This window comes from Nocardia fusca NBRC 14340 (assembly GCF_001618425.1).
Classification (GTDB): Bacteria; Actinomycetota; Actinomycetes; order Mycobacteriales; family Mycobacteriaceae; genus Nocardia; species Nocardia fusca.
In genome coordinates, this window is the sequence record NZ_BDCU01000023.1 from 173,014 (window position 1) to 224,123 (window position 51,110).

General features: G+C 68.2%; 46 protein-coding genes and 1 tRNA gene (1 of these 47 running past the window's edge). 31 read left to right on the forward strand and 16 right to left on the reverse strand.

Annotation, left to right across the window (positions count from 1 at the left end; genetic code table 11):
• The 3 genes from rplQ to NF4_RS14800 form a co-directional block, all read left to right on the forward strand.
• Window positions 1-25 carry the final stretch of a 50S ribosomal protein L17 gene (gene rplQ / locus NF4_RS14790; protein WP_063127909.1) on the forward strand. The gene continues 497 nt to the left of window position 1, outside the view, so 25 of the gene's 522 nt are visible here — the last part of the coding sequence; the start codon falls outside the window, past its left edge; it ends in the stop codon at window positions 23-25.
• A gap of 267 nt (window positions 26-292) precedes the next feature.
• Window positions 293-1,087 (forward strand): tRNA pseudouridine(38-40) synthase TruA, encoded by a 795-nt coding sequence (truA, locus tag NF4_RS14795; RefSeq protein WP_063127962.1) that lies wholly within the window; start codon window positions 293-295, stop codon window positions 1,085-1,087.
• A gap of 212 nt (window positions 1,088-1,299) precedes the next feature.
• Complete coding sequence (locus NF4_RS14800) at window positions 1,300-2,127, forward strand: LLM class F420-dependent oxidoreductase (protein ID WP_063127910.1); 828 nt, start codon at window positions 1,300-1,302, stop codon at window positions 2,125-2,127.
• Window positions 2,128-2,172: 45 nt separating this feature from the next.
• On the opposite strand, the gene NF4_RS14805 is transcribed toward NF4_RS14800, so the two are convergent.
• Window positions 2,173-2,526, reverse strand: a complete 354-nt coding sequence (locus NF4_RS14805; protein ID WP_198165338.1) for a metal-sensitive transcriptional regulator — start codon at window positions 2,524-2,526, stop codon at window positions 2,173-2,175.
• A 127-nt stretch (window positions 2,527-2,653) separates the two neighbouring features.
• On the opposite strand from NF4_RS14805, the gene NF4_RS14810 reads away from it, so the two are divergent.
• Window positions 2,654-3,463, forward strand: a complete 810-nt coding sequence (locus NF4_RS14810) for an S-methyl-5'-thioadenosine phosphorylase (RefSeq protein WP_063127911.1) — start codon at window positions 2,654-2,656, stop codon at window positions 3,461-3,463.
• Between the two features lie 43 nt (window positions 3,464-3,506).
• Window positions 3,507-4,067 (forward strand): NADPH-dependent FMN reductase, encoded by a 561-nt coding sequence (locus NF4_RS14815; RefSeq protein ID WP_063127912.1) that lies wholly within the window; start codon window positions 3,507-3,509, stop codon window positions 4,065-4,067.
• 86 nt (window positions 4,068-4,153) lie between these two features.
• On the opposite strand, the gene eccE is transcribed toward NF4_RS14815, so the two are convergent.
• Complete coding sequence (gene eccE, locus NF4_RS14820; RefSeq protein ID WP_063127913.1) at window positions 4,154-5,839, reverse strand: type VII secretion protein EccE; 1,686 nt, start codon at window positions 5,837-5,839, stop codon at window positions 4,154-4,156.
• A 110-nt stretch (window positions 5,840-5,949) separates the two neighbouring features.
• Between eccE and eccB the strand changes: the two genes are divergently transcribed.
• Entirely contained in the window at window positions 5,950-7,422 is a 1,473-nt protein-coding gene (gene eccB, locus NF4_RS14825; protein WP_063127914.1) for a type VII secretion protein EccB, read from the forward strand.
• Window positions 7,423-7,668: 246 nt separating this feature from the next.
• Here the strand turns inward: eccB and mycP are convergent, their stop codons facing one another.
• Together mycP and eccD are read right to left on the reverse strand one after the other, a co-directional pair.
• The gene (gene mycP / locus NF4_RS14830; RefSeq protein WP_063127915.1) at window positions 7,669-9,078 is read right to left on the reverse strand and encodes a type VII secretion-associated serine protease mycosin; all 1,410 of its coding nucleotides are present in this window, start codon (window positions 9,076-9,078) and stop codon (window positions 7,669-7,671) included.
• Window positions 9,075-10,541 carry a type VII secretion integral membrane protein EccD gene (gene eccD, locus NF4_RS14835; RefSeq protein ID WP_063127916.1) on the reverse strand — a complete coding sequence of 489 codons (1,467 nt, stop codon included), beginning with the start codon at window positions 10,539-10,541 and terminating at the stop codon, window positions 9,075-9,077. The genes mycP and eccD overlap by 4 nt, the downstream gene beginning before the upstream one ends.
• A 171-nt stretch (window positions 10,542-10,712) precedes the next feature.
• Between eccD and eccCa the strand changes: the two genes are divergently transcribed.
• The 4 genes from eccCa (at window position 10,713) to NF4_RS14855 (ending at window position 16,970) form a co-directional block, all read left to right on the forward strand.
• On the forward strand, window positions 10,713-14,744 hold the full coding sequence (gene eccCa / locus NF4_RS14840) for a type VII secretion protein EccCa (RefSeq protein ID WP_063127917.1): 4,032 nt from the start codon (window positions 10,713-10,715) through the stop codon (window positions 14,742-14,744).
• Window positions 14,726-16,177, forward strand: a complete 1,452-nt coding sequence (locus NF4_RS14845; RefSeq protein WP_157120324.1) for a type VII secretion-associated protein — start codon at window positions 14,726-14,728, stop codon at window positions 16,175-16,177. Before eccCa ends, NF4_RS14845 begins: the two co-directional genes overlap by 19 nt.
• A gap of 132 nt (window positions 16,178-16,309) precedes the next feature.
• Window positions 16,310-16,645 carry a WXG100 family type VII secretion target gene (locus tag NF4_RS14850; protein ID WP_157120326.1) on the forward strand — a complete coding sequence of 112 codons (336 nt, stop codon included), beginning with the start codon at window positions 16,310-16,312 and terminating at the stop codon, window positions 16,643-16,645.
• 37 nt (window positions 16,646-16,682) lie between these two features.
• Window positions 16,683-16,970 carry a WXG100 family type VII secretion target gene (locus NF4_RS14855; RefSeq protein ID WP_063127920.1) on the forward strand — a complete coding sequence of 96 codons (288 nt, stop codon included), beginning with the start codon at window positions 16,683-16,685 and terminating at the stop codon, window positions 16,968-16,970.
• An 82-nt stretch (window positions 16,971-17,052) separates the two neighbouring features.
• Here NF4_RS14855 and NF4_RS14860 read toward each other — a convergent pair whose 3' ends face one another.
• From NF4_RS14860 to NF4_RS14875, 4 genes are all read right to left on the reverse strand, one after another.
• The gene (locus NF4_RS14860; RefSeq protein ID WP_063127921.1) at window positions 17,053-18,168 is read right to left on the reverse strand and encodes a DUF7373 family lipoprotein; all 1,116 of its coding nucleotides are present in this window, start codon (window positions 18,166-18,168) and stop codon (window positions 17,053-17,055) included.
• A 58-nt stretch (window positions 18,169-18,226) separates the two neighbouring features.
• A complete protein-coding gene (locus NF4_RS14865) occupies window positions 18,227-19,798 on the reverse strand; it encodes a serine/threonine-protein kinase (protein WP_063127922.1) in 1,572 nt (523 codons plus the stop codon).
• A gap of 123 nt (window positions 19,799-19,921) precedes the next feature.
• Window positions 19,922-21,097: a DUF7373 family lipoprotein gene (locus NF4_RS14870; protein WP_157120328.1), complete on the reverse strand. Its 1,176-nt coding sequence runs from the start codon at window positions 21,095-21,097 to the stop codon at window positions 19,922-19,924.
• 57 nt (window positions 21,098-21,154) lie between these two features.
• Window positions 21,155-22,357, reverse strand: a complete 1,203-nt coding sequence (locus NF4_RS14875) for a DUF7373 family lipoprotein (protein WP_063127924.1) — start codon at window positions 22,355-22,357, stop codon at window positions 21,155-21,157.
• A gap of 216 nt (window positions 22,358-22,573) precedes the next feature.
• On the opposite strand from NF4_RS14875, the gene NF4_RS14880 reads away from it, so the two are divergent.
• The 10 genes from NF4_RS14880 (at window position 22,574) to NF4_RS14925 (ending at window position 31,015) form a co-directional block, all read left to right on the forward strand.
• Complete coding sequence (locus tag NF4_RS14880) at window positions 22,574-23,308, forward strand: lytic transglycosylase domain-containing protein (protein ID WP_232330478.1); 735 nt, start codon at window positions 22,574-22,576, stop codon at window positions 23,306-23,308.
• Between the two features lie 130 nt (window positions 23,309-23,438).
• Window positions 23,439-24,722 (forward strand): phosphopyruvate hydratase, encoded by a 1,284-nt coding sequence (gene eno / locus NF4_RS14885; RefSeq protein ID WP_063127925.1) that lies wholly within the window; start codon window positions 23,439-23,441, stop codon window positions 24,720-24,722.
• Between the two features lie 5 nt (window positions 24,723-24,727).
• Window positions 24,728-25,315, forward strand: coding sequence for an FtsB family cell division protein (locus NF4_RS14890; RefSeq protein ID WP_063127926.1), 588 nt, complete (start codon window positions 24,728-24,730; stop codon window positions 25,313-25,315).
• A complete protein-coding gene (locus tag NF4_RS14895; RefSeq protein WP_063127927.1) occupies window positions 25,312-25,845 on the forward strand; it encodes a DUF501 domain-containing protein in 534 nt (177 codons plus the stop codon). The genes NF4_RS14890 and NF4_RS14895 overlap by 4 nt, the downstream gene beginning before the upstream one ends.
• Window positions 25,838-26,785: a Ppx/GppA phosphatase family protein gene (locus NF4_RS14900; RefSeq protein WP_063127928.1), complete on the forward strand. Its 948-nt coding sequence runs from the start codon at window positions 25,838-25,840 to the stop codon at window positions 26,783-26,785. Before NF4_RS14895 ends, NF4_RS14900 begins: the two co-directional genes overlap by 8 nt.
• A gap of 117 nt (window positions 26,786-26,902) precedes the next feature.
• The gene (locus tag NF4_RS14905) at window positions 26,903-28,357 is read left to right on the forward strand and encodes a peptide MFS transporter (RefSeq protein ID WP_063127929.1); all 1,455 of its coding nucleotides are present in this window, start codon (window positions 26,903-26,905) and stop codon (window positions 28,355-28,357) included.
• Between the two features lie 39 nt (window positions 28,358-28,396).
• Window positions 28,397-29,875, forward strand: coding sequence for an amino acid permease (locus tag NF4_RS14910; RefSeq protein WP_063127930.1), 1,479 nt, complete (start codon window positions 28,397-28,399; stop codon window positions 29,873-29,875).
• Between the two features lie 5 nt (window positions 29,876-29,880).
• Window positions 29,881-30,435, forward strand: a complete 555-nt coding sequence (locus NF4_RS14915) for a hypothetical protein (RefSeq protein ID WP_063127931.1) — start codon at window positions 29,881-29,883, stop codon at window positions 30,433-30,435.
• Between the two features lie 57 nt (window positions 30,436-30,492).
• A tRNA-Leu gene (locus tag NF4_RS14920) sits at window positions 30,493-30,566 on the forward strand.
• A 152-nt stretch (window positions 30,567-30,718) separates the two neighbouring features.
• Entirely contained in the window at window positions 30,719-31,015 is a 297-nt protein-coding gene (locus NF4_RS14925) for a hypothetical protein (protein WP_063127932.1), read from the forward strand.
• 507 nt (window positions 31,016-31,522) lie between these two features.
• Here NF4_RS14925 and NF4_RS14930 read toward each other — a convergent pair.
• Window positions 31,523-31,864, reverse strand: coding sequence for a helix-turn-helix domain-containing protein (locus tag NF4_RS14930; RefSeq protein WP_063127933.1), 342 nt, complete (start codon window positions 31,862-31,864; stop codon window positions 31,523-31,525).
• Complete coding sequence (locus NF4_RS14935; RefSeq protein WP_232330471.1) at window positions 31,861-32,193, reverse strand: type II toxin-antitoxin system RelE/ParE family toxin; 333 nt, start codon at window positions 32,191-32,193, stop codon at window positions 31,861-31,863. Before NF4_RS14935 ends, NF4_RS14930 begins: the two co-directional genes overlap by 4 nt.
• 299 nt (window positions 32,194-32,492) lie before the next feature.
• Here NF4_RS14935 and NF4_RS14940 point away from each other — a divergent pair, with 299 nt between their 5' ends.
• The gene (locus NF4_RS14940; RefSeq protein ID WP_063127934.1) at window positions 32,493-33,107 is read left to right on the forward strand and encodes a DUF6069 family protein; all 615 of its coding nucleotides are present in this window, start codon (window positions 32,493-32,495) and stop codon (window positions 33,105-33,107) included.
• 83 nt (window positions 33,108-33,190) lie between these two features.
• On the opposite strand, the gene NF4_RS14945 is transcribed toward NF4_RS14940, so the two are convergent.
• Window positions 33,191-34,228, reverse strand: a complete 1,038-nt coding sequence (locus tag NF4_RS14945; RefSeq protein ID WP_063127935.1) for an NADP-dependent oxidoreductase — start codon at window positions 34,226-34,228, stop codon at window positions 33,191-33,193.
• Between the two features lie 183 nt (window positions 34,229-34,411).
• Between NF4_RS14945 and NF4_RS14950 the strand changes: the two genes are divergently transcribed.
• From NF4_RS14950 to NF4_RS14960, 3 genes are all read left to right on the forward strand, one after another.
• On the forward strand, window positions 34,412-35,401 hold the full coding sequence (locus tag NF4_RS14950; RefSeq protein WP_084533130.1) for a sulfite exporter TauE/SafE family protein: 990 nt from the start codon (window positions 34,412-34,414) through the stop codon (window positions 35,399-35,401).
• A gap of 431 nt (window positions 35,402-35,832) precedes the next feature.
• The gene (locus tag NF4_RS14955) at window positions 35,833-36,531 is read left to right on the forward strand and encodes a hydrogenase assembly protein HupF (RefSeq protein ID WP_063127964.1); all 699 of its coding nucleotides are present in this window, start codon (window positions 35,833-35,835) and stop codon (window positions 36,529-36,531) included.
• Window positions 36,528-37,139, forward strand: a complete 612-nt coding sequence (locus NF4_RS14960; protein ID WP_063127936.1) for a D-sedoheptulose-7-phosphate isomerase — start codon at window positions 36,528-36,530, stop codon at window positions 37,137-37,139. Before NF4_RS14955 ends, NF4_RS14960 begins: the two co-directional genes overlap by 4 nt.
• Here NF4_RS14960 and NF4_RS14965 read toward each other — a convergent pair.
• Window positions 37,104-38,651 carry an MFS transporter gene (locus NF4_RS14965; protein ID WP_063127937.1) on the reverse strand — a complete coding sequence of 516 codons (1,548 nt, stop codon included), beginning with the start codon at window positions 38,649-38,651 and terminating at the stop codon, window positions 37,104-37,106. The two genes, NF4_RS14960 and NF4_RS14965, sit on opposite strands and share 36 nt — an antisense overlap.
• 228 nt (window positions 38,652-38,879) lie before the next feature.
• On the opposite strand from NF4_RS14965, the gene NF4_RS14970 reads away from it, so the two are divergent.
• Window positions 38,880-40,136, forward strand: a complete 1,257-nt coding sequence (locus NF4_RS14970; protein ID WP_232330472.1) for a serine hydrolase — start codon at window positions 38,880-38,882, stop codon at window positions 40,134-40,136.
• A gap of 21 nt (window positions 40,137-40,157) precedes the next feature.
• On the opposite strand, the gene NF4_RS14975 is transcribed toward NF4_RS14970, so the two are convergent.
• Together NF4_RS14975 and NF4_RS14980 are read right to left on the reverse strand one after the other, a co-directional pair.
• Window positions 40,158-40,724 (reverse strand): TetR family transcriptional regulator C-terminal domain-containing protein, encoded by a 567-nt coding sequence (locus tag NF4_RS14975; RefSeq protein ID WP_063127939.1) that lies wholly within the window; start codon window positions 40,722-40,724, stop codon window positions 40,158-40,160.
• Window positions 40,725-40,763: 39 nt separating this feature from the next.
• A complete protein-coding gene (locus tag NF4_RS14980) occupies window positions 40,764-41,792 on the reverse strand; it encodes an SDR family NAD(P)-dependent oxidoreductase (RefSeq protein WP_063127940.1) in 1,029 nt (342 codons plus the stop codon).
• Window positions 41,793-41,927: 135 nt separating this feature from the next.
• Between NF4_RS14980 and NF4_RS14985 the strand changes: the two genes are divergently transcribed.
• The gene (locus NF4_RS14985; protein ID WP_063127941.1) at window positions 41,928-42,380 is read left to right on the forward strand and encodes a hypothetical protein; all 453 of its coding nucleotides are present in this window, start codon (window positions 41,928-41,930) and stop codon (window positions 42,378-42,380) included.
• Between the two features lie 6 nt (window positions 42,381-42,386).
• Window positions 42,387-45,713: an error-prone DNA polymerase gene (locus tag NF4_RS14990; protein WP_063127942.1), complete on the forward strand. Its 3,327-nt coding sequence runs from the start codon at window positions 42,387-42,389 to the stop codon at window positions 45,711-45,713.
• Window positions 45,714-46,403: 690 nt separating this feature from the next.
• On the opposite strand, the gene NF4_RS15000 is transcribed toward NF4_RS14990, so the two are convergent.
• Entirely contained in the window at window positions 46,404-46,826 is a 423-nt protein-coding gene (locus tag NF4_RS15000) for an Hsp20/alpha crystallin family protein (RefSeq protein WP_063127965.1), read from the reverse strand.
• 144 nt (window positions 46,827-46,970) lie between these two features.
• On the opposite strand from NF4_RS15000, the gene NF4_RS15005 reads away from it, so the two are divergent.
• The 3 genes from NF4_RS15005 to NF4_RS15015 all read left to right on the forward strand — a co-directional run bounded on the left by NF4_RS15005 (window position 46,971) and on the right by NF4_RS15015 (window position 48,853).
• Window positions 46,971-47,312 (forward strand): MerR family transcriptional regulator, encoded by a 342-nt coding sequence (locus NF4_RS15005; protein ID WP_232330473.1) that lies wholly within the window; start codon window positions 46,971-46,973, stop codon window positions 47,310-47,312.
• Window positions 47,313-47,443: 131 nt separating this feature from the next.
• Window positions 47,444-48,619 (forward strand): DUF4349 domain-containing protein, encoded by a 1,176-nt coding sequence (locus NF4_RS15010; protein WP_063814592.1) that lies wholly within the window; start codon window positions 47,444-47,446, stop codon window positions 48,617-48,619.
• 3 nt (window positions 48,620-48,622) lie between these two features.
• On the forward strand, window positions 48,623-48,853 hold the full coding sequence (locus tag NF4_RS15015; RefSeq protein ID WP_063127944.1) for a DUF167 domain-containing protein: 231 nt from the start codon (window positions 48,623-48,625) through the stop codon (window positions 48,851-48,853).
• 16 nt (window positions 48,854-48,869) lie between these two features.
• On the opposite strand, the gene NF4_RS15020 is transcribed toward NF4_RS15015, so the two are convergent.
• Window positions 48,870-49,334: a tRNA (cytidine(34)-2'-O)-methyltransferase gene (locus tag NF4_RS15020; protein WP_063127945.1), complete on the reverse strand. Its 465-nt coding sequence runs from the start codon at window positions 49,332-49,334 to the stop codon at window positions 48,870-48,872.
• 262 nt (window positions 49,335-49,596) lie between these two features.
• Here NF4_RS15020 and cycA point away from each other — a divergent pair, with 262 nt between their 5' ends.
• Window positions 49,597-51,075, forward strand: coding sequence for a D-serine/D-alanine/glycine transporter (cycA, locus tag NF4_RS15025; RefSeq protein WP_063127946.1), 1,479 nt, complete (start codon window positions 49,597-49,599; stop codon window positions 51,073-51,075).
• The last annotated feature ends 35 nt before the right edge of the window (window positions 51,076-51,110 follow it).

Genomic DNA, 51,110 nt, shown 5'->3' on the forward strand with positions numbered 1-51,110 from the left:
GGAGAAGGCCGACGACAAGGCGTAATTCGTCTGCCGGGAACACGTGTGACGCGGGTTCCCGGTTCGTCGACGAGCCCGCCGCCCACTACGGGTGTGCGGGCTCGTCCCGTATCCGGAGGATGGTCTGGTGAGCGAACACGAGGCGGGATACGCGACAACCGGTTCGGCCCCGCGCGGGTCCGCCGACTCGCGGGCAGCCGGCGGGTCCGCCACGGCGGCCGGGTCCGCGAGTGGGCCGCGCGGGGCAACAGCGACCACGCCGGTACCGCCGCCGGAAGGCGGGCGGTTCCGCCTGGACATCTCCTATGACGGCACCGAGTTCGCCGGCTGGGCCCGCCAGCCCGGTCTGCGGACCGTGCAGGGTGTGCTGGAGGAATCGCTGGGGAAGGTGCTGCGCGAACCGGTGCAGTTGACGGTCGCCGGGCGCACCGACGCCGGGGTGCACGCCGAGGGCCAGGTCGCACATTTCGATACCGCGGCGGAGGTGGACGTGGACAAACTCGTGCACCGGATGGCCAAATTCCTGCCCAAGGATGTCCGGATCACCGGTGTTCGGTCCGTGCCCGCCGAATTCGACGCCCGCTTCTCGGCGGTTCGCCGTCACTATGTCTACCGTCTCACCACGGCGCCCTACGGTGCCGACCCGCTGGTCGCGCGCAGCGTGGTGGGTTGCCGCCCGGTCGATGTATCGGCCATGCGCGCGGCTTCCCGCACGCTGCTGGGTCTACACGATTTCGCGGCCTTCTGCCGCCGCCGGGAGGGCGCGACCACCGTTCGCGAACTCCAGCGTTACGACTGGGTCCGCGACGGGGACCGGCTGGAGGCCTATGTCAGCGCCGACGCCTTCTGCTGGTCGATGGTGCGCAGCCTGGTCGGCGCGGTGCTCGCGGTGGGGGAGGGCCGCCGGACACCGGAGTGGGTCGCGGGGCTGTTGGCCGAGCGGAGCCGGTCGAGTTCGGTGACCGTGGCGCCGGCGCACGGGCTGAGCCTCGTCGCGGTGGACTATCCGGCGGAATCGGATCTGGCCGCCCGTAACGCACAGACCCGGGAGATGCGGTCGGTCCCCGCGGGAGGCTGCTGTATCTGATCGGGCTCGATGAACGGTTCGCTGTAGGTGCCGGCCCGCTGGAACCGGCGGGCGGGAAGCCGCTCCCCGCCAAAGGTTTTCGATTTGCCGCCGCGGGACGATGCGCACAAGTGCGCCCGTTCACGTCATCGGCCGGTCGGCCGGGCGGCGGCGGACCACGGAGATAGGGTCGAGCTGGAATAGGTCCCCTCGACGACAAGGTTGCGGTAGTTATGACGATCGATCTCGGACGATACGGCGTATGGCGCTACTACAAGCTGTTCACCCCGGAAGCGGCGGCGGAACTCGAGCGGCTCGGCTACGGGGCCCTGTGGCTCGGCGGCTCGCCGACTGCCGACCTCCCGGTGGTGGAGGACCTGCTGGCGGCCACCGAGACCCTCAAGGTCGGCACCAGCATCGTCAATATCTGGACCGCGCCGGCCGCCGAAACCGCCGAATCCTTCCATCGGATCGAGCAGCGGTTCCCGGGACGGTTCGTGCTCGGCATCGGCTGCGGTCACCCGGAGGCGAACAAGCCCTACCGTTCCCCCTACGAGGCGCTGGTCGAATACCTCGACGAGCTGGACGCGGCCCGGGTCCCGGTCTCCGGCCGGATGCTCGCCGCGCTCGGTCCGAAGGTGCTGAAGCTGGCGGCGGACCGTACCGCGGGCGCGCTGCCCTATCTCACGACTCCGGAGCACACCGCGCAGGCCCGCGAGATCGTCGGTGACGCGCTGCTGGTGCCCGAACAGAAACTCGTCGTGGACACCGATCCCGACAGCGCCCGCGCCACCGGCCGCACCGTGGTCGAGATGTACCTCGGCCTGCGCAACTACACCACCAACCTGCGGCGTCTCGGCTACACCGACGAGGACATCGCCAAACCGGGCAGCGACCGCCTGCTCGACGCGCTCGCCGTGCACGGGTCGGCCGAGCAGGTCGCGGCGCAGGTCCGCCGTCATATCGAGGCGGGCGCCGATCACCTCGCCCTGCAGGTCCTCGACGAGGACTACCTGGCCACGCTGCGCACCCTGGTGCCACTGCTCACCCAGCAGTCCTGAGCCGGCGGGTGGGCCGCCCGAGTGGGGGCCCACCCGGCGTAGCGCTCAGGAACGAACCAGCCGGGCGATCGCGTCGGTGGCTTCCTTGATCTTTGCCTCGGCATCCGGGCCACCGGCGACCGCCGCGTCCACCACGCAGTGGCTGATATGGTCCTCCAGCAGCCCCATCGCGACCGCCTGCAAGGCCTTGGTCATCGCGGAGACCTGGGTGAGGATATCGATGCAGTACTTCTCCTCCTCCACCATCCGCTGCAGGCCGCGCGCCTGCCCTTCGATCCGGCGCAGCCGCTTGAGGTAATCGTCCTTGGCGGTGATGTAGCCGTGGTTCGCGTGGTCGTGGGACGCGTGGCCGGTCCCCGTCTCGTCGGCGGATCCCGCCGTGGTGGATGTGGAAGTCACCGATTGTCTCCTCTGCGCCGGTCGAGAGGACCGTTCATACCCCCCTAGGGTACATCTCCGGTCCGGGCTTGTCAGGTACGGGCCCTCGCCTGTGCGCCCATGCCGCCGACGCGGAACAATCGAGACCATGACTTCCCAGGATCGGCCCGCGCTGGCCGTCATCGGCGGTAGTGGATTCTACGATTTCTTCGACGGCGCCACGGACGCGGTCACGGTGAGAACCCCCTACGGCGATCCGAGCGCGCCGATCGCGGTGGGGGAGGTCGAGGGCCGCCCGGTGGCCTTTCTCCCACGGCACGGAGCACGACACGAGTACTCGCCGCACACCGTGCCCTACCAGGCCAATATGTGGGCACTGCGCTCGATCGGCGTGCGCCGGATCTACGCCCCCTGCGCGGTCGGCAGTCTGCGGCCCGACTGGGGGCCGGGCGCCGTGGTCATCCCCGATCAGCTCGTCGACCGAACCTCCGGCCGCCCGCAGACCTACTTCGACGGTAACGGGATCCACGTCTCCTTCGCCGATCCCTACTGCGCCGACCTGCGCGCCACCGCGCTGAAATCCGCCGACAGCGCGGTGCACGTCCACCCACACGGCACCATGGCCGTCATCCAGGGACCGCGTTTCTCCACCCGCGCCGAGAGCCGCTGGTTCGCCGCCCAGGGCTGGGAGCTGGTCAATATGACCGGTTACCCGGAGGCGGTACTCGCCCGCGAACTGGAGATGTGTTACGCGGCGATCGCACTGGTCACCGACCTGGACGCGGGTGTCACCGAGGGCGACGGCGTCCGCGCCGCCGATGTGTTCGCCGAATTCGAACGCAATATCGGGCCCTTCAAGGAACTCGTCCGCAGCGCGGTCGCCGCGGTCGCCGATACCGAGACCTGCGAGCACTGCCGGGTCCACGCCGGGGTCGCACTGCCCTTCGAACTGCCCTGAAACCATCCCGCGGCTCCGGGCGGCCGCGGGATAGTCTCGTCCGGTGGATACGCCCCTGCGACTAGAGGTGATCGTCGCCAGTGTCCGGCCCGAACGCTTCGCGCCCGTGGTCGCCGACTGGTTCCTGCGCACGGCCCGGGCCCGGCCCGAATTCGATATCGGCGTGCTCGACCTGCTGGACGTCCCGCTGCCGCTGGATCTCACCGAAACCCCGGAGACCGCACGCTTCCGCGAAAGACTCGCGGCCGCGGACGCTTTCGCCGTGGTGACCTCGGAGTACAACCACGGCTATCCCGCCTCGGTGAAAACCGCCCTCGACAGCGCGAAACACGAATGGCGGGCCAAGCCGGTGGGTTTCGTGTCCTACGGTGGGCTCTCGGGTGGATTACGCGCGGTGGAACAACTCCGGCAGGTGGTGGCCGAGATCCATATGGTCTCGGTACGTGAATCGGTGAGCTTCCACCGGGCGCGCAAACAGTTCGACGCCGCAGGAGACACGGGCGACGGCGCCGCGATCGACGCGGCGGACCGGATGCTCACCCAACTCGCCTGGTGGGGGCGATCGTTGCGGAACGCGAGGACGGCCGAGCCCTATCCGGGATGAGGTCCTGACGTTCCGCGGCGCCGGCGGTGCGAGGGCGGAACGAGCGGGCAGTGCCACCGTGGTCCCGGTGCTGCGCCGGGCGGTGATCAGCTGTGCTGGGGCTGATGGGCCGCCGGCGCCGGACGGCCCTGGGGCGCGGGCTGCCGGGTCCGGGGTTCGCCGATATAGGTGTGCTCCCGGGGGATGGAGACCAGGTTCAGCGGGATCTGGGTGGTCGCGGTACGGACGACGACCCGGTTGCCGATCGCCCCGGGTTGCTGGATCGACAGATCGGGTTTGGTCGCCGGCCAGCCCATCGGGTCGCCGGTGACATAGATCGTGGTGATACCGGCGTGCGGCGCGGGAGCCAGGACACCGTCGACGACGGTCGCGGTGAACATGGCGTCGGACTGGTGCATTTCGACGGCCGGCATCAACCGCTCCGGATTGCCGATCGTCTCGATCAGCTGATACCAGGCCTGGGGGCGGTCGGTGCGCACCAGGATCCGTTCACCGACGGCCAGCGCGCGGAACACCAGCTGCTGCGCCAGATACAGTTCGCCCGCAACGTACACCGACGAGATACCGGCGCCGACGAGCCGCAGTGCCACACCGTTGCCCTCGTCATCGGACCCGATCAGCTGGCCACAGCCCGACGACGGCAGCGCCAGCGCGTCCAGCACATCGATGGGGTACTCGGCGGTGGGGACGACGTCCTCGACATCGGGGATACCGATCGGCAGATGCGCGAGCAACCCGTCGCGGTGCCGGCCGTTCATCGAAACCATGCCCTTGGACGCGGTCTTCTCGGGGAGTTCCCGCAGGGTGGACCGCCAGGCCGCGCCGACGTGCACGGTATCGGCCGTACTGCCGGGCCGCAGCCGGACCGCGACCGTGGTGCCCCGGGATTCGGCCACCCACAGCTGCGAAAGGATCTCCGAGCCCAGCTGTTTGGGATCGATCGCGGCCCCGATGTTGATGCTGTTGCCGAGTTCGGCGTATCGCCAACGGTGGGTCAGCTCGCGCGCGTCGGCTTCGTGCAGCACCTGCCGGACGGCCGCCCGGATCTCCGAGGCGGTCAGCACCCGCGAGCCGCACCCGGCGTCCTCCAGCGTCCGTACGATGCGCTGGGTCGCGATGGTAACCGCGCGCGCCGCGCCCTCGTCGCCGCCGCCGCGCCGGTTCGCCGCCCCCGGGCAATCGACCATATCGAACCCGATCGCGAGCCAGACCGTGCGATACGCGGTGGCGGGCAGTGGCCCCAGCAGGGATTCGTAGATGGCGCCGGCCGGTGTACCGGAGCGGCTGCGGTGGCCGTGGCTGATGATGTCGATACCGCTGAGCAGGATGTCGTGCTGGGCGAGGCAGGTCGCCAGCTCCGCCATCGGCAGCAGATGGGAGGCGTGCACCGCGGTGCGGTCGATACGGGTGAGTCCGCCGCGCGGCGGCAGCACCTCGACGACCGCGACCACCCGGCTCTCGTCCCAGTACAGGCCCAGCGAGCGGTCGTCGGGTCCGCGGAAATCGCTGCTGTCCCCGATCCGGTATTCGCGGTGGGCCCGGTAGTTCCACCAGGTACCCACCCAATCCAGCAGCACCCGGCGCCCCAGCGGGACGAGCGGAACGCATCCGACGACGACCGCGACCCCCAGCGCGATCCAGGGGTTCACTCCCGTGACCAAGGTGACCGTGCCCGCGACGAGCGCGAATACCTGTGCGACGAGCAGATTGCGCATGGAGATACGCCCGAAAAGCAGGCTGCGCCTGCGCCCCACTGCGGCTGCAACGGCCATCAGAGTCCCCCAGGTACCCGGTGTCGGCCGATTATCGGCGGCCGAGCTGAACTACGTCCTCGCGAACTGTACTGTGTTCGGCGAGCACCAGCACAGTTCGGGGGAAGACGATGCCTTCAAAGCCCACAACCAGGTGGCAGATCAGCGGTTACAACTTCCTGGTCCGTCGGATGGAACATGCGCTGGTGCGGCGGGACGTGCGGATGCTCCACGACCCCATGCGTTCTCAGGTGCGCGCCTATGTCGTGGGTCTGGTCCTGGCGGTGGTGGTCCTCGCCGGTTGCGGTGTGCTGGCTCTGCTCCGGCCGCAGGACAAGATCGACCAGAACAAGATCCTGATCGGCAAGGAATCCGGCGCCGTCTACGTGGTGATCAACGATGTGGTGCACCCCGCGTTGAACCTGGCCTCGGCCCGGCTGGCCGCGGGCGAGGCGCCGGACGCGTCGATCGTGAAGGAAGCCGAGATCGGTAAGAAGGCCCGGGGTCCGCTGATCGGTATCCCCGGGGCGCCCGGCTCGATCCACTTCGACTCCGCCGGTACCGGACGGCAGTGGACGATCTGCGACGAGATGAGGATCGACGGCAGCCAGGACCGGACGACCTCGGTACTGGCCGGTGATCTCGAACTCGGCGCGAAAGCCGAAACGATGGGTGCGGACAAGGCGCTGCTCGTGCAGGGGGAGAACCACACCTATCTGGTCTACGACAGGAAACGCGCGCGCATCGATATGACCGACCGCGCGGTCACCGACGCACTGAAGATCACCGGCGCCACCCCGCGACCGGTGAGCGAGGGCCTGATCAACGCGATACCGGAAGTGCAGGCCATCGTCCGGCCCGAGATCGCCGATGTCGGCACGGCCCCCATCGGTTTCGAGGTCAGCGGTCACCGTATCGGTGACGTCGTGCAGGTCGGCACCTCCGGAACCGAGTATCACGTGGTGCTCGCCGACGGGCTGCAGCCCATCTCGGCCCTGACCGGGGAGATCATTCGTAACTCCAACCCGCAGACTCCGGGTGACGACACCATCGACCAGCGCGAACGCACCGATGCCCCGGTTTCGGCGGCCCTGCGGGTGGGCGACTACCCGCAGACGGCCCCGGCCGTGCTCGAGCCCAAGGACCATCCGGTGAGCTGCCTGTCGTGGAAACCGATCCCGGAGGCCGGTGAGAACACCGGCACCCGGGCCGAATTGCAGGTCATCACCGGGGTCGGCCTGCCGATGTCGGACAGCGCGAAACTGGTGCCGCTCGCCCAGGCCGACGGGTCGGGCCAGAACGTCGACTCCGCCTACCTCGCGCCGGGCACCGGCGCCTATGTACAGACCACCGGGATCGAACCGGACAGCCGCCGCAAGGACAGCATCTTCTATATCGCCGACACCGGTGTGCGATACGGCATCAAGAACGCCGACGCCGCGAAGGCGCTGGGTATGCCGGAGAAGGCCGAACCCGCACCCTGGCCCATCGTCGGACTGCTGGCCTCCGGGCCGAGCCTGGGCCGGGACGAGGCGCTGGTCGCGCACGACGGAGTGGCCCCGGATCCGTCACCAGCCGCACAGCCGGTCGCCACGGGAAAGTGAGCACCCGGCGGTGATACCGCGGTCCGAGTGATTCGGGCAGCGGTATCACCGGAGGGCCGGGCGCAGATCCGGCCACGCGGCCGTCGAATCGGCCGCCCACGCAGATCGCCCAAGCATGCTGTTCCACATGTCCGCCGCCCTGTTCGCAAGGCGTCACCGGAACATCGAACAGATCCTCCGGATGAGCATGAGCCGGGGCGATCACCGCGCCGGCGATACCGGTCGCGTCGGCCGGCGTGAAGAGATTCAAGCGTCGTCTTCGCCGACGCCGAAGCGGCGGCGGGCCGGGAACGAGGCGAGATAGCCGAGAATCAGGCCACCGCCGATGATCCCGCTGCCGATGAGCGCCACATTGCGGGCGGTGTGGTCCGGTGGAGTGGGTGGCGCGGGAATCGCGAGCTGCTTGCTCACCGCCGGATTCGGCTGCTTGGGCCGCAATTCGTCGGGCACCTCGTTGGTCAACGCGGCGATCGGGTCGATCGCGCCGTAGCCCACATACGGGTTCCAGCCCTCGGCCGGCGCGTGCGCGGTCGCCTGGATCCGTTTCATCACCTCGACGGCCGACAATTCGGGAAAGCGGGAGCGCACCAGCGCGACCACGCCGGAGACATACGGGGCCGCGAAACTGGTGCCGTTGATGGCCTGCTGTGCGCCCTGGGCATTGACCGTCCCGTTGATGACCCCGCCGCTGTGCACGTCGAGGGAGACGATGTTCTCACCCGGCGCGGCGACACTGAGCCAGGGGCCTGGGACGGTGAACTCCGAGGGGGCGCCGTTCGCGTCGATCGAGCCGACCGAGAGCACCAGATCGTCGTAGCGCGCGGGCGTCACGTTGACGGTCGCGTTGCTCCACGGGTCGGCCGCGGGATCCAGCGGGTCCTGGATGCCGGTGTTGCCCTTGCAACTGTCGTTGTCGGTGTTACCGGCCGAGGCCACCACGACCACGTTCTTCTGGTGGACGGCATAGTCGAGCGCGGCACCGAGCGAGGCATCGGAGATCGGGCCGGCACTGCACGCGACCTCGGAGATATTGATGACGGTGGCGCCCATATCGGCGGCCCGGCGGACGGCCTGCGCCATGGTGGCGACATTGCCGTAGCCCTCTTTGGAGAGATCTTCCGGCGTTTTGGTGGCATTGCTGCCCGCTTTGACGTACTTGTCGCTCGTCTGGCGGATCGTGAGAATCGTCGCCGCCGGCGCCACTCCGGAGAAGCCCTCGCCGGGAGCCCGGCTCGCTCCGATGATGCCGGCCACGATGGTCCCGTGCGCGTCGCAATCCTCGGTGCCGTCACCGCTGTTGGCCACGAAGTCGCCGCCGGCGCGGAGCCCGGGCAGCCGGGGATGCCGGGCGACGCCAGTATCGATCACCGCGACGACCTGACCGGCTCCTTCGGAGAATTGCCACGCCCGCGGCAGGTCGAGGGCGGCCTGCGCGGGCGGCACGGTCGAGCCGCCGCCGCCGGAAACGGTGCTGTTGCAGGCGGTATTCGCCTTGCGCTCGGTGGCCTGCGTGGGTTTCGCCGGATCACCGGCCGGTAGTTGACCGGGATCGACGGGTGCGGGCCGGTCGGCATACGCCACCGGAGATGCGAGTCCGAGCGTCGCGCTCACTCCGAGCACCGCGGCCACCGCCGCGGTGCGGACTCTCCGGTTCACAGCCCGCGGACGAGGGAGTAGAGGTCGGTCACCCAGAACACGAGCGGCAGCACAGCGGCCACGAAACCGTATTCGATCAGTTCCGCGGCCCGCCGCATCGGCGGAGTGGCCGTCTGGTTGGGGACGATGATGCCGAGGACGAGCGCGGCGATCAGCATGACCAGGGCGGCTCCGAATGCGGCCAGCGGCAGATCGGTCACGAACGCCATTCCCACCAGCATGGCCAGCAGGATGGCGGCGCCGCCCGCGATCAGGATCACGGCTTGTTCGGCGCCGGCGTAGGTGCGGCTGCGGAACATCAGGACCGCCGCGCACACCAGCGCGAGCGCGATGCCCTGCCAGAAGAACCCGCCACCGGCAGGATCGGTCGCCACCAGTGCGCCGACCACCGTGACCAGCGTGGTCGCCGAAACCAGGCCGCTCAGATAGGTCCGTGCCCGAGCCGATTTCGCGTGCAGGGCATCGAGAGTGGGCAGCGCCCGGTGATCGTCGGGATCGTCTTCGGTCGGATCGATCGGGGTGCCGGGGGAGGGCACCGGCGGCAGCGGCAGTTTCGCCAGCATCATGGAGATCCGCGGGGCCAGCGACAGAGCGGCGAGGCCCAGGGCCGCGACCACCGCGCCGACGGCTTTCATCGGCTGCTCGGTGAGCAGGCCGACCAGCGCGGAGGGCACCGCGAACAGCGCCACCGTCCCCGCTCCGATGAACAACCCCAGTCCCACACCGGTGACCCGCCAGGCCAGAATCGCCGTGGCACCGAGCAGCGTGGAACCGAGCAGCATATGGGACCAGTCGTAGTGATCCGGCACGATCAGCATGCCACCGGTGAACGCCAACGGCAGTGCGCAGCCGCCGAGTACCAGAGAGGTCTGCGGATCGCCGTACACCCGGCTGAGGATCATCGCCGCGACCACCAGCAGCACCGCCACACCCAGCGCGATCGTTCCGGTGATCCAGCCGGGCACCGCGTTCGGCGACGCCAGCAGCGCGGTGCAACCCGCCAGCATGGTGAGCACCGCCAGCACCGATCCGGTGATCCGCGCGGTATTCGGATTCCATCCGCGGAAATGCTCGGAGTCGGCGACGGCGACGTTGTACATGATGTCGTCGAAGAGCGGGGTCGGCGCGGTGTGGGCCGAATTCTCCAGCATCAGCAGTTCGCCGTCACGCACACCCTGCTCACCGAGGCTGAGCGAATTCGACAGGGGTGGCTGGCCGATCCGGGCCAATACCCAGTCCGCAGGTTCGTAGCGCTCGCCCTGGTTGTCGAAGTCGTTGGTTCTGCTGTGCGCGGCGATCATATCGACCACACTCGGGATCACCAGGGCAACGGGAACATCGACCGGAATGGCCATATCGACCTGAGTGTGTTTGGCCAGAATGGTGACCCTGGTGAGATCCGGTGCGCGGACTATCCCCCGCGAGGAATCTTCCTCCATATGGTCCAGTCGCGCATGCGTCACGCTTCCCCCAAGTTGGTTCGCTACCCTGCTCGTTTCCGCATTCTCCCAGGAGATCGCGGGTTGCGTGCCCTCGCGCCGGCCAGCAGAATGCAGGTCGAACTGTACGACATGTTCGTGCTTGCCTCTACACTGAGCCCGAACATCGCATGGCCACAAGGGGGATCTCGTTCGATGACCACTGTCCGTTTTCAGCGGCGTGCGCGCCGGGAGGTTCCACGGACACCGGGCGGCGAGGTCACCCTGCAACCGCCCCCTGAGATCCCCCGGGTGACACCGGGAAATCTGCTGGGCAAGCTCATGCCGGTCGTGATGATCATCGGCATGGTCGGGATGATGGCGCTGATGTTCACCCAGGGTGGTGGTATCGCGTCGAATCCGATGTCGTTGATGTTCCCGATGATGATGATGGTCTCGATGGTCGGGATGTTCGCCGGCCAGGGCAACGGTAAGGGTGCCAAGGCGGCCGAGGCCAACGAGGACCGCAAGGACTACCTGCGCTACCTCGACCAGGTTCGTAAGGATGTCGGTGTCACCGCGGCCGAGCAGCGGGCCGCGGTGGAGTGGAGTCATCCGGAGCCGGGACTGGTCTGGATGCTCGCGGGCACCTCCCGGATGTGGGAGCGCCGGCCCAGCGACAAGGACTTCTGCCATGTCCGCATCGGCATCGGCGGGCAGCGTCTGGCCACCCGTCTGGTCGCCCCGGAAACCGGGCCGGTGGAGGAGCTCGAACCGATCGCCGCGGTCTCGCTGCGCCGCTTCGTCCGCGCGCATTCCACGGTGCCCGATCTGCCCACCGCCATCGCGGTGAAGGGTTTCGCCACCATCGCCCTCGACGGCGACCGGGCCCAGGCCCGGGACATGGTGCGCGCGATGCTGGTCCAGCTGGCCATGTTCCACGGCCCGGACCAGGTACTCACCGCGATCGTCTGCGGTCCCGACACCAGTGCGGAATGGGAATGGACCAAATGGCTGCCGCACACCCAGCATCCGGACGCCCAGGACGGCGTCGGCACCCAGCGCATGTTCTTCGGTTCGATCCGCGAGATGATGACCGGCCTCGCCCCGATCCTCGGCAACCGGGTCCGCTACTCCCGTAACCAGCCCACCAATTCCGCCATGGTGCATGTGGTGATCGTGGTGGACGGCGGTCTGCTCGAAGCCGAAGAGGACCAGCTGCGCGAATCCGGTTACGAGGGCGTCACCGTCATCGACCTGTGCGGATACGCACCGCGCCTGGCGGTATCGCGCGGAATCGGCCTGACCATCCGCAACGGTGAATGCCTGGGCCGCGGCGCCACCGGTAACCAGGAGCGTTTCGCAGTCATCGACCGGATCAGCCGGGAACAGGCCCAGCAGGTGGCCCGCCGCCTCGCCCCGTACCGCGCGGCCACCCAGCGCAGCAGTGATGTCGAGGTCACCGAAGGGGAGACCATCAACACCTGGGCGCAACTGATGGGTCTGGGCGATATCGGTTCCTTCAATCCCGAGAGCGCGTGGCGGCCCCGCTACGGCCGGGAGCGGTTGCGGGTGCCGTTCGGTGTCGGCGCCGACGGGCTGCCCGTCGTCCTGGATATCAAGGAAGCCGCCGAATCCGGGATGGGTCCGCACGGTCTGTGCATCGGCGCCACCGGTTCCGGTAAATCCGAATTCCTGCGCACCCTGGTGCTCAGTCTGCTCGCCACCCATTCGCCGGACCAGCTGAACCTGGTCCTTGTCGACTTCAAGGGTGGCGCGACCTTCCTCGGCCTCGACGGTGTTCCGCACGTTGCGGCCGTCATCACCAACCTGGAAGAGGAAGCCGACCTCGTCGACCGTATGCGCGATGCCCTGGCCGGCGAGATGAACCGCCGCCAGGAAGTGCTGCGCCAGGCCGGTAACTTCGCGAACGTCTCCGAATACGAGAAGGCCCGGGCCGCCGGTGCCGATCTCGATCCGCTGCCCGCGCTGTTCGTGGTGCTCGACGAGTTCTCCGAACTGCTCACCCAGCACCCCGATTTCGCGGAGCTGTTCGTGATGATCGGCCGCCTGGGCCGCTCGCTGCACGTCCATCTGCTGCTCGCCTCGCAGCGGTTGGAGGAGGGCAAGCTCAAGGGCCTGGAATCGCATCTGTCCTACCGCATCGGCCTGAAGACCTTCTCCGCCAACGAATCACGCCAGGTACTCGGCGTTCCGGACGCCTACAACCTCCCGAACAATCCCGGCGGTGGCTACCTGAAATCGGATTCGGGCGAGATCCAGCGATTCCAGGCTTCCTACGTCTCCGGCCCGTATGTGGGTGGCGGGCCGCAGCGCGATATCGCGGTGGCGACGCGGGCCGGCGAAATCGATATCACCGCCCGGCCGTTCCTGGCCAAACATGTCGAATTCCGCGCGGTGGACAGGGTACCGCTGGCCCCCGAACCGCTCGACGATCCGGAGCCGCTGGTCGAGGACGGCGAACAGATCTCCAATATCGGCATGCTGGTGGCCCGGATCCGCGGCCACGGCCGTCCCGCCCACGAGATCTGGTTGCCGCCGCTGGACGCCGCCCCGTCGCTGGACGAGCTCGTTCCGCGCTCGATTCTCACCGGCGAGTACAGCGCGCAGGCCGGTCTGCGCGCACCGATCGGTATCGTCGACCGCCCCTACGACCAGCGGCGCGATCCCCTGGTGGTGGATCTGTCCGGCGCTCGCGGCAATGTGGCCGTGGTCGGTGGCCCGCAGTCGGGTAAATCGACCATGCTGCGCACACTGATCATGGCGATGTCGCTGACCCATACCGCCGAACAGGTGCAGTTCTACTGCCTGGACTTCGGCGGTGGCACCCTCGCCAGTCTCGAGGGCCTGCCGCATGTCGGTTCGGTGGCCGGCCGGTTGGACCACGACAAGGTCCGCCGCACCGTCGCCGAGATGACCACCATCGTGCGCACCCGTGAACTGCGCTTCCGCCAGCTCGGCATCGAGTCGATGTCGGAGTTCCGCCGCCTGCGCGCCGGCGACCCGGCGAGCAGCCAGGCCGCTACCGGCGCGCACGAGGATCCCTTCGGCGACGTCTTCCTGGTGATCGATGGTTTCGGCTCGATCCGCCAGGATTTCGAGCCGCTGGAACAGGCGATCATGAACCTCGCGGTCCAGGGCCTGTCCTACGGTGTGCACGTCGTGATCGCGCTCTCGCGCTGGATGGAGGCCCGGCCGCAGCTCAAGGACCAGATCGGTACCCGGCTGGAACTGCGCCTCGGCGATCCGGCAGATTCCGAGTTCGGCCGCAAGGTCGCGGCGCTGGTTCCGCAGGGTCGGCCGGGTCGCGGTATGACCCCCGAAAGCCTGCACATGCTCACCGCGCTGCCCCGGGTGGACGGATCCTCCGAGGCCGAGGATCTCGGTCGCGGCGTCGCCGATGCGGTCGCGCGACTCCAGCAGGCGACTCCCGGACGCCCCGCACCGCAGGTCCGGATGCTGCCCGAACAACTCGACCGGGAACAGTTCGTCCGGGCGATCGGACCCTGGCAGGGCCCGGCGGACCGGCGCAATGTCGCGATTCCCATCGGTATCAACGAATCCGAACTCGCGCCCGTTTTCCTCAATTTCGACGACAACCCGCACTTCCTGATCTTCGGCGATACCGAATGCGGGAAGTCGACGCTGCTGCGCAATATCGTCAGCGGCATCGTCGAATCCAATGCGCGCGACAAGGCGGCGCTCATCCTGGTCGATTTCCGGCGCACCATGCTCGGCTACTTCGACCAGGAACGCCTGGCGGCCTACGCGACCGGCGCCGAGGGCCTGACCACGAATATGCGTGACCTCGCCGCCCTGTTGCGGACCCGGATGCCCGGCCCGAACGTCACCCCGCAGGAGCTGCGCGACCGCTCCTGGTGGACCGGACCGGATCTGTTCGTGATCGTCGACGACTACGACCTGGTCTCCAGCGGATCCAGTGGCAACCCGCTCGCGCAGATCGTCGATTACCTCGCGCACGCCAAGGACATCGGCCTGCATCTGATCATCGCGCGTCGCTCCGGCGGCGCGGGCCGGGCGCTGTACGAGCCGGTGATCTCCCGGATGCGCGATTTGGCCACGCCGGGTCTGATCATGAGCGGCAGCCGGGAAGAGGGCGGCCTGCTCGGGAACGTGCGGCCCAGTGCCATGCCGCCGGGCCGTGGCACCCTGGTCGGGCGTTCGGGTAACGACCTCATCCAGACATCGTGGATGCCGACGCAGTAATGCCGGTGGCCGAGATCGCGCTGACCGAGACACGGCTGTGGGCGTGGAGCGCGAACACCCATACCGATCTGACCCCTTCGGTCGTGCCCACCGGTGACGGCCGCAGTCTGGTGGTGGGCGAACCGCTGGCCCCGCCCTCCATCGCGGTGTCGCCGGTGCAGTTGGTCACCGCCGACCGCATCGCCTACGACCCGGGTATGCCGACGCCCGAGGAAGCATTGAGCGCGGTGTTCGGTCATACGCTCGCCCAGCTGCGTATACCGACACCGTGTGAGCGGCTCATCGTCGTGCACCCGACCGAATGGGACCCGCATCGGCTGACCGTTCTGGAATCCGCGGCCCGCCGCCACAGCGGTCACGTGACGCTGGAGACGATCGCTGTCCGGGCGGTCGCCGCCGGGCGGCGGCTACGCGATGTGCGCACCGTGGTCCTCGAATTCGGACCGCTGTCGACCACCGCGTCCACGGTGGTTCCGGCGGAGGGCGGTCCGCGGCTCGAATACTGCGAACACGAGCCGGTACTGGCCGCTGCCGAGATCGCGGCGGGCGACGACGGCCGCGCCGGTTTCGACGCGTTGCTCGAACGGCTGCTGCACGGCGGCCAGGTGAGTTCGGTGCTCGTGGTGGGCCGCACCGATGCCGGCTTCCTGGAGCGGATCGGTTCGGTGGTCGCCGACCGCTGCGGGAACGCCGAATTGGTGGTGGTGGCGGGTACGGACCTGGTGCGGGTGCCGCGGACCGATCCCGGCGGCCACCGCCCCGCCCTGCCCCCGGCCGCCGCCGAGACCGAATGGCTACAGCCCCTGCGGGAACGGGCCGCCGCGACCCGGCCACCGCGCTCCCGGACCCCGCTCTATCTCGCGGCCGCGGCCGTACTCGTCGTTGCCGTCCTGGTAGCGGCCGGTATCGGAATCGCCCGGATTTCCGGCGGCGGCTCCGATGCCGTGGCCGCCGCGCCGTCCACCACCCCGGGCCCCGACGGCGGGGACACCGACACCGCACCCGCTCCGGGCCCGGTGACCTTCGGTGCTCTCCGGCTCACGATCCCGGACGGCTGGCGGATCAAGGACTCGCCCGCTGGTTCCGAGCGTCTGGAACTGGTGCCCGAGACCGGCTTGCGGGCACGCATCATCGTGACCCAGCAGCCCGTGACATCCGATGTCGGCTATGAACGGATCGCCGCCGACCTGGAGGCGCAGATCGCCCGCCGCCCAGCGGGTTCGGTGTCCGCGATCCGCCGCGACGTGGTCTTCGCGGGCCGCCCCGGCCTGGCCTATTCCGAGCATCCAGAGGACGGATCGACCGTTGACTGGCATGTTATCGTCGAGCACAGCATCCAGATCAGTATCGGGTGCCAGTATCGGACAGGGGGGCAGGACTCGATCACACCTATCTGTGAAGACCTCGCGAACTCGCTGGATGTCAGCCGATGACCTCCGGCCGCGATATTTTCCGGAATCCTACGGAACCGATTGGGCGGGGATCGCGTCCAATCATCATGAAGGCAAGTTCGGACCGTTTGCGGACGCAGGGGGTCCGGATCCGAACTCGAGTAAGGAGATACCGTGGCGAACCCCAACGTCACTACCGACGTAGCGGCAATGGAGACAGCTGCCAAGCACGTCGAGAACGTGAATTCGCAGCTGCAGACCGAACTCGGTAACGTCCGTAACATTGTTGCCGGTTCGGCGGGGAACTGGGAAGGTTCTGCTGCCGCCACCTTCCGCAAGGTCATGGACGATTACGATTCGCAGTCCCGCAAGCTGCACGACGTCCTCGCGGAGATCGGGACCCTGATCCGTGAAAACGGCAAGGGGTACACGGCCACCGAACAGGCGAACCAGGATCGCTTGAATTCGCTCGGTGCCTCGGCCGAACTCGGCTCCAGCCTGAAGATCTGAACGCCGCCGGTTCACGAGAGTCTTAGGAGTTATTGCTATGTCGCAGATGAAGTATTCGGAAGCCCAGTTGATGGCGATGACCGGCGACCTTCGTACATCGAAGGGCCGGTTGACCGAAACCCACGACGAGCTTCAGGGCTACGTCAACGCGCTGGCCGCCGAATGGGAATCCGGTGCGCAGGAGGCCTACCGCCTCAAGCAGGCCCGGTGGGACGAGGCGCACAACGGCCTGCTCGACATCATGGAGCGTCTTGCCAAGATCGTCGAAGACGGTGCCATCGATATGACGACCACCGATAAACTGAATGCGTCGCGCTGGGCCTGATTCGATAGGCCGACCGGATGCAGCTCGAAACAACGATTGTGCCCCGAGAGCGATTCTCGAGGCACAATCGTTTTCTTTTGTCTCAGGTCAGATCATCCAGCAGTAGGTACTGCGCCGCGGTCTTCTGATGTAACTCTTGGATCTGATCGGCTCCGTCGACGAGAACGGTGTATCGGCCGTTCGTGAAAACACATCGGAATGAGCCCGTTTCTTCCGGATTCTCGGTGCAGTGGGCGCCGGGCATGCCCGGCGGCGTGTCGATTATTTCGTACGCCGGGTCGAGCCGGGAGTCCAGGTAGGCCGCGAATCGCTCGGCTGCCGCCGCATCGCTGGCGCGATAGATCTCGGTTTCTCCCCGCATCACCAGGTCGACCTGTGCGTCTTCGATCGCCCGTTTCGTCAGGTCGGGGCGTTCCGAGAAATGCAAGGCGACCGCCGGGCTCATCACCGCCTCGCTTTCCCCTTCTTCGGCGGGCAATGCGTGACGAAGGATTTCGTCGGTATCCACGGGCAGCTCCGGCAGTTTTTCGGGAGAGGTCGGACGGTATTCCCGTAGCCGCTCGAATTGCCTGTCCAGCACCGCCCGGGTCAGCTCGGCGAGTACGGTGTGATCGGGCGGTATATCCACGCCGGGCCCGATAAAAGTCTTCACGAGGTATTCGCCGTGTGCGGCCCAGGTCGATACCGAGTCGTGCTGGCCCACCTGGCCGAATGCTTCGGCATAGCCGGGTATCGCGATCGTGGCCACCGGTGGATAGCGGCCGGTCAACGCCCGGTCGGACAGATACTTCGCGGCGTGGGCCGCCTGTGCGGGCTCGGCGAACCGGAGCACCGTGAGTTCGACGGCCCGGCCCAGTGTCTGCTCCGCGCGCCGCTGCCCGGAGGTTTCCCATCCGACCCGGAAACCGGGTACCTCCACGGAGAAATTGTCGGTCAGCTCAGGGGGGTCGAGCTGGGTGTACATCTTGCGCTGGTATCGGACCCGGCCGAAGACCAGCCGGGGGTCGGTGTCCATGATCAAGGGAACGAACTCCGCGAGGCGCAATGCCTCTTGGATATCGACGTTTTCGGGTGTCCGCACCTCCGCTGCCGTGCGCGGTAACGTCCGGTAGTTGCCGGGCTGTAGTGCGGAAGTGTCCACGGCGGCGCGGTTTCCCGTGTCGTGTCCGCAGCCGGCGGCGACAATGATCGCCGCCATTGTGCACACCGCATTCGAGAGGCGCTTCGAAGTCGGCACCGCAGGATCCCCCTTTTCGTCAGTCCACCACGGCCGCAATGGATGGAACCAATTCGTCGACCAGCGTGGCCGCGGACTGGCCGGTCCACACCTGGAATGCCTGCACCGTGTTTATATCGTCGACTACAACGATTTTCGCCGAAGAGTTCAGGAACTGATTCGGTAAGCCCCCGAGGCCGCCGTTTCCGGCGACACTGTCGGACCGGGTCACGACGATGACATCCAGGGTCTTCGGCAGGGAGAAGCTCGTCGGCGCCAGGTCCCGGGGCGAGGTCTCGTTGCGGAGCGGTATGTACTCGTCGCTGTACCGGAAGCCGATATCGCGGAGGAAGTCGGCCTGCGGCGAGCCGTCCAATACCGCGGAGAACATCGAATTCCCGTAGTTGAACGCAGCAACCGTCTTGCCGGCGAATTCCGGATGGTCCGATCGGACCGCGGCCAGGTCGGGACCCGCCGAAGATCCCGATCCACCGCTGGAGACGGCATAGACGCCGGCGACGATCGCGAGTATCGCGACGACGGCTACCGCGGCGGAAAGGATGACCCGGCGTCGTCCCCGCTTACCAGGATCCGGCCGGGCGCCGGTGGCGGCATAACCGGTGCGCGGCTGCGTGGTTATCTCCTCCTGCCCGGGCCGGGGTGGTGTATTCGTGACAGAGACATATCCGCCGGTGTACAACGGTCCCGAACCCGGCCCGCCCGGTGAAGCGAACTCATGGCCCGGGCCGGGGGCGCGGTACGAGTCCGGCCCGCGCATGGCGGCTTCCGCGTCGGCGACGAACTCGCGGCAGGTCGGGTAGCGGTACTGCGGATTCTTCGCCAGTACCCGGGCGAATACCTGATCGAGTGCGGGCGGGAGGTCGCCACGCACGGCGGAAATTCTCGGCGGTGGTTCGTTGACGTGTCCCATCATCACAACGGCCGGCACGGTGGACGGGTACGGGTTCTGCCCGGTCAGGAGCCGGAAGAACGAGCATCCCAGGCTGTAGATATCGGAGCGGTGGTCGAGCTGCCGGCCGAGCAACTGTTCCGGTGAGGCGTATGCCACGGTGGCCATGAACTTTCCGGTCGCCGTCAGGTCCTGGCCGTCCTCGGCGGATTTCGCGACACCGAAATCGGTGAGCAGCACCCGCTCGTGGTCGTCGTCCGGGGAGTCGGACAGCAGGAAGTTGGCCGGTTTGATGTCCCGGTGCAGCAGCCGGCGCCGGTGGGCGTAGTCCAATCCCTTCGCGACCTCGGAGATGATGTGCAGGGCGCGCGGCGGCGTCATGACACCCGGGCCCTTGCCCGCCTCCTCGGAGGCATCGGTACCCGGCACGTATTTCATCGCGATCCACAGCCGGCCGTCCTCCTCGCCGCGGTTGTACACCGTGACGATATTGGGATGGTCCAGGCCGGCGGCGAGGCTCCCCTCGCGCTCGAACCGTGCGCGGAATTCCGGGTCGCCCGAGAGGTCCTCGCTGAGTATCTTGATCGCGTCCCGGCGCGGCAGGGTGGGGTGCTGGCCCAAATACACCGACCCCATCCCGCCACTACCCAGAACTCCCACTATGCGGTAGCCCCCGACAACGGCACCGGGCGGCAACGCCATTCGTTTCCTCCTCTTGCCCCGACCGGCCCGTGGTGAGCGATCGTTGCTCCGGTGCGGTCGAATTGATCCTGCCCTACGTCGCGATCCTCGGCACTGTGGCCACAGCGCTCTCGCCCATGGTGGTCAGCGACTGTTCGCGAGAATGGCGTACTGGGCGGCGAGGCCCTGGTGCAGTTCCGGGGAGGGCAGGTTGCCGAGGCCGGTGTCATCGACCAACGCCACGTAGCGGTCGTAGACGACCACACAGAAGAACGTCTGGAACAGTGCGGTGTAGTAGTCGCGCCGCACACAGCGGGCGTCGCCGAGACCGGGTGGTCCGTCGATCTGCTCGTCATATCTGCCGGGCCGGGTGAGCGCGGTCTGCAATGCGAAGGCCTGGGACAGCCCCGCGGTCCGGTAGACGGTCGCGTTGTTGCGAGCGACGAGGTCCACGCCGAAGGCCTCGTAGTCGTGGATCGCCTCGGCGTCGGGCTCCATGTGCAGGTATGCCGAGGGGCTGTAGGCGCCGAGTAGATCGCTGAAGGCGGCACTTCCCTGGAACTCGCTGGGCAGCGTCATGCTCATGATGCCGTCCGGGTCCGTGGGCAGGTCGAGCATATCGTCGGGTGGTGTGGGCGTCAGGCCCTTCAATGCGTCGAATTGCAGGTCGAGCAGCTTTGTGAACCACTCACCCACCAGTTCGGCTTCACTCGGGGGCGCCGACATGGCGGCGACCACTACGAATGGGCCTGTGGCCGCGAAGAGCGTTGCCCGGTCACGGCTGGGCCCGAGCGCGGCGAGGGCCTCGCTGTAGCCGGTGAGATCGATTCGCTGGCGTCCGGGAGTCAGCACGTCCATCGCCGTGTTGTACTCGGTCGCGGCAGTCCGGGCGTAGTCGTCGTTTCCGAACCTCAGAACGGCAAGGGCGAGGCGCTTTTCGGTTCGGGGGTTGTTGTTCGCGCGCGCGGTCACGACTCCGGACACGAAGAAGTTCTTCTCGGCAATCGGCTCGAACTCGGCGGGCAGCAGGTTCGGCGTCGGAGATGTGCCCGCGGCGATCAGTTCGGTGTCCTGGAGATACCGGAATTCCGGATCCACCCGGTAGGGCGAAACCAGGTATCCGAGCATTCGACGCGATTCGAGGGAGTAGATATCGGCGGAGGTACTGATCTCCATCTCGAAGGTCGACGGCTCGGTGGGGAACAGGCCGTGGTCCAGCTCGGTGGTGGCGACCGGCGCCACCCCGGGCCCGGCGTGACCCGGTACGGTCTGCGCGCACGCCGTGGTCACCACGGCCACGGCCGACACGAGCGCCGTCACCACATATCTCAGAACCCTTGCATGGCTACGACCGGCGCCGGTGACCATCCGTCCCTCTCATCCTGCGAGCAGCGCGTACTGGGCCGCGGTCTTCTGGTGCAGATCCTGGATCTGCGCGCCTTCCACCAGAGCGAAGAACTTGCCGGTCTGCAACAGGCAGAAAGTCGACGGCCGCTGCTCGGCCTTCCTGCTGAAACACTCGACCTTCCCGTCTGTGATGCCGGCAGGCGAATCGATCGATTCGGTGCTCCCGGCGCCCCCGGTGTCGGGCCGGAACCGCTGCCACAGTGCTTCGGCCCCGGACACTGTCCTGCTCCGCATCACCACCGATTCCGCGAGGGCGATGGCCGAGACCTGCCCTTCGGTGAGGAAGTCCAGGCTGTCTATCCCGCCGAGTGCGTACAGGGCGCCACGCCCCCGGAAAGCGCCTGGGGGACCGAGCGCTGCCATCGTCTGCTGGTTCTTCGGTAGGGCAAGGGCCAGTACCCCGTCGGGGTCCAGTGGTATCTCGGTCGACTGCTCTGCCGGTGTGGGCTCGAACTGATCGAGCAGGGGCAGCTGCACACGGAGTAGTGCCTCGGTGCGCTGGACCATGCCGGCCAGATCGGTTCGCCCGGACAAGTCGTTGAACTTGATATAGACGACATAGCGGTCGTGAGCGGTCCAGCTGCCGAGCGAGGCGGTGCCGGGACGCCAATGTGCTCTGGAACGGGGATATCCGGTGAGCGTGACGGGCCGGTTGTCGGTGTTGAAAGTGAAATCGTCGTGTTCGAGACCATCGGCGACGGTCTCCGCGGCGGCCGCATCCGGGAACATCAGCACCGCGATACTCATCTGCGCGGCGGTGCCGGGGTCACCGTCCGTGGACCAGGTATGAACCCAGCCGGTGATCAGGTCTGCGGCGACATCGTCGAAAGTATCGTTGATCACCAGGGACTGCATATCTCGCCGGTCCAGCACCACCGGCCCGCCCATACCCCGCATCGGGGTGACATAGGCCGGGTCCGCTTCGAAGGGCAATGCCACGAAATCGCCGAGCCGCTGGCCCTCTCGATAGCGTGCGGCCTTCTCGTCTTCCGCTGTGCCGTAGTGGATCGGCTCGGACGGATAGTTCCCGACGTCGAGGCCGGTCAGGTCCGGTGCGGGTCGGATCGGCTGCCCATCCACCACCGATCCGCAGGCGACAGCTCCCGCCGACAGGAGTATCGCGGCGAGGCCGGTACGGATTCGGCGCAGCGCAGAGCGCCCCGGTCTGTGCATCGCGGCCCCCTCACGAATCGTGATCCTGCGGAATCGTACTGCACGGTGTGGCGGCTCAACGGGTTACAACTGAGCGATCGGGCCGACCGGAAGTGGAGCGAGGGCAGCGGCCGGGGTCGTCCGGTGCCGGGACAGCCGGGCGACCGCTGCTGCGGAGACTGTGATCTGTGCCGTTCCACCCCTGTCACGGGGTTCGCGGACTCGTCCGTCTGGATGATGGATGGTGTGCGTTTCCGCAGGTTCGGCCTCGTCGCCGCTTCGTTGGTTGCCCTGATGCTGACCGGGTGTGGGGCCGGCGAGGATCTGGTGCCCATCCCCGAGGGGATCCCGCCCGGGCCCGGCGTCCCGGTACCCGTGATCGATATCGATGCCCCCGGCCGGACCGCCGCGCAACTGAACGCGTGGGCGGCCGGGCACGCCGGTGCGCTGGATATGCCGGTGGCCGCACTCGAGGCGTACGGGTACGCGGCGGCGGTGATGGCGCGGGCGCGGCCGGAGTGCGGGATCGGCTGGACGACGCTGGCGGGGATCGGGAGTGTGGAGAGCGATCACGGCCGGCATCGCGGGGCCGGGGTGCGTGACGACGGTCTGGTGGAGCCGTCGATCATCGGGATCCCGCTGGACGGGGCGCCGGGGGTCGCGGAGATCAGGGATACCGACGAGGGGGTGCTCGACGGGGACCGGGTGTTCGATCGGGCGGTCGGGCCGATGCAGTTCATCCCGGAGACCTGGCGCAGATGGGGTGTGGACGCCAATGGTGACGGGGTCGCCGATCCGCACAGTGTCGATGACGCGGCGCTGACCGCGGCGAGGTATCTGTGCGTGAGCGGCGGGGCCCTGGGCACCGCCGAGGGCTGGAGCCGGGCGCTGTTCACCTACAACAGGTCGGAGAGCTATATGGAAGTGGTTCGCGATCGGGCCGCGGCCTACAGCGTGGGCCGGCGCGTCTGAGGTGGCGCCGGAACTGCGGCGGGTGCTGCGGGGCGGCGGATGGACTGGCCGCAACCGGGCCTATTAGGCTCGCAATCGCACGGCTCGTCCCGATAACTACCGTGCCACCAGCCGAAGGAGTGTTGTTTTCGTGGCCATCATCGAACAGGTCGGAGCTCGCGAGATCCTGGATTCGCGCGGTAACCCCACCGTCGAGGTCGAGATCGCCCTCGACGACGGCACCCTGACCCGCGCCGCGGTGCCCTCCGGTGCCTCCACCGGCGAGCACGAGGCCGTGGAACTCCGCGACGGCGGGGATCGCTACAACGGCAAGGGCGTGCAGAAAGCTGTCGAGGGGGTGCTCGACGAGATCGCTCCGGCCGTGATCGGCCTGGACGCCGTCGAACAGCGCACCGTCGACCAGGCGCTGCTCGACCTCGATGGGACCCCGGACAAATCGCGCCTCGGCGCCAACGCGCTGCTGGGTGTCTCCCTGGCGGTTGCGCGGGCGGCCGCGGAGTCCTCGGGTCTGGAACTGTTCCGCTATCTCGGCGGACCGAACGCCCATGTGCTGCCGGTGCCCATGATGAACATCCTCAACGGCGGCGCGCACGCCGATACCGGTGTGGATGTGCAGGAGTTCATGGTGGCGCCGATCGGCGCGCCGACGTTCAAGGAATCGCTGCGCTGGGGCGCGGAGGTCTACCACGCGCTCAAGGCGGTGCTGAAGGAGAAGGGCCTGGCCACCGGCCTGGGTGACGAGGGCGGGTTCGCGCCCGATGTCGCCGGCACCAAGGAGGCACTGGACCTGATCAGCGTCGCGATCGGTAAGACCGGGCTGAAGCTGGGCCGGGATGTGGCGCTGGCGCTGGACGTGGCGGCGACCGAGTTCTACAAAGACGGTGCCTACCAGTTCGAGGGCTCCGCGCGTTCGGCCGCGGAGATGGCCACGTTCTACGCCGAACTCCGGGCCGCCTACCCGCTGGTGTCGATCGAGGATCCGCTGTCGGAGGACGACTGGGACGGCTGGGTCGCGCTCACCGACGAGATCGGCGACAAGGTGCAGCTGGTCGGCGACGACCTGTTCGTCACCAACCCGGAACGCCTCGAGGACGGTATCGCCAAGGGCGCGGCCAACGCGCTGCTGGTGAAGGTGAACCAGATCGGCACCCTCACCGAAACCCTGGACGCCGTCGAATTGGCGCACCGCAACGGGTACAAGACCATGATGTCGCACCGGTCGGGTGAAACCGAGGACACCACCATCGCCGATCTCGCGGTCGCGGTGGGCAGCGGCCAGATCAAGACCGGCGCTCCGGCGCGCAGCGAGCGGGTGGCGAAGTACAACCAGCTGCTGCGGATCGAGGACGCGCTCGGCGATTCGGCTCGCTACGCCGGTGACGTGGCCTTCCCGCGTTTCGTCTTCGAGGACTGAGGTAGATGTCGGAGCGGCGTGCGCGCGGTACCAGTCCCGCGGGACGGGGCGACCGCCGCACGTCGCGCGCGCCGTCGCGCCGCCCCACCGCCGAAGTGCACGGCGGCGCGGAGCGGGTGCGGCGCACCACCCGCCGGACCAGAGCCGGCGCGGACGGCGCCCGGGACTGGTCGGAACGGACCATCCTGGGATTGTCCGCCGGTAAGGCGATCATTCTGGCGATGGTGGTGTGCGCGCTGGCGATGACGCTGGCCGTGCCCATGCGCACCTATTTCACCCAGCGCGCCGAGGCCGATCAGCTCGCGGCCGAACGCCGGACGCTGGAGGACGATATCGACCGGCTGAAGGATCGCCGCGCCCAACAGGAGGACCCGGCCTATATCCGCTCCGAGGCGCGTGACCGGTTGCGTCTGGTGATGCCTGGCGAAACCCCCTATATCGTGCAGGTTCCGGGGATCGAAGTGCCGGCGATCCCGGATCCGCAGGCGCCCCGGCACGAACCCGACCCGTGGTACACGGATCTGTGGCGGAGCATCTCCGAACCGCCCCCCGAAACCGCAACACCCGCGCCGCAGCCGGAAGGACCCAGGTGAGTACACCCGACGACCGAGATCTGCAGATCGTCGCCGAACAGCTGGGCCGCGAACCTCGCGGGGTGCTGGCCATCGCCTACCGGACGCCCGACGGGCTGCCCGCGGTGGTCAAGACGGCGCCGAAACTTCCCGACGGCACTCCGTTCCCCACCCTCTACTACCTCACCGACCCCCGGCTGACCGCGGAGGCCAGCCGGTTGGAGTCCGCGGGTGTGATGAAGGGGATGACCGACCGGCTCGGCCGCGACACCGAACTCGCCGCCGCCTATCGTGCCGCGCACGAGAGCTATCTGGCCGAACGCGACGAGATCGAATCGCTGGGCACCGATTTCAGCGGGGGCGGTATGCCGGACCGGGTGAAATGCCTGCATGTGCTGATCGCGCACGCGCTGGCCAAGGGTCCCGGAGTCAATCCGCTCGGTGACGAGGCGGTGGCGCTGGCGGCGGCGAATGGACTGCGCGGCAGTGCGATTCCGGCGGACTGGCCGGAATACGTAGTGACGGAAGACGAAAGAGGCGCTGATGACTGACCGGGTCGCTGCCGTGGACTGCGGCACCAATTCGATCCGACTGCTGATCGCCGATATCGGCGCGGATTCGACCCTGACCGATGTGCACCGGGAGATGCGGATCGTGCGGCTCGGCAAAGGGGTCGATGCGACGGGGCGGCTGAACCCGGAGGCGATCGAACGTACTCGCGTGGCGCTGGCCGACTATGTGACGCTCATGCTGGAGCACGGGGTGAGCCGGGTCCGGATGGTCGCCACCTCCGCCACCCGCGACGCGTCGAACCGGGAGGACTTCTTCGCGATGACCCGCGCCGAACTCGGCCGGGTGGTGCCGGGCGCGAGCGCCGAGGTGATCACCGGCGACGAGGAGGCGCGGCTGTCGTTCACCGGCGCGGTCGGTGAACTGGCGGCGGCGGACGGGCCGTTCGTCGTGGTCGACCTGGGCGGCGGATCCACCGAACTCGTGGTCGGGGACGGTGACGGAGTGCAGGCGGCGTTCTCCGCCGATATCGGCTGCGTCCGGGTCACCGAGCGATGCCTGCGCGGAAATCCGCCGGAGGCCGGCGAAGTGGCCGCCGCCCGGGAGTTCGCGACCGAACGTCTCACCGAGGCGTTCACCCACGTCCCGGTGGACGGCGCGCATACCTGGGTCGGGGTGGCCGGCACCATGACCACACTCGCGGCCGTCGCGCTGGACCTGCCCGAATACGATTCGACCAAAACACATCTGGCGCGAATCGCGCTGCCGGATCTGAACGCGGTCTGCGATCGTCTGATCGGGATGAACCACGACGAGCGCGCCGCGCTCGGACCCATGCATCCGGGCCGGGTCGATGTCATCGGTGGCGGCGCGGTGATCACCGAGGTGCTGGCGGCGGAACTGCAGCGCCGGGCCGGGATCACCGAACTGGTCGTCAGCGAACACGACATCCTGGACGGGATCGCGCTCTCGATCGCCTGACCGCCCACCCGCACCCCGCCTCGGTATCGGGGCCGGGGCCGGGGTGTTCGTGAAGCTGCGGTATCGGTTCGGTCCGGTATCCCACGCGCCGGACCGGGTGCATGGGACAGTCTGAGCATGTCCGAAGTACCAGACGTCGCCGAGCGCACCTTTTTCGGTCACCCGGTCGGACTCGTCAACCTGTTCGGTGTCGAACTGTGGGAGCGTTTCTCCTTCTACGGGATGCTCACCATCCTCGGTTACTACCTGTACTACTCGGCCACCGACGGTGGTCTCGGTATGGATCAGGATGTCGCCGTCGGCCTGGTGGGTGCCTACGGCGGTCTCGTCTATCTCTCCACGATCATCGGCGGCTGGGTGTCGGACCGGCTGATCGGGATGGAGCGGACGGTCTTCTACGGCGGCGTCGTGGTGATGGCCGGGCATATCGCGCTGGCGCTGGTCCCGGGTCTCACCGGGGTGGGTGTGGGGCTGGTGCTGGTGGCGCTGGGCAGTGGCGCGTTGAAATCGAACGCGTCCGCACTGCTGGGCACCCTGTACCCGAAGGGTGATCCGCGGGTCGACGGCGGGTTCACGCTCTTCTATCTGGGGATCAATCTCGGTGCCTTCGTCGGCCCGCTGCTCACCGGGCTGCTCCAGGAGGAGTGGGGTTTCCACGCCGGCTTCGGGGCGGCCGCGGTCGGGATGGCGCTGGGACTGATCCAGTACGTGGTGTTCCGTCGCAATCTCGGCACCGCCGGACGCGAGCCCGCCGATCCGCTGCCACGTCGCGCCTACGGACCGCTCGCCGCGGTGGTGGTCGCGGCGATCCTGGTGATCGTGCTGGTACTGGTGACCGGACTGGTCACCGTGGACAACCTCCCCGATGTCACCACCGCGCTCATCGTCATCGCCGCCGCCGCGTACTTCGCCGTCCTGCTCACCCATCGCCGGGTGAGCCCGCTGGAGCGCACCCGGGTGCGGGCCTTCGTCCCGCTGTTCCTGGCCAACGTGGTGTTCTGGGCCCTGTTCCAGCAGATCTTCACCGTGCTCGCCGTGTACTCCGACGAACGGATGAACTGGAACATCTTCGGCTGGACTGCGCCCTCGAACTGGATCGGTTCGGTGGAGCCGGTGTGGATTATCGCGCTCTCGCCGCTGTTCGCGGCGCTGTGGACCAAGCTGGGGGACCGGGCGCCGACCACCCCGCGCAAGTTCGCGATCGGCGTGGTCGGGATGGGGACGGCGTTTCTGCTGTTCGTCCCACTGGCCGGGACCTCCGGCCGCTCGGTGCCGGCGCTGGCCGTGCTGTGCATCATGGCGGTGTTCGCCGTCTCGGAACTGCTGATCTCCCCGATCGGCCTCGCGGTCAGCACCCAGCTCGCCCCCGAGCATTTCCGGGCGCAGATGATGGCGCTCTATTTCCTGTCGATCGCGCTGGGGACCACATTGTCGGGAGTGCTGGCGCGGTTCTACTCGCCGGACGACGAGTTCGCCTACTTCGGGGTCACCGGTCTGGTGGCGATCGCGGCGGGCGCGGCGATTGCCGGACTGTCGTCGTGGATAACCCGTCATATGGCGGGAGTGCACTAGCGTTCCCGGTACTCGCGCCGGAATCACCAGGAGGCCGCAGTGACGACGCCGATCAGCCGCAATTCGCTGTTCCGCACCAAGAGCGTGGAGCAGTCGATCCGTGATACCGACGAACCCGGGAAGAAGCTTCGCAAGGACCTCACCGCGTGGGATCTGGCGATCTTCGGCGTGGCGGTCGTCATCGGCGCCGGTATCTTCACCCTCACCGCCCGCACCGCCGGTAATGTCGCCGGGCCCGCGGTATCGCTGGCCTTCGTCTTCGCCGCGATCGCCTGCGGGCTCACCGCGCTGTGCTACGCGGAGTTCGCCTCCACCGTCCCCGTCGCGGGCAGTGCCTACACATTCTCCTATGCGACCTTCGGTGAACTCGCGGCCTGGATCATCGGCTGGGACCTGCTGCTGGAGTTCGCGCTCGCGGCCGCGGTGGTCTCCAAGGGCTGGTCACAGTATCTCGGCCAGGTGTTCGACCGGGGCGCCGCCGTGGTGGAGATAGGCGGGGTCAGCTTCGACTGGGGCGCGGTTCTGCTCATCGCCGTGCTCACCACGCTGCTGGCACTGGGGACCAAGCTGTCCTCGCGTGTCTCCATGATCGCCGTGGCCATCAAGGTCGGTGTGATCCTGCTGGTGATCGTGGTCGGCCTGAGCTTCTTCGACTCGGCCAACCTGACCCCTTTCATCCCGGAGTCGGTCCCGGGCGAGGACGGTCAGGGTCTGACGCAGTCCCTGTTCTCCTGGGCGACCGGGGCCGGTAACAGCACCTTCGGCTGGTACGGCCTGCTGGCCGCGGCCAGCCTCGTGTTCTTCGCGTTCATCGGCTTCGATGTGGTCGCCACCGCCGCCGAGGAGACCAAGAACCCGCAGCGCGACCTGCCGCGCGGCATCCTCGGGTCGCTGCTCGTGGTCACCATCCTGTACGTCGCGGTCACCATCGTGCTCACCGGCATGGTCCCCTACACCGATCTGGCAGGCGACGACGCCACGTTGGCGACCGCGTTCGCGCTGAACGGAGCGACCTGGGCGAAGAACATCATTTCCATCGGCGCACTGGCCGGTTTGACGACCGTGGTCATGGTGATGCTGCTCGGCCAGACCCGGGTGCTGTTCGCGATGTCCCGCGACGGTCTGGTCCCGCGGGGCCTCGCTCGGACCGGGGATCGCGGCACGCCGGTGCGGATCACCGTGATCGTCGGTGTGGTGTGCGCGATCCTGGCCGGTTTCGTGGAGTTCGGAACCCTCGAGGAGATGGTGAACATCGGCACCCTGTTCGCCTTCCTGCTGGTCTCCATCGGGGTGGTTGTCCTGCGCCGCACCCGGCCCGACCTGCCGCGCGGCTTCAAGGTGCCGCTGGTGCCCTATGTGCCCATTCTGGCGGTCCTGTCCTGCCTGTGGTTGATGGTGAATCTTTCGGTCGAAACCTGGCTGCGTTTCGTAGTCTGGATGCTGCTCGGTTTGGTGATGTACTTCGCATACGGCCGACGGCATTCGCTGGTCGGTAGGTCTGCTTCCGAACAGGAGTGAGCGCGATGGGTCTATCGTGGCGGTGGTTCCGGCGCCGGGAGATACAGCCCGTGCACCTGCCGGTCCGGGACGACGCGTCCGGCACGGACCTGGTGGTCGAATGGATCGACGCGGTGACCACCGGTCTGGCCACCGCCCCACCGGGCCCACCCGTTGCCGCGCCCGCCCGGGTGTGCGACGGCATGTTCACCGCCGCGACCATCGTCGCGGTCCTCATCGAGAAGATCGCCGACCGCACCGAGTACCGGGTCGCCAACAACCGCTGTATGGCCTCGGCGGTGGATTTCATGAAGGTCCTGGGGGAGGACACCCTGCGCCGCTACCGTATCGACGGGGTGCAGCCGGTGGGTTGGGAGAACATGGGCACCGAGATGGACGAACTGGTGATCGCCCGCCGGCTCGGGCAGCTGGGCGAAGCCCTGCAGCTGGCGTTGCTGGCGGTGACCACGGACTACGAATTATCCGATGAAGTGCGCGAGGCGGCGGAGGAGTCGGGCTTGCTGGCAGCCGACGTGCTGGTGGAGGCATGCCAGGCGATTCAGACAGATCCCACAGTGTGACTCCCACTCACGGGTATTCCGGTACGGGTGTACGAGTCGGTAGTGTGTGGTCCGCACGCCCCCATAGCCCAATTGGCAGAGGCAGCGGACTTAAAATCCGCCAAGTGTGGGTTCGAGTCCCACTGGGGGCACTGCCGCGCCGCAGGTCGGACACTATGTCCTAGGGACAGGGTGTCCGAGGACAAGCCATCTGCTTCGGCCCTCACAAGGTTTTGTTAACGACTTTCCAGGTCGAGCCCGCCATATTACGTCCGGCACAGTCGAAGCAGCGGGACGGGAATCCATGGGGACAGAGGACTTCGATGATTTCGATCATGCCGTGGGCGGAGGCACGCACTCTCACCCAACGGACGCGGCAACCTCGGCCGCCGCGCCGATCCGGCGGGTAGGCATCGGCGTATATGTCGTGATCATGGGGTTGCTTTTGCTCCTCGCCACGATCTTCGGTGCGAACCACGAGTACGAACTGGATCGGCGGTTGGAGTATCAGGAGTGCGTCACCCAGGAGCAGGCTCGCATCGCCCGCGACGGCAGCCTCCTCCAGCCCCAGGACTTCTGTGATATCTACCCTGGCCGCTAGCGAACATCGACATCGGCCGACGGACGACGGGCGACTTCACGGCGTCGGCGACAACACCCGCCGAGTGTGGGTTCGCGTCGCGCTGGGACACTGCCTGCGCCGCAGGTCGGGCACGACCGCCGAGGACTGCGTATCCGGATCGCGGGCACAGGCCCCCGCGCAGCGCTTCGGGGTCCGGTCGTCAGCCCCATACCTCTGCGTCGTGATCAGTCCTAAGGGCTTGGCAGGGTCAGTGCGATCACGAACAGTGCGATTCCGGCAATCGCGAGTACAGCCGGCGTCGGGCTCCAGATCATGACTCATCTCCGAGCAGGTCGAAGATGCCGGCTCGCGGCGGATACACGTGAGTTCCGGTGATCAGTTCGGCGACCGTGGGAACTCGTGATGCAGGAACCGTCGACGGCCAAGGCGGCTATCGACGCATAAAACCACCCCGTTCCAGTCGACAACTGAGCGGTACGGCAGAGGGCAGGTCGGACTCCTGGAGTGTTCGACGAGGACTTGCGGTCAGGCCGCGTCGGTGTGGTGGCCGATGAAATCGACGCGGGTGGCCTCGGCATCGAGGGCGATGTTCAGGGTTGCCTCGAGGGCGTCCGCCAGCTTGGCCAGAAGAGGGAGGGTCGGCACGGTATCGGAGCCTTCGATACGGGAGATCTTGGCCTGGGTGAGCCCGGATCGCTCGGCGAGTTCGGCTTGTGTGAGCCCGAGTTCGGTGCGGCGCATATACACGGCTTCGGCCAACGCCATGGAGAGTCGGATTTCGCGGCGGGCTTCGGAAACACTCTCGGGTTCGGTGTAGTCCTCGCTGAGTTTGCGTTCCTGGAGGGTCTTCCAGCGTGCGTGGTTCATAGGTCCAGTTCTCCTCTCTCTACTGTCCGAACGAATTCCTCATGGGCAGGTTCGTGCTCTGCCTCACAGATCTGGCGGGCGAGCTTCGCGCGTTTGACTTCGGCGTCTTCTCGCATCCGGGTCTTGCGGAAAACGGTCAGCAGTATGGCGCGTCGGCCAGGCGCCAGCCAGTAGGTGATGCGAATATCGGCGCCATCCAGCGTCGGCCGTAGCTCGCGTACGCCGTCACCCAAGTAGCGCGCGTAGGGCTCGCTGAGAGTCTCGGCACGGTCAGCGAGGAGGCCGACGTACTCGTCGATTTTTGAGGAAGTGCCTAGCAGGTAGCCCATACAACCAGTCCCGCACTTCCGGCTCGATTTCGATGGTGAAGAGTCCACCCACACCAGTGAGTGTATGTCGTTGACAACATATTGGCCACGGGGCGTCGCAGACTCGGCGCCGTCCGACCGGCAGCCTGTCCTTTCCGCCGGGTTTTCGAAGGCGGCGGCCTCGGCAATGCTGGCGTGGGCTCAGCGAACGCCGGCCCGGTGGGTATCGATCCGGTGCGAATGAACCCGGCCGGTGCCTCGCCCGACATGCGCGCCCGATTCGGGTGGGTCGGCTTGCCCATAAGGGGTACCTTCCCCGTATGACGGAACCGCCGTACAACTACGGGCGCCAGGACCCCCGCCAGGGTTACCCGCCCACCCAGGCATACTCCCAGCAGCAGGGCCGCGCGCAGCAGCCGCCGGAATACGGCCACCAGGTGGAATACGGCCACCAGGTCGATTACGGCTACGAATCGGACCGGCCCGAGCCGCGGTCGAACGAACCGAAGATCAATGTCGGACGGCTGTGGGCGGGCGGTGTCGGTACGGCCATCGTCGTCGCGCTGGTGATCGTGGTGCTGATCATGCTGGTGCGCGGCATCCTGAACATCGCGGTCCTCTCACCGGAGGGCGAGGGAGCCTATGGCACGGTCTCGACCACTTCCTACGCCGTGGCCGGTGGTGCCGCCGCGATCGCCGCGACCGGTCTGCTGAACCTGCTGCTCGCTTTGATGCCCAGCCCGATGCAGTTCTTCTACTGGATCACCGGACTGGTCACCGCGCTGGCGACGCTGGTGCCGTTCACCCTGGTCGCCGGGGTGGACGCCAAGATCGCCACGGCCGTGATCAACCTGATCGCGGGGTTGTGCATCATTTCGCTGCTCGGCGGGGTCGGGTCCGGGGCGATCATCCGGCGCCCGCAGTCGCAGTACTGAGGTCTTCCGTCCGGCGCCGTCGCGCCGGGTCCCGGGCGCCGTGGGGCGGCCCGGGGCCCGGGTGCGCGCTGCGGACGGTGGCTTCAGCCGGTCCCGTGGTCTTCCGGCCGGACCCGGACGAGCTGTTTGCCGAGGTTGGCGCCGTCGAACAGTCGCTGCAGGGCGGCCGGTGCCGCGGTGAGACCGTCGACGACGTCCTCGGTCCAGACCAGCTCGCCCGCCGCGACCCAGCCCGCGAGCCGGGCCAGGGCGGCCGGGAAATCGGCGTGGTGGTCGTAGAAGATGAAACCCTCCATACGGGCGCGGCGGAAGGCCAGCTGCATGTAGTTGGCGGGGGCGGCACCGTAGCCGGCCGCCGTGTAACCGGAGGAGATCGATCCGCAGAGCGCGATCCGGGCGTGCAGGGCGAGGTGGTCCAGCGCGTTCTCCAGTAGATTTCCGCCGATATTGTCGAAGACCGCGGTCAACCCCTCGGGGGCGAAGGCGCGGAGTGCGGCGGGGACGTCGTCGGCGCGATAGTCCAGGCAGGCGTCGAAACGGGCGGTCTCGCGCACCCAGTCCACTTTCTCCGGCGTACCCGCGGTGCCGAGTACCCGCGCCCCGAGTAGTCGTGCGATCTGTCCGGCCAGCGATCCGACGCTGCCGGCCGCGCCGGTGACCAGCACCGAATCGGATTCCGCCACTTCCAGCACGCGGGTGATGCCGATATAGGCGGTCAACCCGCTCACGCCGAAAACGGTGAGCATATGGCGGGGGTCGATCCCCGGCGGCACCGGATTCACGCCGAACAGCCCGCCGGCGCGGGCCACGGTGTATTCCTGCCAGCCGAGCTCACCGTAGACCCACTGTCCCTCCGGCAGCGCCGGATCACGGGAGGCGACCACTCGCCCCACCCCGCTGCCGCGCATCACCTCGCCTACGCCGACCGGGGTCGTATAGGTCGTCGCGGGGTTGAGCCAGGTGCGCTGGGTAGCGTCGATACCGAGCCACTCCACCCGCACGAGGGCCTCGCCGTTCTCCAATATCGGGAAGGCGCTAGCCTTTTCGGCAAAAGTATCGGCGGTGATCCCGGCGGTCGGCCGTTCGCGCAGGACCATCTGACGGAAGGTGCGGTCGCTCACGGCGGCCAGTGTGCCCCAGGAACGCCGCCGGTGTCGCCTTCATTTCCGCGCCCTCCGGGGCGCCGTACCGGCTGCCGTTCGGGCAGGCCGGCAGTATTGCGTTCACGGTGATCGCAACCCGTGTCAACGGGCTGAGCGCGTCGTACCCTCAGATCTCCGTCCAGGTTCGGGGAGCACACCGTCATGATCAAGTTACTGGTTTTCACCCTTGTGGGTATCGGCGCGCAGATCGTCGACGGCACGCTCGGGATGGCCTTCGGCGTCACCGCGACGACGCTGCTCGTCCTCAGCGGCACGGGTGCCGCGCATGCGAGCGCGGCGGTCCACTTCGCCGAGGTCGCCACAACCCTGGCCTCTGGGGCATCGCACTGGCGGTTCGGCAATATCGACTGGAAGGTCGTACTACGGCTGGGTGTGCCCGGCGGTATCGGCGCCTTCCTCGGAGCTACCGTCCTGTCGCGGATCTCCACCGAATCCGCCGCGCCGATCACCGCCGGCATCCTGCTCGCGATCGGTGTCTTCCTGGTCGTCCGGTTCTCGTCGCGACCGCCGGTGGAATTCGCCACCTCGGAGAAAACCGCGCACTCCACGAAGTTCCTGACCCCGCTCGGCCTGTTCGGCGGTTTCATCGACGCCAGCGGTGGCGGCGGGTGGGGGCCGGTCACCACCAGCACCCTGCTGACCACCGGACGGTCCGCGCCGCGCACGGTGATCGGTTCGGTGAGTGCCTCGGAGTTCATCGTCTCGGCCTCGGCCAGTGTCGGCTTCCTGCTGGGGCTCGGCTCGGATTTCTTCGACAACCTGCTGATCATCGCCGGTTTGGCGCTCGGCGGAGTGATCGCCGCACCGATCGCCGCCTGGCTGGTCAGCCGGATCACCCCGGGTGTGCTGGGCACCGGTGTCGGCGGGCTGCTGGTCCTCACCAACGCTCGCACGCTGTTCAAGCACTTCGATATCGAGGGCGCGCCGCGCACGATCGGTTACGTATTGATCGTTGTGGTGGCGGTCACGCTCACCGTCTTGGCGTGGCGGAAGTCGAGGACGGCCCCGGCTGCCGGAGACACTGCCGAGACCACGGGCGCGGACGCTGCCGAACCCGCGGTGGCAGGATCCGTCGGCACCGATGCCGCCGGTGAAGGTTCCGCGGACGCGACGCAGGTGCCGGTCAGGTAGTTGCGGACCGCCCGGTCCGCCCAGGTGGGCGGTACGACCGGAGGGTGAGGGGACAGCGCCCGGCTGCCCGGACAATACGTCCGGGCAGCCGGGCGCCTCTTCTATGCGGCCGGCATGTGACGGCAGTGCGCACCGATGGTGGCGATTCTCCGTTGAGGACGCCCTGCGCAGGTCGAGGTGGAGGGCGCGGTTCGCGACCGGGATTCGATTTCGTAACAGCCGGGTAGTACCGCACCAATAGGGCTGGACAACGGTCGGTGCACGGAAATATCGGCACGCCACCGTGATTCGGTCATCGAGTCTGTTCGCCAGAGGAGGACTGTGATGTGTTGGGGCATTTCGGGCCGGATCAGCGAGAGCTCCGACTACGGCGGAGCCCCGGTCGTGGCTGCCGGTGGGGTGGTGCCGTGGTGAACGATGCTCTGGCGGCCATGCCTTTTCGCCCCGACCTCGCCGAGGACCTGGCGGCTGCGGCGCTGGCGCTGGCCCGGCGGTTCGCGGCCGGCGCGTCGCTGTGGTGTGTGGCGCCCTCCTGGGAACCACATGCCCAGCACATCGCCGTCGAATTCGTGTATCCGGATGCCGCCGAGGTGCGTGCCCTGCCCGCTGCCGCCCTGACCGGGCCGTATCTCGTGGATACCGCCCGGATTTCGACCCGACCCGGCGATATGGTGCTCGCGATCGCCGCCGCGCACGAGCCGCAGGTGCGGTCGCTGTTGGTGCGCGGCCCGGCCTGGGGCGTGCACACCATCTGGATCGGGTCGGGCCCGCGGCCGGCCGCCGGGCTCGCCGACCATCTGCTGTGGCTGGACGGCCCGGATTCCCGGCTGTCGGCCGCGGGTGATCTGGTCCTGCTCTATCACCTGCTGTGGGAGCTCACCCAGCGGTGTTTCGCGTATCCCGGCCTGCTCGCGCCGGAGCAGGGCCTGGGGCGCCGGGAGGCCGGCCGCGAAGAAGGCAGGCTCGGCGAGGTGGTGACTCCGCTCGGTGACGGGACGGCGCGTATCCGTACGCCGCTGGGAACCGAAACCGTCACGACGTCCTTCGTCGAACCGGTACGGCCCGGGGATCTGGTGCTGGTGCACGCCGGTATGGCGGTGAGCGTGGCCGGATCGGAGGACGAGCGATGACCTCGAACGAGGCGGTTGTGCTGCTCGGCGAACTGGCCGCGTGCGCGCAGGAGCGGGCCGCGGAGAGCATCGGTGTGCGGACGCGGGCACTCGCGGCGAACGCGGAACCGGTCGCCGCGGCGGCCCGGGAGATGGCGCGCCGCTTCACCGACGGCGGCAGGCTTTTCACCTTCGGTAACGGTGGCAGTGCGACGGATGCCGCCACGCTCGCGGCCCTGTTCGCCCGGCCGCCGGACGGTACCGCGCTGCCGGCGTGGTCGCTGTCGGCCGACGAGGCGGTACTCACTGCGGTCGGCAACGATTGCGGCTTCGAATCGGTGTTCGCGCGCCAGCTGGCCGCGCGCGGACAGTCCGGCGATATCGCGGTGGCCATGTCGACCAGCGGCGACTCGCCCGATCTGCTGGCGGGACTGGCCGAGGCCCGGCGGCGCGGAATGTACACGATCGGATTCGCCGGCTGCGACGGCGGCGCGTTCGTCCACGGCGACACGGTCGACCGCTGTCTGGTGGTCGATTCACGCTGTCCGCACCGGATCCACGAGACGCAGGCCCTGCTGGGGTACGCGCTGTGGCTATCGGTTCATCAGCACGGCGTCTTCGGCGGCTGAATCGGTGCGGGCGGTCCGGCGCCCCGGCGCCCACGCGCCCAGCACGAACGCCATCACCACGGTGAGGATGCCCAGGACCAGGGCCGCCTGCGCGGCACCGTGGACGAAGGCTTCCTTGGCGAACGCCGCCAGCGGGGCGGCCGCCGGACCTCCCTGTTCGGCGACCTCCAGTGCGGCGGCCAGCGAATCACCGACCGGGCCGCGGGCCGCTTCGGGCAGCCGGGGTAGTGCCGGGGCGATTCGGTCGGTATAGCCGACGGCGAGGATGCTGCCGGAGATCGCGATACCGATGGCCGCTCCGACCTCCCGGGAGGCGTCGTTCACCGCGGAGGCCACCCCGTGTTTCTCCGGGGGTGTGCCGTTGATGATCGCGGCGGTCGCCGGGGCGGTGCACAGACCGAGGCCGGTGCTCAAGATCAGCAGCGGCCAGAGGACATCGAGGTAGCTGCTGTCCACCGTGGTCCGGGACACCAGGATGAGCGCGCTGCCGACGCACAGCAGACCGAGGAAGGTGGGCAGGCGCAGACCGAACCGTTCGGCCAGCCGCGGGGCGACAACCGAGATACCGATCAGCGGCGCGATCATCGGCGCCATCGCCACCGCGGACATCAGCGGCGAGTACCCGAAGATCAACTGCATGTACTGGACGAACAGCAGGAAGTAGCCGAAAGCGACCAGGAACTGCACGCCGACGCTCACCGCGCCGCTGCCGAAGCCGCGATCGGCGAACAGCCGCACATCCAGGAGCGGATTCGGCACCCGCAGTTCGACCGTCGCGAATCCGATGCCGGCGAGGATCCCGACGCCGAACAAGCCCAGTACCACCGGATCGGTCCAGCCGCGCACCGGCGCCTCGATGGCCCCGACCACGACGGCGCCCACGGCGACCGACGCGGTGATACCGCCCCAGAAGTCCAGCGGTGGCCGGGTGTCGTCCACGGATTCGGGGACCGTGCAGCCGGCGATCGCGAGGACGACACCGGCTACCGTCATCGCGAGGAAAATGGCCTGCCAGGTCCAGATCTGCAGCAGCAGCCCGGAGCCGAGGATTCCCAGCACCGCCCCACCGGAGACGACTCCCGCCCACAGCCCGACGGCCACCCCGCGCCGTTCGGGTGGGAATCCGCCGGTGAGCAGGGAAAGAGTGGACGGCATGACCAGCGCCGCGCCCACCCCCGCGACGGCGCGCGAGGCGATGATCCAATGCGGCTCGTCCAGTGCCAGTGGCACCGCGGAGGCGATCGCGAACACCACCAGGCCGAGCACCATCATGATGCGGCGGCCGAACCGGTCGCCCAGCGCGCCGGAGAACAGGACCAGACAGGCCAGCGCCAGGGTGTAACCGTCGACCACCCAGGTGAGCTGCTGCTGGGTGGCGCCGGTATCGGCGGCGATCTCGGGGAGCGCGGTGTAGAGGGCGGCCATGGCCGCGATGACCAGCGCGACGGCCATCGACGACAGGGTGAGCAACCAGATGTGCGCCCGGGACAGGCGCGTGTTCACCGATGTCATGGCCACCTCTCGGCAGATGGGGAACAAGCGGTTGTTCTATTGATCAGAGCACAATTCCCCAGGGCCACTATCGGTGATCTCCGTCACTGTCCCCCGTGGGCGGCGGACCGCCTGGTCACGGTGGTAGGTGGTCGGCGCACGGCCGACAACGACTGCGGCGCACACCGGACGCCCCCGGGGTCGTTCGAGGTCCGTCGCCGCCGCGGCGGCATGGCTACCCTGAAGCGTGTGAAGGCAGATACCGCGCTCCTGGTCCCGGTCGCCGCCGAACTGGACGACATCACCGCCGTCGGTCCGGAGGAGGATGCCGGGCCCGGCGGGCCGAGCCCGGCGGAGATCGAATCGATCTGGGACTCGGTACAGGCGTGGTACCGGCTGGGCGCCACCCCGGCGATCCAGATCTGCCTGCGCCGCAACGGGCGGGTCGTCCTGAACCGGGCGATCGGCCACGGCTGGGGCAACGCGCCCGGCGACGGTCCGGATATCGAGCGCGTGCCGGTGACCACGGAATCGCCGTTCTGCGGCTTCTCCACCGCGAAAGGTGTTTCCGCCGCGGTGATGTTCATGCTCATCGAGCAGGGCGCCTTCGCGTTCGACGATCCGGTCAGCGACTACATTCCCGAATTCGCCGCCAACGGCAAGGCCGCCATCACCATCGGGCACGTCCTCACCCATACCGCGGGCGTCCCGTTCGTGACCCGCCCCTACCGCGGGCACGAAATGGTTTTCGACGAGGAGCTGTGCCTGCGCGGCCTGGTCGATCTGAAGCCGAGTTACCCGGCCGGACGCTTCCGCGTGTACCACGCCCTGACCAGCGGGCTCATTCAGCGGCTGCTGGTGCAGCGGGCCACCGGTAAGCGGATCAAGGATCATCTCGCCGAACAGGTATTGGAACCACTGGGCTTCCGGTGGACGAATCTGGGTGTCGGGCCCGAGGACGTGGACGCGGTGGTGCCGAGCGTGAAAACCGGCCCCCCGCCCTCGAAGCTCGCGTCCTTCATCGCCGGGCGCGCGCTGGGCGGCGGGTTCGCCTCGGACGCGGTGAACCGGGAATCGAATCGCTCCTTCCTCACCGCCGAACTGCCGTCGGGAAATCTGGTCACGACCGCCGCCGAACTGTCCAGGTTCTACGAGATCCTCGCGCGCGGCGGCGAACTCGACGGCGTCCGGATCATGCGGGCCGAGACGGTGCGGGACGCGGTACGGCCCGCACCCCGGGTTCCCGGGGTGGCCGGGCGGGTGAGCCGGGCCGGTTACGAACTGGGCGGGCACCGTTCGAAATTCGGGCACGATACGACCGCGCATTTCGGCCGCAGCGGGTTCACCACACAATACGGCTGGGCCGATCCGGCACGCGGGCTGAGTGGGGCGATCCTGACCAACGGCAAATCCTCGGTGGACGGCGAACGGCCCTGGCAGCTGGTGGCGCAGATCTCGGAAGCATTCCGGCCGCCGGCGCCCACGGAGCGGATCTTCGAACTCTGAGACCGCGCCCGCCCGCCGCCGTCAGTGCACGAGGGTGGCGATATGGTGGCGTACCACGCGATCGGCCGTACCCTCGCCCGCGCCGTGCGGATAGGCGAGTTCGAAGGCCAGACCGCTGATCAGGGCGAGCAGCCGTTCCGTTTCCAGTTCGGCCTCGGCCACCCCGGCCCGGGTGAGCGCGGCGGTGACGATGGTGCGGGTGGAGGTGCCCATCCACTCGGTTTCGGCTTCCATCCCGTTCACCAGCCGGGCACTCGCGACGATCTCGGTGCGCAGCAGCAGGCGCCGCCGGTCGGTGGGGTCCAGCAGCAGCGCGCGGGTGACCGCCTCGAGGTAGGCCCGCCGGTCGGCCACCGAGTCGCTGCGCGGCTCGCTGCCGACCGCCGCGAGCCGGCGATCGCGATCGAGTTCGAGTTCCTTGGCGGCGGCCATCAGCAGGCCGTACTGGTCACCGTATTTCCGGCGGAGCGTTTTCCCGTCGAGGCCACAGTGGTCGGCCACCCGGCGCAGCGTGGTCTCGGTGATCCCGCGCGAGGTCACCAGGTCCAGCACGGCGTCGAACGCGGCGCTGTGCTCATCGGCCGTCACGATCGGCGCTCCTTTCCGCGCAGTACGGCGGGGCCGGATTCACCAGTGCGTGCCCGGTACCCAGCGTGCCGCGCGCCGCAGCGCGGTCCCGGTGCCGCGTGCCACCCGTGCTCCGGCCCGGGGCAGTGGGGCGCGGCGCGGCCGTGACCGTGCTGCGGGACGCTCGCCGCCGATGCGGTGGACAACGGGTGTCTCCGCTGCGGAGGTCTGCGTGTCGAGTGCGGTGGCCGGAGCGGATTCGGCTTGTTCGCCCCGGGCGGCGGGGGAGTCCGGGATCATCCGGTAGTAGCGGTGCAGGACGAAGTCACGCAGCCGCGGGGCGAACATCGCGCCGTACTCGCCGAGGGTGCCGATCGGCACGTCGATACGCCGAGGCCGCTGGGTGAGCGCGCGCACGATCGTCGCGGCCGCCCATTCCGGCGATTCGGCGCGGCCGCCCTGATTACCGGACGGGGCGATCATGGGGGTCCGCACCAAGGGTAGGTGGATGGTGGTGAAGGTGACCCCGTCGGCCATGGTTTCCACCGCCGCGACCTCGGTGAACTTGTCCAGCGCGGCCTTGCTCGCCAGATAGGCGGAGTACCGCGGGGTGGCCACCTGCACGCCCGCGCTGCTGATGTTGACGATATGGCCGAATTTGCGCTCGCGCATCTGCGGTAGCAGCGCCAGGGTGAGCCGCAGCGCGCCGAAGTAGTTGACCGCCATGGTGCGTTCGTAATCGTGCAACCGGTCGGTGGAGCGGTGGATGGCCCGGCGGATGGAACGACCGGCATTGTTCACCAACATGTCCACCCGGCCGTGCTCGCCGAGCAACCGGTCCAGGGTGGCCTCCACCGAGGCCGGATCGGTGATATCGCAGGGGTAGCCGTAGGCCCGGCCACCGGCGGCCCGGATCTCCGCCACCACGGTGGCGAGTTCGTCTTCGCGGCGGGCGAGCAGGAACACCACGGCGCCCTTCTGCGCGACGGCCAGCGCCGCGGCCCGTCCGATGCCCGACGAGGCGCCGGTGATGAGGACATGCCGTCCGGCGAGTTCGTGTTCGGCCTGGTCGGTCCCGGAATCGCTCATGAACAGCCCCTTTGCGCAGGTCTTTCCCGGCCGAACTTACTCCAAAGTAAGAAAGTGCGCCAGGGTCGGTTCGACATTCGAAAACAGGTTCGATTTCGACTCTCGTGATTCGAACATATGTGCGATACTCAACGCATGACGGACGATCGGATGGCGGATATCTATGCCGCGGTGCGGCTCGGCGGTGCGGATCGGGAGGCGGCGCGCCAGGCGCTGCAACAGCTGTGGGATCAGCTCGGGCCGGCCGGGGAGCCGCTGTACCGGAGCGTGGTGGCCCACCATTTGGCGGATGTCCAGGACACTGCGGAGGGCGCGTTGTTCTGGGACACCCGGGCGCTCGACTCGGCCTTCGTGCCCGGCGTCCCGCTGGGCGAAGGGCTCCTGGGATTTCTCCCGTCCCTGTATCTGAGCCTGGCCGACAGCCACCGGCTGGTCGGCGATTTCGATGCGGCGCGAATGCAGCTGGCGCTGGCGCGCGGGCATGCGAACGTGCTCGCCGACGATGCCTACGGCCGGGTGATCCGGGCCGGGGTGGACCATGTGGCGACACTGCTGGAGGCGCAGTCCACCGAACGGGTGGCCTGCTGACGCGGTATGGGATGGAGTAACGGCCCGCCGAGCTGGGCCGAGATGGAGCGGGTACTGTCCGGCCGGCCTAAGCCCGAACAGTTTCCCGGAGATGCGATACCTCCGCCTTCGCTGCGGCCTCCGCGGACCGCATGTACTTCCTTCGAAGGAGGCTCGATCACCCCGCCGCCCGGTCCGGTCGTGCCGTACGCGGAACTGCACGCGCATTCGGCGTTCAGTTTCCTGGACGGGGCCTCACAACCGGAGGAGATGGTCGCCGAAGCCGCGCGGCTGGGGCTCTCGGCGATCGCGCTCACCGACCACAACGGCTATTACGGGGTGGTCCGGTTCGCCGAAGCCGCCGCCGAGCACGGGATCGCCGCGGTGTACGGGGCCGAGCTCACCCTCGTGGAATCCGGTGCCCGGCAGACCGATTCGGCGCCCCGTACCGGCGAACCCGATCCGGACGGCGAACATCTGCTGGTCCTGGCCCGCGGGCAGGAGGGCTATCGCCGGCTGTCCCGGCAGCTCGCGGCCGCGCATATGGCGGCCGGGGAGAAAGGGATCCTGCGCTACGACCTCGATACCCTCACCGAGGCGGCCGGCGGTCACTGGCAGATCCTCACCGGCTGCCGAAAAGGCAAGGTGCGGCGGGCGCTGGCACAGGATCTGCACGCGGGTGGCCGGCCGCTGCGCGCCGAGGCGGCGCTACGGGAACTGTGCGAACGGTTCGGCCCCGACCGGGTGACCGTGGAACTCACCCGGCACGGTATGCCCGTGGACGACGAAGGCAATACCGTGCTGGCCGCGCTCGCCGAACGGGTCGGTGTGCCGGTGATCGCCACCACCGCCGCGCATTTCGCGACCCCGGACCGCAGCCGCCGCGCCGCGGCCCTGGCCGCCATCCGGGCCCGGCGCAGCCTCGACGATCTCGCCGGCTGGCTCGCCCCCACCGGGGGTGGATATCTGCGGTCGGGGGCGGAGATGGCCCGGTTGTTCGCCGAATTCCCCTCGGCCGTGCCGAACTCGGTGGAACTGGCCCGCGAATGTGCGTTCGATCTACGGCTGATCGCGCCCCGGCTGCCGCCCTTCGATGTGCCCGCCGGCCACGACGAGAACTCCTGGCTGCGCGAACTCACCCGGCGCGGCGCCGCCGCCCGCTACGGCCCGCCCGCCGCGAACCCGGCCGCCTACCGGCAGCTCGAACACGAACTCGCGGTCGTCGCCCGGCTCGGTTTCCCGGGATACTTCCTGGTGGTGCACGATATCGTGCGTTTCTGCCATGAGCACGACATCCTGTGCCAGGGCCGGGGCTCGGCCGCCAATTCCGCGGTCTGCTACGCCATCGGGATCACCAATGTCGACCCCGTCGCGAACAAATTGCTGTTCGAACGGTTCCTCTCCCCGGAACGCGACGGACCCCCCGATATCGATGTCGATATCGAATCCGACCGCCGCGAGGAAGCGATCCAATACGTCTATCGCCGGTATGGCCGGGAGAACGCGGCACAGGTGGCGAATGTGATCACCTACCGCGGGAAGTCCGCGGTCCGCGACGCGGCCCGCGCACTCGGCTTCGCCCCCGGCCAGCAGGACGCCTGGAGTAAACAGGTGAGCCGGTGGACGGGGGTCGGGGCGGAAACCGGGACCGATATCCCCGCACCGGTACTGGCCCTGGCCGCCGATATCGAAGGACTACCGCGGCATCTGGGAATCCACTCCGGCGGCATGGTGATCTGCGACCGGCCCATCGCCGATGTATGCCCGGTGGAATGGGCGCGGATGGCCGACCGCAGCGTGCTGCAGTGGGACAAGGACGATTGCGCCGCGGCGGGTCTGGTGAAATTCGATCTGCTGGGCCTGGGCATGCTCTCCGCCCTGCACTACATGATCGACCTGGTGCGCGAGCACCTCGGCGTCACGGTCGAACTGCACACCCTGGACCTCGCCGAACCCGGGGTGTACGAAATGCTGTCCCGAGCCGATTCGGTGGGTGTGTTCCAGGTGGAATCCCGGGCCCAGATGGCCACCCTGCCGCGATTGAAACCGCGGAAGTTCTTCGACCTGGTGGTCGAGGTGGCGCTGATCCGGCCCGGTCCGATCCAGGGCGGTTCGGTTCATCCGTACATCCGCCGGAGGAACGGACTGGAAAAGGTCACCTTCGACCACGAAGCCCTGCGTAATTCGCTCGAGCGCACCCTCGGGGTGCCGCTGTTCCAGGAACAACTCATGCAGATGGCCGTGGACGTCGCGGGATTCACCGCCGCCGAAGCCGATCAACTGCGGCGGGCCATGGGATCGAAACGGTCCCCGGAGAAAATGGAACGGCTACGGGGGCGGTTGTACCAGGGCATGCGGGATCTGCACGGCATCACCGGCGAACTCGCCGACCGTATCTACGAGAAACTCCGTGCTTTCGCGAATTTCGGTTTCCCGGAGAGCCATTCGCAGAGTTTCGCCGCGCTGGTGTTCTATTCCGCCTGGTTCAAACTGCACTATCCGGCGGCGTTCTGCGCCGGATTGCTGCGCGCCCAGCCGATGGGTTTCTATTCGCCGCAATCACTGGTCGCCGACGCCCGCCGGCACGGGGTCGTCGTGCACGGTCCGGATATCAATGCCAGCGAGGCCGAGGCCACCCTGGAACGGCGCGGGACCGAGGTGCGGCTGGGCCTGGCGGCCGTGCGCTCCATCGGCTCGGACCTCGCGGAAGAGATCGTGGCCGCTCGGGCCGAAGGCGGACCCTACATATCGTTCCTCGATCTCACCGGGCGTGTGGAGATGACCGTCCCGCAGGCGGAATCCCTGGCCACCGCCGGTGCGCTCGGCAGTCTGGGTTACTCCCGCCGCGAGGCATTATGGGCGGCCGGCGCGGCGGCCGGAGAAAGGTCCGACCGCCTGCCCGGGACCGGCGCCTCCACCACCACACCCACCCTGCCCGGGATGAGCGACCTCGAACACGCCGCCGCCGACGTCTGGGCGACCGGAGTCTCACCCGGCAGCTACCCCACCCAGTTCCTGCGCCCCCGCCTCGACGCGCTCGGGGTGATCCCGGCCGCCGACCTGCTCTCGGTCCCCGACGGCACCCGGGTACTGGTCGGCGGCGCGGTGACCCACCGGCAGCGTCCCGCCACCGCCGGCGGGGTCACCTTCCTGAACCTGGAAGACGAAACCGGCATGGTGAACGTGGTGTGCTCGGCCGGGCTGTGGGCCCGGTACCGGCGCACCGCGCAGAGCGCCCCGGCACTGCTGATCCGCGGCCGGATACAGAACGCGGAAGGCGCGGTGAGCATCTACGCCGAACATCTGAGCCGCCTGGACATGCGCATAACCTCCCGCTCCCGGGACTTCAGGTAATTCGCCGGCGTCTGCGGCAGCGGCGGAGCCGGGTCTTCGTGACACTGCCGTCGCCCATAATCGGGAGGCCAGGGGACTTTCGCGACCATCGGCTGCGGGTATCGTTTGCGAGAATTGCGGGTGGACCCGGAAGAACCGTGCCGGCCGGGCCCACCCGTCGCTGGATGGAATTGGAGAGTCGATGACCAGGGCTGCGGCCGGGGGCGAGAACGGTCGGCCTGCGGTGCCACGTCCGGTGGCTGTGCACGCGGCCCGCTGCGCGCGGAGCCGTCGCTGTGCTCAGTGCAGGCCTACGGGTTCGGCGCGCTCTGCCGCCCGGCGCAAACCCTGTGCTGGATGTGTAGGAACGGGCATCACCTCACTTCCGTGACCGGTCGGGTGCCGGGGCATATCGGCTGTATCCGGGCGGGCCGCGCTGGCAGGCCCGACCCGGAACCGGCCGACGCCCGCGGTGCCGGGGAGCGGATCGTCGAGCGGCCGGGTTCCGCGGCCGGGGGCCGCGGACTGTGCGCAGCCGCGGCGCCCATCGAGCCCGGGCCACCCGCAGTGCCTCGTCGACCTCGGCGAACAGCTCCTCGAGATCAGGATCCAGTTCGAGTAGCCGGTCCTCCACCTCCGACCGCCTGTTTTCGCTGATACCGGTCGGTGTATGCATGGTCGGCCTCCTGGTCTCGGCGCCGACCCGGACGGTCAGGCGTTGATGGCCTGCCGCTCGGGATCGTGGCGCGCGATCTCGATCTTGCGGGGCTTGGCCCGCTCCGAAACCGGGATCACCAACCGCAGCACACCGTCGCGGTAGTCGGCGCGGATCGCGTCGGTATCGAGGTTCTCGCCCAGGAACAGCTGACGGCTGAACACGCCGCGGGTGCGCTCGGCGGCCAGCATCGAACGGCCCGAATCCAGCTCCGGCCGCGATGCCCGCACGGTCACCACATTGCGTTCCACATCCAGATTCAGTGAGTCCGGGTCGATTCCGGGCAGGTCGAGTTCGACCAGGAAGTCGTCGCCCTCGCGCCAGGCGTCCATCGGCATCGCCGCCGGGCGAGCAGGCGTACCGAACACCTGCTGGGTCAGACGGTCCAGATCGCGGAAGGGATCGGTGCGCATCAACATGGTCGCCACCTCCAGTTCACTCCTTCACTCTCGAAGAGAAACCAGATAATCTATGTCAACCGACACAAGTTATATGTAGCACTAGTGCCATAAGGATGCAAGTGTCTTGCGAAGAAAATATGACCGAGGGGATGGTGAAGAAAGGTGACGGGTGCCGACCGCCACATCCGGTACCTGCCCGGATCGGGGCAGGGTGTGTACGCGATATCGGTGGCTGCGGAACTGGCCGGTGTCGGCGTGCAGACACTGCGGCTCTACGAGCAGTACGGGCTGATCACTCCGGTGCGCAGCCCCGGCGGCACCCGCCGCTACAGCCGCGACGATCTGCAACGGCTACAGCGCATCACCGAATTGGCCGGGCAGGGCATACAACTCACCGCGATCGGACGCATCCTCGAACTCGAAGACGCCAACACCACCCTTCGCGAAACCAACGCCGCTCTCGCCGCCGAACGCGATCGGCTTCGCGACCGCCAATCCTCATAACGGAAGTCGCCCAGGTCGTCCGGGCAGATCCGGCGGGCAGCAGGGGCCGGTCCGCCGACCCGCAGACACCGCCGATACGCAGCCTTCCTATTCGGGTATCCGATTGCGGAACCGCCCATTACGCTGCCAGCATGCGAACGCTCGGGGTGTTGTTTCTGGTTGTGTGCGGGTCGGTTCTGCTCACCGGATGCGGGGACGACTCCCATTCCGGAACTGCGGACCAGACGATGTCCTTCGAAGGCGGTGCGCCCGCGCCCGCCACGGCGCCGGGAATCCGCGTGCAGAAGGCGCCGAGCCGGGAGCAGGCTCCTACCTCCCCGCCGGATACCGCCGACCAGGCCACCGATCGGAAAGAAGTCGTGACCGGCACGGTCGACCTCACCGCCGACGACCCCGTCGCGGCCGCGCAGACCCTTGTCGACCGGGTGACCGAACTGGACGGGCGGGTCGACCAGCGCACCGAGAATCCCGGGACCACCGACAACGATCCGCACGCGAATCTGGTCGTCCGGATTCCGGCCACCGATACCGACGCGTTCATCGACGGCCTGAGCGATCTCGGCGAGATCACCCAGGTCAGCACCAACCGTGACGACGTCACCCTGCAGTGGCAGGATCTCGACGCCCGCATCACCGCATTGCGGGCCTCGGTGGACCGGTTGCGTGATCTCATGGCGCGCGCCGCCAACACCGCCGACCTGATCGCCGCGGAGGAGGCGCTCGCCGACCGGCAGGCCGAACTGGACAGCCTCACCGGGCAGCGGCGCTATCTCGACGATCAGATCTCGCTGTCCACCCTCACCGTCGATATCCGGAGCACGGCCGAGCAGACGATCGAGGACGGGCCCGCCAATTTCTGGGACGGGGTCGTGGACGGCTGGAACTCCCTGCTCGCCTGGCTGAAGGGCGCGGTGGTCTTCATCGGCCAGGTGCTGCCGTGGCTGGTCTTCCTCGCCCTCCTCGGCGCGATCGTCGGCGCCGTCGTGGGGCTGGCCCGCCGGCTGGGCGGCGCACGCGCCGGCGCCACCGCGGCCGGGAACTCGACCGCGCGGACCGAGCCCCCGGCGCCCGCGCCCGCGACCTCGTCAACCGCTGCCGTACCCGCGGACGCGTCGGCCGAGACCGCGGAGGATGTCGACCAGTCCGCGAAGAACAGCGACCGGACGGCCGAGAACACGGACGAGACGGCGAAGGGCAGGGACGAGACGGTGAAGGAGACGGGCCGGGCCGCGAAGGGCGCGGACAAGTCCGTGCCGACCGGGGACGAGGCCGTCGATCCGGACGGCCCGGACACGGACCGGGCCTGAGCAGTGCCCACCACGGTCCGCGCGGCGATCACGCCGAACAGCCGGAAGGGCCCACTGGTCGAAACCCTGCCCGACGGCACGCTGCGACTGTGGGTGCGGGCGCCGGCCGTGGAGGGGAAGGCGAACCGCGCCGCGGCCGAACTCCTGGCCGCGCATCTCGGCGTCCCGAAGAGCGCGGTCCGGCTCACCGGCGGGGCGACCTCCCGGCACAAACGGTTCGAGATCGCCGACTGATCCGCGGGCGTCCGGGTCAGACCGCGCCCGGGAAACCGTGCTGCCGCCACGCCTCGTACACCGCCACCGCGGCCGCGTTGGCCAGGTTCATCGACCGCCGGCCGGGCAGCATGGGGATGCGCACCTCGGCATCGATGTGCTCGTCGGCGAGCACCTCCGCCGGTAGGCCCGTCGGTTCGGCACCGAACAGCAGTATGTCGCCGGGCCGGTAGGTGATCTCGGTGTGCGGGGTGGTGGCCCGGGTGGTGAACGCGTACACCCGCTCGGGTCGCAGCTGCTTCCACGCGGTCGCCAGATCCGGGTGCACTGTTACCGAGGCGAGGTCGTGATAGTCCAGCCCGGCCCGGCGCAGCTTCGCCTCCGACATATCGAAGCCGAGCGGTTCGATCAGATGCAGCTCACTGCCCGTGCCGGCGGCGAGCCGGATGGCATTGCCCGTATTACCCGGTATGCGAGGTTCATGGAACATCAATCGGAACACAGCCGACCAGTCAATCAGGTGGCGGCGCCCCCGCGGCGATCGAGCCGGATGATCGGCCGGTGACCGCGACGGTGCCGGACGATTCGCCGGCGCGGGCTATACCGCCACCCTAACGCTGTGACCACAGCGAATACGATCACCGCGGTTGTGCGGGTGCCCTGCGCGGCACAGGTTGCGGCGGCGTACCGTAGGGCCGCCCACTCTGCAGGAATCCGCTTCCGGTGGTCGAATGGGCTGTCCGATTCATTCCGGAGGGAGAAATATGGCCGTGCTGCAGGGCCACGGTAATCCAGGCGACGACGCGAGCGGGGTGAGCGATCCGGGTGCCGGCCCGGAGAAGTTGAGCCGCCAGCTGGCGAACCGACATATCCAGCTGATCGCGATCGGCGGCGCGATCGGCACCGGTCTGTTCATGGGCTCGGGTAAGACGATCTCGCTCGCCGGCCCCTCGGTGATCCTCGTCTACATGGTCATCGGCTTCTTCCTCTTCTTCGTCATGCGGGCGATGGGGGAGCTGCTGCTGTCGAACTCCGGGTACAAATCGTTCAGCGATTTCGCCGGTGATCTGCTCGGCCCGTGGGCGGGTTTCTTCACCGGCTGGACCTACTGGTTCTGCTGGGTGGTCACCGGTATCGCCGATGTGGTGGCGATCGCCGGCTACGTGTCCTACTGGTGGGCGGATCTGCCGCTGTGGATCCCCGCGCTGGTCTGCATCGCCGTCCTGCTGGTCCTCAATCTGCCCACGGTGCGCGCCTTCGGTGAGACCGAGTTCTGGTTCGCGCTGATCAAGGTGATCGCCATCGGCGCGCTGATCGTCACCGGACTGGTGATGGTGATCACCGGTTTCACCGGTGACAGCGGCACCACCGCCTCCCTGGCCAACCTGTGGAACGACGGCGGTTTCTTCCCGACCGGGCCCATGGGTTTCGTGGCCGGATTCCAGATCGCGGTCTTCGCCTTCGTGGGTATCGAACTGGTGGGCACCACGGCGGCCGAGGCCAAGAATCCCGAACGCACGCTGCCCCGCGCGATCAACTCCATCCCGGTGCGCGTCCTGCTGTTCTACGTCGGCGCCCTGATCGTCATCTGCGCGGTGACCCCGTGGCGGGAGGTCTCGGCCGACGAGAGTCCGTTCGTGGCGATGTTCTCCCTGGCCGGGCTGGGCGTCGCGGCGAGTGTGGTCAACTTCGTGGTGCTGACCAGCGCCACCTCCAGCGCGAACTCGGGGATCTACTCGACCTCGCGGATGGTGTACGGCCTGGCCGGTGACGGGGACGCCCCCGCCTTGTTCGGGAGGCTGTCCCGGCGCAAGGTCCCGGCCAACGCGCTGCGTTTCTCGTGCGCGTTCCTGCTGATCGGGGTGGTGCTGCTCTACGCGGGACAGTCCATCGTCGAAGCGTTCACCGTCGTCACCACCATCTCGTCGCTGTGTTTCATGTTCGTCTGGACGATGATCCTGGCCAGCTACCTGGTCTACCGGAAGCGGCGGCCGCATCTGCATACCGCGTCGACGTTCAAACTGCCGGGCGGTGTGCCGGCGGTCTGGGCGGTGCTGGCCTTCTTCGTGTTCCTGGTCTGGGCGCTCACCCAGAAGAGCGACACCCTGCAGGCCCTGCTGGTGACCCCCATCTGGTTCGCGGTGCTGGGTGTGGCCTATCTGGTGGTGCGGCGCAGTCCGCACCATGCCGCGCTGCGTGAGCGGCATCGGGAGAAGGTCCTCGCCGAAAACGCCGCGCTCTGAGTTGATGGCCCCGCCTCCGGCGGGGCGGGTCGGGG

Coding starts and splice junctions, on each gene's coding strand:
- NF4_RS14800 (WP_063127910.1), top strand. CDS start 1,300: ATGACGATCGATCTCGGACGATACGGCGTATGGCGCTACTACAAGCTG.
- NF4_RS14985 (WP_063127941.1), top strand. CDS start 41,928: ATGACGGACGATCGGATGGCGGATATCTATGCCGCGGTGCGGCTCGGC.
- NF4_RS14855 (WP_063127920.1), top strand. CDS start 16,683: ATGTCGCAGATGAAGTATTCGGAAGCCCAGTTGATGGCGATGACCGGC.
- NF4_RS15010 (WP_063814592.1), top strand. CDS start 47,444: ATGCGAACGCTCGGGGTGTTGTTTCTGGTTGTGTGCGGGTCGGTTCTG.
- NF4_RS14960 (WP_063127936.1), top strand. CDS start 36,528: ATGACCTCGAACGAGGCGGTTGTGCTGCTCGGCGAACTGGCCGCGTGC.
- NF4_RS14915 (WP_063127931.1), top strand. CDS start 29,881: ATGGGTCTATCGTGGCGGTGGTTCCGGCGCCGGGAGATACAGCCCGTG.
- NF4_RS14990 (WP_063127942.1), top strand. CDS start 42,387: ATGGGATGGAGTAACGGCCCGCCGAGCTGGGCCGAGATGGAGCGGGTA.
- NF4_RS14860 (WP_063127921.1), bottom strand. CDS start 18,168: ATGGCGGCGATCATTGTCGCCGCCGGCTGCGGACACGACACGGGAAAC.
- eccE (WP_063127913.1), bottom strand. CDS start 5,839: ATGGCCGTTGCAGCCGCAGTGGGGCGCAGGCGCAGCCTGCTTTTCGGG.
- NF4_RS14905 (WP_063127929.1), top strand. CDS start 26,903: ATGTCCGAAGTACCAGACGTCGCCGAGCGCACCTTTTTCGGTCACCCG.
- NF4_RS14955 (WP_063127964.1), top strand. CDS start 35,833: ATGCCTTTTCGCCCCGACCTCGCCGAGGACCTGGCGGCTGCGGCGCTG.
- NF4_RS14865 (WP_063127922.1), bottom strand. CDS start 19,798: ATGGCGTTGCCGCCCGGTGCCGTTGTCGGGGGCTACCGCATAGTGGGA.
- NF4_RS14965 (WP_063127937.1), bottom strand. CDS start 38,651: ATGACATCGGTGAACACGCGCCTGTCCCGGGCGCACATCTGGTTGCTC.
- NF4_RS14890 (WP_063127926.1), top strand. CDS start 24,728: ATGTCGGAGCGGCGTGCGCGCGGTACCAGTCCCGCGGGACGGGGCGAC.
- eccCa (WP_063127917.1), top strand. CDS start 10,713: ATGACCACTGTCCGTTTTCAGCGGCGTGCGCGCCGGGAGGTTCCACGG.
- NF4_RS14875 (WP_063127924.1), bottom strand. CDS start 22,357: ATGCACAGACCGGGGCGCTCTGCGCTGCGCCGAATCCGTACCGGCCTC.
- NF4_RS14925 (WP_063127932.1), top strand. CDS start 30,719: ATGGGGACAGAGGACTTCGATGATTTCGATCATGCCGTGGGCGGAGGC.
- NF4_RS14810 (WP_063127911.1), top strand. CDS start 2,654: ATGACTTCCCAGGATCGGCCCGCGCTGGCCGTCATCGGCGGTAGTGGA.
- NF4_RS15000 (WP_063127965.1), bottom strand. CDS start 46,826: ATGTTGATGCGCACCGATCCCTTCCGCGATCTGGACCGTCTGACCCAG.
- NF4_RS14980 (WP_063127940.1), bottom strand. CDS start 41,792: ATGAGCGATTCCGGGACCGACCAGGCCGAACACGAACTCGCCGGACGG.
- NF4_RS14935 (WP_232330471.1), bottom strand. CDS start 32,193: ATGGGCTACCTGCTAGGCACTTCCTCAAAAATCGACGAGTACGTCGGC.
- NF4_RS14940 (WP_063127934.1), top strand. CDS start 32,493: ATGACGGAACCGCCGTACAACTACGGGCGCCAGGACCCCCGCCAGGGT.
- eccB (WP_063127914.1), top strand. CDS start 5,950: ATGCCTTCAAAGCCCACAACCAGGTGGCAGATCAGCGGTTACAACTTC.
- cycA (WP_063127946.1), top strand. CDS start 49,597: ATGGCCGTGCTGCAGGGCCACGGTAATCCAGGCGACGACGCGAGCGGG.
- NF4_RS14930 (WP_063127933.1), bottom strand. CDS start 31,864: ATGAACCACGCACGCTGGAAGACCCTCCAGGAACGCAAACTCAGCGAG.
- NF4_RS14950 (WP_084533130.1), top strand. CDS start 34,412: ATGATCAAGTTACTGGTTTTCACCCTTGTGGGTATCGGCGCGCAGATC.
- NF4_RS14900 (WP_063127928.1), top strand. CDS start 25,838: ATGACTGACCGGGTCGCTGCCGTGGACTGCGGCACCAATTCGATCCGA.
- NF4_RS14880 (WP_232330478.1), top strand. CDS start 22,574: ATGGATGGTGTGCGTTTCCGCAGGTTCGGCCTCGTCGCCGCTTCGTTG.